Genomic DNA, 57,671 nt, shown 5'->3' with positions numbered 1-57,671 from the left:
AAGACGTCGAACGCCGCGTTGCCCCAGTCGGTGTTGAGGTAGAACACGGCGAGCTTGTCGCCGAACTTCGCGGCACCGTTCTCGATGAACCGGCCCTCCACCTCTTGCGTGACGGAGGGGCTGAAGATGAAGTCGCCGGTCGTGGTGAAGTCGGGGTGGGAGTTCGTGATGCCGAGCTGGAGGAGCCTGCCGCGCTGGTAGAGCGGACTGGCGACCATCGAAGTGGCCGACGAGAAGTCGCCCATGACGGCGAGGATGTTCTCGTCGCTCACGAATCGTTGCGCGATGGTCGTGGCCTGGCTCGCCTCGCCCTGGCTGTCCTGGAAGTCGATCTCGACCGGACGGCCGTCGATCCCGCCGTCCTCGTTGATCTCCTCGAGGGCGAGCTCGAACCCGTCCTGCCAGTTCTTCCCGTACTCGGCCTGGTTGCCGGTCAGTGGGCCGGAAACGCCGAACACGATCGGGCTGTCGTCGCTGCCGGAGCCCGACGCGCCATCTGCGCAGCCGGCGAGCGCCAGGATCGAGACGGATGCCGCGGCGATCGCCGCGAGACGCTGTGTCTTGGTCATTGTTCATCCTCGGTGGAGGGGAAAGCACTCGCGTGCCCTCCGGTGGGTGGGGAATGCCTCGGAACCGGGATGGGAGTCGGCCCGAGGTCGAGTCGGGCTCCGTCGCCATGCATTCGAGCTTGACCGATCGAATGTTTCGCCCGAAAGAAATCGATGTGCATGACGGGATCGTCGTCATAAGCCGGGGTTATCCGACTGGGTGCGTCGGAGTAATCCGTCGTATACCTGAAGGCATGCCATCTTCACGACCCGCTTCCCTCTGCGTCATCGGCGTCGGCCCTCGAGGCACCTCGGTGCTCGAGCGCTTGCGCGCCGAAGCGCCCGCTTGGGCGGCGGCCGAGGCGTGGGAGCTCCACCTCGTCGACGCCGCCGAGTTCGGAGCGGGGCGCGTGTGGCGCACCGACCAGACGCGTGAGCTCTGCATGAACACGTTCGCCGGTGCGGTCACGCTCTTCACCGACACGAGCGTCGACACGGTCGGCCCGATCGTGGAGGGACCGACAATGTTCGAATGGTGCATGCTCGTGCTCGACGCACTCGCGCCGAGCGAGCGTTCGCGTTGCGAGGTCGAGCGGATTCCGCCGGCCCGACGCGAGCGCTTCGCGGAGCAACCCGTGCGCGAACGCGTCGGAGCCCGGTTCCTCGACGAGCTGCGCGGGCTCCGTCCCGAGTCGCACCCGAGCCGGGCGCTCTACGGCGAGTACCTCGTCTGGTGCTTCGACCGAGCCGTCGCGTCACTTCCCGACGGCGCGACGGTGCACGAGCATCACGAGCGCGCGGTGCGCATCGAGCGCACCGGCGGACGAGAACGCATCACGCTCGCGAGCGGTCGCACGATCGACTGCGACGCCGTGATCATGGCCGGCGGATGGATTCCGCGTCTGCCCTCCGCAGCCGACCGGGAGCTCGAGCTCGCGGTCGCGGGCCGCGCCACGTGGATCCGCCAGGGTTCTCCCGTCGAGCAGGACCTCAGCGGCGTACCCGCGAGCGAGCCCGTCATCGTCCGCGGGCTCGGGATGGGTTTCTTCGACTCGCTGGCGCTCCTCACGATCGGGCGCGGCGGCCGCTTCGAGGAATCACGTCCCGGTCGGCTGCGCTACCCTCGCGACTGGGCGAGAGCCGATCGTGCACGTCACGTCGAATCGCGGCGTGCCGTTCCGCTCGAAGTCGGTCTATCGCTCGTTACCCCCGGCGGCGGCTCACCGGCGCTTCCGCAGCGTGGACTGGTCGCGGATGCCGCGCCCGCTCGATTTCGACCGCGACGTCTGGCCGGTCATCGTTCGAGACGGCTACGACGCGTACTACCGCACCCTCGCAGAGGTACGACCGGAGGCGCTACCCCATGGACTCGAACCGATCACGTCGGCCATCGACGAGTGGGACGGCGCGCCGGGCGCGCTCGACGCCGCCATCGCGCCGTTCGTGACTGCGACCGACGACCGGTTCGAGCTCGCCGACCTGATCCACCCGGCCGCCGCCGCGGGTCCATTCGCACACCCTGCGGCCTTCGACGCATGGGTGCACGACTACCTCGAGCGCGACCTGGACGAGGCCGATGCCGGAACCCGCAGCCCGCTCAAGGCGGGTCTCTGGTCGATCGGTGCCGCACGCAAAGCCGTCGCCGAGCTCATCGCCTTCGACGGCGTGCTCGCCGAGTCGTTCCGCGGTGGCTACCGGGACTTCGTCTCGTTCGGCGGCATGATCGGCAGCGGACCCCCGGCCTTCCGGACCCGTCAACTCCTCGCGCTGGCCGACGCCGGCCTCGTGCACTTCATCGGCCCGGGCGCGCGCCTGCGCTTCGACGAATCCGAGAGACCCTTCGTCGCCGATTCGCCGATCGTCGCAGATTCGGCCGTCGCGGCATCCGTGCTCATCGATGCCTGGATGCACCTGCCCGATCTCGGCCGCGCGGCCGATGAGGTCGTCGTCGGGCTGCGCGAGCAGGGCCGGATGCGCCCGCACGTGCGTCACGCATCCGACGGCACCCCTCATCCGACCGCCGCGATCGACGTCGATCCCGAGACCTCGCGGCTCATCGCCGCCGACGGCAGCATCGACCCTGCCGTGATCGTCATCGGCATTCCGCTCGATGAGAGTCGCGGCGACACCATCATCAGCCCGATGCCGGGGGCGAACTCGACGATGCTGCGGGAGACCGACCGCGCAGTCGCCGCGGCCTACGAGACACTGACCGAAGCGCGGCGACGCGCGGCCGCCTGACTCGCCGAACCACCTCGAGGAGCACCGTGACCCCCACCCATCGACCTGTCGCCCTCGTCACCGGCGCAACCGGAGGCATGGGAGCCGAGATCGTCGCCGAACTCACGACGACGCATGACGTCGTCGCGGTCGGCCGATCTGCAAGCCGGCTTCGCGAACTGCAGGAATCGACCGGATGTCGGACGGTGCTCGTCGACCTCGGGGATCTCGACAGCCTCCGCGCTGGGCTCGAGGGTCTTGAACGACTCGACGTGCTCGTGCACGCCGCGGCGATCGCCGATGCGCTCCGCGTCGACGAGGCATCCGTCGCTGACTGGGAGTCGCACCTACGCACCAACGTCGTCGCCCCGGCGGAGCTCACACGCCTGGCACTGCCGATGCTCCGCAAGCGCCAGGGAACCGTGATGTTCATCGGCTCGGGCGCGAGCACTCGCCCCGTGCCCGGGAACGCCGTCTACACGGCCACGAAGCACGCGCTCAAGGGCCTCGCCGACGTGCTCCGCATCGACGAGGCACCGAACCGCGTGCGGGTGACGACCATCGCACCCGGCCAGACCGACACGCCGATGCTGCGTCACCAGCACGACGCGCTGGAGCGCCCCTACGAACCCGAGCGCTATATCCGGCCAGAGACCGTCGCTCGGGCGGTGCGATTCGTCGTCGATGCCACGCCCGACGTTCAGCTCACCGACCTCGCCGTGCGTCCCCGCCGGGAGATCGCATGACCCGCCCTCCCGCACACGCCGACACGCTCCGAGCCCTGAAGTGGGACGCGCACCCCGGCAAGATCGGCGCCTGGATCGCCGAGTCCGACTTCGGCACGGCCCCCGCCGTCACGGCGGCGCTGCATCGCGCGGTCGAAGCAGGCTTCCTCACCTACCTTCCCAACGTCGACGGCACGGCGGGCCGAGTCGGCGTGCGCCAGCTTCCTCGCGACCCGGTTCGGTTGGGACATTCCCGCCGAGCTGGTGCATCTCGTACCCGACGTGCTTGCCGGACTCAGGATCACGATCAAGCACTTCACGCCGCCCGGCGCAGCCGTCATCGTGCCGACACCTGCGTACATGCCGTTCCTCGACGTGCCAGCCAGAGCCGGTCGCGAGATCATCCAGGTGCCATCCCATGTCGTCGACGGTCGCTGGGCCATGGACCTCGACGGAATCGATCGGGCGTTCGCAGCCGGCGCCGGCTTGCTCGTGCTGTGCAACCCGCATAACCCGCTCGGCCAAGTGATGACGTCGGTGGAGCAGTCAGCTCTCTCGCAGGTCGTCGAACGACACGGGGGCCGTGTCTTCTCCGACGAGATCCACGCGCCGATCATCTATCCCGGTGCCACCCATCTTCCCTACGCCGCTCTGTCCGACGCGACAGCGCGCCACACCATCACCGCGATCGCGACCTCGAAGGGCTGGAACATCCCCGGCCTCAAGACAGCACAGCTCATTCTGACCAACGACGAGGACCAAGCGACCTGGCACGACCGCGACCTGGTGCCGAGCCAGACCGGCAGCATCCTCGGAGCCGTCGCGGCCGCCGCCGCCTATCTCGACGGCGTCGACTGGCTGGACTCGGCGGTCGCGCGGTTCGACGCGAACCGGCACCTCCTTGCAGGCCTCCTCTCCCGGCATACGCCGGAGATCGGCATGCGGATGCCGGATGCGACGTATCTCGCGTGGCTCGACTTCACCTCGGCAGGGCTCAAGGTCGCACCAGCGAGCTTCCTGCTCGACGCCGCCGGAATCGCGGCATCCGACGGCGCTGCGTGCGGAACGGGTGGCGACGGATTCGTGCGTTTCAATTTCGCGCTCGAGGCTGGAATGCTCGAGCACGCCGTAGTCCGAATGGCACATGCGCTCCAGGAACCGCCCTCCGCGCGAGCCCCGACGGCGCACCAGCACCTGCCGACACGGTCACGATCCCATTAGGAACCCGACACCTCACGCATCATGAGCTGAACACCTCCCGGCATGGATGCCTTCTAGCCGACTTGCACCAAGCCTGGATCGTCGGCGAAGAGCTCGCAGGCACACTTCCGCCACGAGCCGCTGCTGAAGAGGTCGGTGTAGCACTGGCCGAGGTGCTCAGCGCTCTCGTGGCCGCAGTGCAAGCAGATGTCTTTGGGGTCCGTTGTCATGGCTTCGGCCTCCAAGTGAGTTTGGACAGGAACGGGCTGCTTCGTCGGAGGTTGGGATGCTAACTCCCTAGTGACAACGTTGTAAAACGGTCACACCGCGTTTCGCCGCCACCCCCGCTCGCTCAGGGGCAATCGGGCCCTGGACTACCGCCATAGCGCGAGCACTTCCTGGTGCCCCCTTCGCTCGGCGGCTCCGGAACAACCGCGACGATCCCTGGACCACGGAAGCTGACGTGTCGCTCGGGACGTGAACGCCGCGTTGGCGTGCATCCCGCGTCGTGCACGCGACCTCCACGAGCGATACCCGCTTGCGGAACGCCAGTCTGGGAGGCGCGGACCGGGTCCTTGGTTTCAACGCGCAGGTCGGAGTCGGCCGCAGTCTCCGCTGGTTGCAGATTCGGTTCGAATCCTGCGAGGTTGACTGACCGCATATGGATGTCGCCGGAGACGAGGCCCTTGTGTTTGTCGACGATGTCGAAATGGTGGAGCGGCCAGAGCAGGCTCCGTTCCTTCTCGATGTTGTTCACCCAGTGAGCCCGGGCGGTGTTTCGCTCTGTACGAGGTCTCCAGGCCGAGGGAGAGATAGTTCAGGCCTGGATTGAGGGCAGAGCCCCCTCCCCGCCCTGGCTCCCCCTTCCGGGGCTCACCCCATCGGTCCTACGGCAGAGCCCCGCGCGCAGGTGCGAGCGACGGCACGCGCCGCCGCCCGCACCTGGTACTCAACGCACTACATACGACAGCCCGTCGATCCGCAGCATGTCGCCGGATGCCTTGACGATCCGGATGGTGTGCTCGCCCTTTCGCAGATCGCCGCTCGTGAAGAGCTCCTGCTGGGTGAGCCGCACATCGCCGTGCAGGTCGACGGTGTCGACCAGCTTGTCGTCGATGTAGACCTCGGCCGTGCCCTGGTCGGGCCCGACCGGTCCTGTGAGTGTCACCTTCGATCCGCTGAACGTCAGCGACACCGAGGCGCCGTCAGCGCCTGCCCAGTGCACGTCGTCGCGGATGTCTCCGCGGAAGCGGAACTCCAGCGCCGAGTCGCCGTCTGCCAGAGAGACCAGGAAGGCCGACCCGAAAGTCACGACGGATCCGTCGATCGTATAGTCGGTGCCGCTGTCCAGCGCGGTGCCGTCGCGGTACACCCCGACGAGTTCGCTCGGATCCCGCAGCAGCGTCACCATGGCATCCGCCGGGTTGGCTCGGTCGAACGCCACGTGATCGACGTCGATGACGCCCTCCTCCACGACGTCGAGCTTGTCGAGCAGCATGAACTGACCGGACTTCTTCACCACGCGCAGCGTGTGGGTGCCGTTCGGGAGATCCCTAGCACTGAAAACGACCTGCTGCACGCCGCGACCCTCAGCCTGGTAGGTGTCGACCGTGTCGACGAGCACGCCGTCGAGGTAGACCTCCGCTTCGCCTTGCGAGGAATGGGTCTCGGTCACCCAGTCGATGCCCGTCCCCACGAAGGAGTACTCGAAGGCCGAGCCGTTGGCTTCGCTGTACTGGACGTCGTCCTGATAGTCACCCAAACCGCGACCGCCGCTCTGGCTCCAGGTGCCGCTGTAGACGATCCCCGGCCCGTTATTATTCACGCTGCGCACGTTCGACTCCCCGGTTTCGGGAGCCTCACCCCCCTGCGACGAGTCGAAGACGGAAACGGTCAGCGCCTGCGAACGCGCCGCGACCTCCTTGCCGCCGTTGCGGGTCCAGTCGCCCTCGTAGTCGAGGCGCGCGTCGTCGTCGTTGAGCCCGATGTGGCTGTTCTTCGCGGGCGTGAATGTGAACAACTCCGTGCCGTGAACCGGCACGTCCTCGGCCACGAACTCGCCGCTGACGCTGCCGAGATCTTTCTTCCGCCAGAGGTCCCGCACCTTCACGGAGCCATCGATGCCCAGGTCGGCGAGCGACACCGTGATGTCGGCGTCGGTGCGACCGAGGTTGAAGACCGCCACGGTCACCGATCCGTCGGGGTTCGTGGAGTACCAGGTCTGCCGCGGCGTCGCCGTGGACACCGGGTGCGCTGGGCGACCCGTCTGGTTGACGGCGATCACCTCAGAGTTCGTGAGGAGCTCGAGTCCGTACTCGTCGAGGTTCGTCATGTCGTTGCCGATGTACATCGGAGCAGCCGACACCGCCCAGAGCGTCGCCGCTGTGCGCCGCTCGTCCTTCGTCAGGCCGTCCATCTGGCCGTTGCCGACGTTGAGCGAATCGAAGTCGTTCCATCCCTCTGGCCCTGCGTGCCGCCACCAGTCGGCCGCCTTGGGGAACAGTCGTGCGATGTTGTCCCAGGTGGTCAGCGCCTCGTTCTCGCAGTAGCACTCGACGTCCCAGTCGACCCGCCACCCCTGCGCGTGCTCCTTCCAGAAGTCCACGTACCGGATGTCGAGCGCCCAGGACAGCTCGAACCAGATGTCGTATGGCTGCAGTGCTGCAGACCACGCCGCGACATCGTCACGTGCGTCGAGCGACAGGTCGCCGATGCCTGACCCTGGAGTCACGCTGTCGAACTTGACGAAGTCGACACCCCACTCGCCGAGCAATGCGGCGATGGAGTCGATGTAAGCCTGCGCGCAGGGGTTCGAAAAGTCGATCCGGTGCCCGATGGCCCAGTAGTCGCCCTGCTGCAGGGGGCGCTTGACGATGTCTCCCGTCGAGCAGTCAGGTGCGCCGAAGATCGGCAGGTCCGCTCCGTAGACCTCCGGCGAGATCCCGGGAATGAAGTAGAGACCGACCTTCTGACCGTTGGCGTGGATGTGGTCGATGACCTCCTGCAGGCCGTCCGGATAGAGGGTCTCGCTGGGAACAGGGCGCGCATACTCGTCGACACCGCCGTTCCACCCGGCGTCGATGTTGATGTACTCGTAGCCGAAATCCTGCAGCTTTTCGTGCATGGCGTCGGACTGGGCGATGATCTGATCAGCAATGATCCACTGTTGCCCGTTCCCCGCGTACACCTGCATGCTGTAGCTGCTCCAGCCCATATAGGGACGTGCACCGAGTTCCTCCGCTTCGCTCGTCGTCGCCTGCGATGTCGCCGGCCGCAGGGTCGACGGCGCCGCTGAGATCTCGGGCGGAGCCGCAGCGTAGGCCGTAGCGGTGCCGGCGCCGAGTGCGAGCGCACCTGCGGCTGCTGCCGCCAGCCATCGCAGCCTCACGACTGCACGGTTCATGTTCTTCATGCTCTTCCTCTCTTCATGGGGTTCGACGGTGAACCCCGCGCTTCGTCGCGCGGCTCTCGGGGAACTCAGGACGCGAACGACTCACGCGAGCCGTTCGACATCGAACAGCAGCGCCTGCTGCGGATTGAGCGTCGGCATGGGCAGGCCCGCGATGGTGAGAACGGCACCCGGCACCTCGAATCCGCTCTCGGCAGCCGAGTCGAGCCAGACGGGATCCACGCCCTCGTGCCGCTGCGCGACACCGAGCTCTGTACGCAGCCGCACGCGATAGCGCACCCGCTGGTCGAGGCCGGGGAAGACCACCCGGCCGCTCTGCCCGGCATCCGAGGTGGCCAGCCGCGCCCAGGTGTAGAGCGCCCGCGCGCCATCGGGCGCCACGATGCCCGTGAACATGGTGGCCTCGTCGGCGAGATCGGCGTTGACCACTTCGCCGGAGTGGATGAGCCCGCGCAGCTCGCGGTACATCGCCGTCCACGCCGTGATCGTGCGCAGTTCCTCAGGCGTCGCGACCGTCAGATCGGCCTCGATGCCTGCGTGCGCGGTCAGCGCGATCGCGAGCCGGAACGAGAGGTCGGTCTCGCGGAGCGTCGTGTGCGACTGCTGCGCGCCGAGGTGCGAGCCGATGAGCTCGGGCGGGACGAGCATCCTCGTCCACCGTTCGATCCGCGCTCTCTCCACCGGGTCGTTGCAGTCCGACGCCCAGAGGCGGTCGGTGCGTTCCAGGATTCCCAGATCGACGCGCCCGCCACCTCCCGAGCAGGTCTCGATCTCCAGCCGCGGATGGTTCGTCCGCAGTTCGTCGAGCATGCGGTACAGCGCGAGGGTCTGGGCCCGGACCTGCGGCCGGTCGACGCCGTCACGGGTGGCGACGGGCTCCATCAGGTCGCGATTGTGATCCCACTTGATGTAGTCGAGGTCGTGCTTCGTCACGAGGGCGCTGATGCGCTCGAGGACGACTGCATAGGCGTCGGGATTCGCGAGATCCAGCACCTGCTGCTGACGTGAGGTCGCCCCGGCGCCGCTCCTCGGCGCGAGCACCCAGTCGGGATGCTCGCGAGCCAGATCCGAATCGGGGTTGATCATCTCAGGCTCGAACCACAACCCGAACTGCATCCCGCGCGAGCGCACCGCGTCGACCAGCGGACCGAGCCCGTCCGGCCAGATCTGCTCGTCGACGAGCCAGTCGCCGAGTCCGGCGCTCGCATCCCGTCTGCCGCGGAACCAGCCGTCATCGAGAACGATGCGCTCGACGCCGACCTCTGCGGCCCGGTCGGCGAGTTCGACGAGACGATCGAGATCGTGATCGAAGTACACCGCCTCCCAGGTGTTGAGCACGAGCGGGCGAGGCGACGAAGGATGCTGGGGCCGCGCCCTGAGCCGGTTGTGCAGTCGCGCGGCGATTCCGTCCAGTCCGCGATCGGACCAGGTGAACAGGACCGTCGGGGCGTCATAGCGCTCCCCTGCTCCGAGGATCACCTCCCCCGAGCGCAGCAGTTCCCCCGCCCCGATGACGCCGGAGAACTCACCCGCCCCTTCCGGCAGCCGCTCGGCGACATACTCGCCATCGCCGCTCCAGGCCAGGTGTACGCTCCACACCTCGCCGCGGGAGAACCCGAAGCCCTCTGTGCCGGCCGTCAGCAGGTAGGGAGCGTCGTGGCCGGGCTTGCCGCGGCGCGCACGTCGCGCGTGCGTGCCGAAGGAGAACGGCTGCCGTTGCGGCGAGCGCTCGCGACACCACTTCCCCGTGAAGTCGAGCAGTTCGTTCGCCCGGTCGGGGAGCGGAAGCAGTACACGCAGCCCGTCCAGGACGTAGCCGGCTCCGGTGTGGGCCGTGCTCTCGATCGACATGTCGATCGAGAGCACGCCGCTGGCATCCAGTCGACACTCCAGGTGGGAGCGGGTCTCTGTGACGTCATCGGCAAGGTCCATGCGGATGACTCCCCCGCCGGCATCCGAGAGCTCCGTGACGGCGTCGGCGAGGCGCGGGCGGGGGGTCGTCGCGCTGCCTGCGCGGTTGCCGCTCTGTGCCGGCGTCCCGACCCACCCATCCTGCTCGGTCGGCCAGACGGTGAACGTGCGGGCGACGTCGGGAGAGTTGTTGAGCACGGCCTGCACGGAACTCGCACGCAGCGCCGCAGCCGCGGCGCGATCGATCGGGCCGATGTCCGCGCCCCAGTGCAGAACACGAGGGACGCGGCCGGCCAGGTCGATGACGAGTGCGACTCCCGCCGCTCGAAGCACGTGCATCGATGTGTCGTCGCTGACCATCGGCTCCTCCATCTAATTACTTGACAGCGGTAATTAATCATGTTTACGCTGGCATTGCAAGCAAGGATCCGAGGTTTGCGATCTGAGGCCCGAGGCCCTGATCACCAGGATGTCGCCGATCCCCGACAGGAAGCCGATGTCGTCTTCAGCAGCCGACGCACCACAGAATCCGCCTCAGACTCTCCGCCTGTCGTGGCGATCGCCCGCCGACCGGTGGGATGAAGCCGCGCCACTCGGCAACGGCCGTATCGGGGCCATGGCGTTCGGCGGGCCACAGGGCCGATATGCGCTCAACGATGCCACGGTGTGGTCGGGAACGCCCGACGGGCCGGCGGATGCGCTTCGAGACGTCCTCGCTGGTGGCGCGGGCCCGGAACGACTGACCCACGTTCGCAGGGCGCTCGACGCCGGCGATGTCCGCACCGCGGAAGAACTCCTGATGACGTTCGAAGGCCCCTACTCCCAGGAGTTCCTTCCGTTGGCCGATCTCGAGGTGCGGCTTGCAGACGCCGCGGCCTGCCCAGCACGCTTGCTCGACCTCGACGAGGCCGTCCTGATTGAGACCCTGCAGGTGCCTGGCGGTGCCGTCTGCCGGCGCTCTTGGATCTCCGCGCCGGCTCAGGCCCTGATCATCGAACTCACCGCCGACATCGAGTTCACGGCATCCGTCTCGCTCACGACGCCGCTGCGGGGCGGTCTCTCGCCACGGCATGGATCGGGCGGCATGACGCTCGATGTCGTCGCGCCCATCGACGGAGCCCCACTGCACGAGTCGTCGATCGCGACGCCCCTGCGGTATGCCGATGATGACACCGGCTTCGACGCGTTCGCCGCGGTCGCGGTCGCATGGAGCACCGATGGTTTCGTGGAGGTCACGCCCGAGGGCGCGACGGTCCGCGGAGCTCGCCGGCTGCTGATCGCCCTCTCCACATCGTCCCGCGCCGCGTCGTGGTGGGCCGGCGCGGACGAGGAGTGGCGGAACGCCTCCCGTGAGGCGATCCGGGACCTCGCAACAGCACAGGCGGATGCCGCGGCTCACCGCGACCCGTCCGTCCTGCTCTCCGAGCACATCGCCGACCGTCGGCGTGTGTCCAGGGCGCGGTTCGCGATCGGCGGTCGCCGAGATGGTATCTGGGACGTCGACCGCGACATCCTTCACGGTGCCGATCCGATGCTCAAGGCGACGGTGATCGCCGAGTTCGGCGCCTATCTGCTCGCCTCGTGCTCGCGCTCCGGGAACCCGCCAGCGAATCTGCAGGGCATCTGGAACGACCAGCTGCGCCCTGCCTGGTCATCGAACTACACGATCAACATCAACACGCAGATGAACTACTGGGCGGCTCCGGTCCTCGGCATGGATGATCCGTTCGAGCCGCTGCTCGCCCTCACTGAACACCTCGCCCGTAACGGCACCGCCACCGCCCGTGAACTGTACGGCGCACGTGGCTGGGTGGCTCACCACAACAGCGATCTCTGGGGGTGGAGCCTCCCTGTCGGCGGTGGGCACGGCGCTGCGAGCTGGGCCATCTGGATGATGGGCGGCGTGTGGCTGACCCACAACCTCTGGGACGCGTACGAGTTCGGCGGGGACCTCGGACTTCTCCGGTCCCGCATCTGGCCGCTCATGCGCGGGGCGGTCGAGTTCAGCCTCGACTGGCTGACGCCCGACGCCGACGGCCGACTTCGCACCTCGCCGTCGACCTCGCCGGAGAACTCATTCTTCGCGGCGGACGGCGAGTCCACCGCTCTCGGCCTCACCTCCGCATCCGATCTGCTGCTGATCCAGGCGCTCTTCGAACGGGCGCTGGCTGCGATCGCGGTCCTGAGGGTCGACGAGGATGAGCTCGTCGCCGAGATCGAAGGCGCCCTCATCGCACTCGCCTCCGTCGGCGTCGCCGCCGACGGCAGGCTGCGAGAGTGGTCAGCCGACGTCATCGAGGTCGAGCCCCTGCACCGCCATATGACGCCGATGGTCGGCGTGTACCCGCTCGACACGATCACCCGCGAGCGCGCGCCCGAGCTCTTCGACGCGGGCGTGCGCTTGCTCGATGCCCGCGGTCCCGGCGCGATGGGCTGGTCGTGGGCGTGGAAGATCGCGCTGCGCGCTCGCATCGGAGACGGCGACACGGCCGCGTCGCTGCTCGACGAGGCGCTGACGCCGTTCGACGGCGACGCCGCTAGGCACGGGCCCGTCGACGGTTCGGAATGGGGAGGGCTGCTACCGAACCTCTTCAGCACCCACCCGCCCTTCCAGATCGATGCGAACCTCGGGTTCCCGGCGAGCATCGCCGAGATGCTCGTGCAGAGCCATGCCGGCGTCATCCGCCTGCTGCCCGCCCTCCCCTCGACGTGGAGCGAAGGCGATGTGCAGGGCATCGGCGTGCGCACCGGCCTCATCGCCGACCTGGCCTGGCGAGACGGCCTCCTCATCGAGGCGCGGCTGCACAACGATTCCAACGAGGACCGCATCGCCGTCGTTGCGTACGCCGAGCGCCGGATCACCCTGCGCGTCCCCGGCGGAGAGAGCGTCGAGGTGCCGGTGCAGGAACTCACCGAATCCGTACCCTCCGCGGCTGGAGGACGTCATGCGCGGTGACGTCACGGTCGTCGACGCTCCCACCACTCAGATCGAACCGGCCGACTTCGACAACTTCTGGGCCCAGACGCTCGAAGAGACCCGTCGACACCCGCTCGACGTCACGGTCGAACCGCGCGAGACGCGACTGACGATGGTCGACGTCTTCGAGGTGACCTTCAGCGGGTTCGGCGGCACGAGGATCAAAGCCTGGTTGCGCGTGCCCCGCGGTGTGGCATGGCCGCTCCCCGGTCTCGTGCAGTTCTTCGGCTACGGCAACGGGCGAGGGCACGCATTGCGCGATCTGCGCTGGGCCGCTGCGGGCTACGCCCACCTCGTGGTCGACGTGCGCGGTCAGGGCCACGGCGACACCGAAGACGATCATCCGGATGGCGGACCGTCGGCCGGCGGATTCCTCACACGCGGGCTTCGCTCACCGCACGAGTACTTCTACCGCCGGGTCTACGCCGACGCGGTCAGAGCCGTCGAAGCGCTCCGGTCTTTCGACCTGGTCGACGCATCCCGCGTGGGGACCGTGGGGGCGAGCCAGGGCGGCGGCATCTCGCTCGCGATCGCCGGACTCGTCCCCGACATCGCGGTCGCGATCATCCAGGCGCCGTTCCTGTGCGAGCTCGACCGAGCCGCCGAGCTCAGCACCGAGTTCCCGTACGCACTGCTCACACAGCACTTCGCCGATCGTCGCCTCGACACCGCGACTGCGCTCGACACGCTGCGCTATTTCGACGGCGTGAATCACGCGAAGCGCGCGACCGCCCCGGCTCTCCTCAGCACCGGCATGCGCGACGGCATCACGCCGCCGGCAACCGTCCTGCCCGCGTTCACCGCGTATGCCGGCGAGAAGCAGATCGTGCTCTGGCCATACAACGGGCACGAAGCCGGCGGCGACCTCGACGAGGAGAACGCCCTGGAATTCGCCGCGACCCATCTTGCCCCGGCCTCCCGGCCGCGACCCTGATCATTGGCTACCGTATTCGACAACGACCGAGGAAACGATGGATCACAAGATCGCCGCACGCACCAGCCTCATCAGATCGGCATCGGATGCCGGATCGAAGGTGTTCGCGACGATCCTCACCCGCAGTCCGATCAGCCGCATCGACATCGCCCGGCACACCGGGCTGTCGCAGGCGGCGGTCACGAAGGCCGTCTCTCCGCTCGTCGCCGCCGGGCTCGTGGATGCCCCACCCGCCGCACACCGTGACGGAAATCGAGGGCGTCCGGTCGCACCGGTCTCGATCATCCCGGAGGCGCTGATCATGCTCGGCGTCAAGGTCAACGTCGACGAGGTGATCGCCGTCGCCACCGATCTCGGCACCGCCGTGCTCGCGAGCGAGCAGCGAGCTCTCGCCGTCCACGACCCGCAGGTTGTCCTCGAAGCGATCGTCGACGTCGTCAGCGCGCTGGAGAGCAGGCTCGGTGACAGGTCGGCTGCCATCGCCGGCCTCGGAGTCTCCGTGTCGGGCGATGTCGACACCGAGACCGGCGTCGTCCGCGAATCGGCGATCATGGGGTGGATCGATGAGGACTTCGGCGGAAGGCTGCAGGAGCGGCTGGGTCGCCCAGTGACACTCGAGAACGACGTGCACGCCCTCACCATCGGCGAGCACTGGTTCGGAGTCGGTCTCGGGACAGCGTCGTTCGCCATCGTCACCATCGGACGCGGTATCGGCAGCGGCCTTCATCTGAACGGCCAGGTCGTGACTGGAGCGTATGGAGTTTCGGGCGAGATCGGCCACCTTCCTCTCGCGGACCCGGAGCGCATCTGCGCGTGCGGGCGCCGAGGTTGTGTCGAGGCCGTCGCCTCCACGGGCGCGATCGAGGCTGCGGTCTCTGCGGCGCACGGTCGAGACGTCATCATCGATGAGGCAGTGAGACTCGCGCACCAGGGCGATCCGGCGGCCGAGGCCGCGTTCCGTGAAGCCGCCGCAGTCATCGGCACCGCGATCGCGACGCTCGTGAACCTCGCCGGCCCGGAACTGGTCATCATCGGCGGCGAGGGCGTGACGAACTTCGACCTCTTCGAACAGACCCTGCGCAACTCATTCAACGCGCATGCGTTCGGCGCCGCCGCACGCTGCCCGATCGTGACCCGCCCCCACACTTTCCAGGACTGGGCCCGCGGCGCCGCCGCCGCGGCGATCCAGTCGCTGGTCCGCTGAGGCCGCGCGCCGCGGCATCCCGTCCTACCGTTTCGGAGAAGTAGTGCCCGTCATCACCAGCGCCAGCGCGATGCTTGTCGACATCCCCGTCGAGACCGTCCGCACCGATGCCATGCAGTCGTTCCTGAAACAGGAGACGATCATCGTCGACCTCACCACGGACGATGCCACACCCGGCCGCGGCTACGCGTACACAATCGGCACCGGCGGCCGCGCCGTGCTGTCAATGCTGCGTGATCACCTCCTGCCCGCCGTCATCGGCCAGGACGTTCGCCGCCCCGAGGCTGCTTGGCGGCATCTCTACTCCCAGACACGCGCGACGACCGTCGGCGCGATCACGTCGCTCGCCCTCGCGGCGATCGACACCGCCATTTGGGACGCACGATGCCGCCGCGCTGGCGAGCCGCTGTGGCGCATGGCCGGTGGCAGCCGACCTGATGTGCCGCTGTACGACACGGAGGGCGGCTGGCTGCACATCGACACTGTGAGGCTCGTCGAGAACACTGTCTCAGCCCGCAATGACGGCTGGCAGGGATCGAAGCTCAAGGTCGGATCGCCCGACCCTCGACGAGACATCGACCGTCTCGCCTCCGTGCGCGCTGCCGTCGGCCCTGGCTACCCGCTGATGGTCGACGCGAACCAGGGCCTCACTCTCGCCGACGCACGGGCACTGGCCCAGGCACTCGAGTCCTCCAGCATTGCCTGGCTCGAGGAGCCGATGCCCGCCGACGACGTGTCCGCGCACGCTCGTCTAGTCGAATCGACGAGCATCCCGATCGCGGTCGGCGAGTCCCTGTACTCCGTCGGTCAGTTCAAGGAGTACCTTGCGCGGGACGCCGCGACTATCGTGCAACCGGACGTGGCGCGCGTCGGCGGAATCACCCCGTGGCTGAAGATCGCCCACCTCGCGGAGGCGTTCAACGTGCCGGTCTGCCCACACTTCCTGATGGAGCTGCATGTGAGCCTCGTCGCCGCTGTCCCGAACGGCCGGATCGTGGAATACATCCCGCAGCTGCGGGCAGTCACGACCGCCGACCTGACGGTGGCCCACGGCCGCACCACCGCACCGGATGAGCCCGGCCTCGGCATCAGTTGGGACGAGGATGCCCTCGACGATCTGCGCGTACTCTGAACCGCGGCATTCGAACCGGAACGCGATTCTGCCCGATGGTCTGATCGACCACCGGGCAGAACGCTAGGTTCTCAGCTCATCACAGCGCGTCATACAGCGCCTGCTGCAGCTCCAGATAGCGCTCGATTCCGAGACCGTTCAGGTCGTCGACATATGCCTGCCAGGCACCGTCATCGTCGATGTCGCGTTGCCCCGTGACGAACTCGGCCTGCGCCTGCGTGATGTAGTTGGCGATGTTCGTCTGCAGATCGGCGAGCTCGGCAGAGGTCTCCGGGTCGGGCCACAGCTTCTCGGCCGGGAACAGGATGCTCTCGTCAGGCTGATAGGGCTCATACTCCTGGGTCGCGTAGAGCAGGCGCCGCTCGTAGCCGTCCGGCGAGTAGATGTCCTCCGGCACGACCTGGGAGTTGCGGTACTCGAGCGAGTCCCAGTACTGCCCCATCGAGCGCCAAGCGGCGTTCGATGTCTCGTCGTAGGTGAGCGGCTTGAAGGTTGGCTCCAGCTCGGGGTCGAGCGCGACGTCGCCCTCGACGGCGGGAACCCATGCCTCGCCCTCCGGACCCATCGCACCGCGCTTATCGCCTTCGTCGGTCACCAGGTAGTCGATGAGCTTGATCGCCTTCATCCTCTCCTCCTCGGTCGACTTGTTCGTGAGCGCGAACATGCCGAGCGGGTTGACCGGAGACCGCCACGTCGCGAGCTGTGTGCCGTCTGGGCCGGCGACCGGCGCGATCGCGTCGTAGTTCTTGTCACGGCCGTCAGGCGAGTCCGCCGTCACGAACTCATACGGGTGCAGCACGGCCGCAGCCCCCAGGATCTCGCCGCCCGCGTTATCGCCGAGCGCCTTGAGCGCGTCGCCGTTCTGGGTGAACGCGGCGGTGTCGAGCAAACCCTCATCGGCGAGGGAGGCAACATACTGCAGTCCCGCCCGCCATCCGTCCGACGTGGCGGCGACCGTGACCTTGCCACCGTCCATCACCAGCGGCGGCGGGCTGGAGGGGCCTCCCACCGGCGCGTAGGCGAACGCGTTCATGAAGTAGTTGATGATCGGCTCCGCGGCCGATGCACTCAGGGCCACCTCGTCCTGTTGTCCGTTGCCGTTGGGGTCGTCGTCCTTGAACGCTCGCAGCACGTCGCGCAGCTCTTCAGTGGTAGTCGGCTGCTCGAGACCGAGGTTCTCCAGCCAGCTCGAGTTGATCCACAGCTTCGAGGGGAAGCTGCAGTGGAAGCACTCGCTCCACTGCGTGATCGCGTAGATGTGACCGTCGGGAGCAGTGACGGACTCCTTCCAGTCCGGCTTCTCCTCGAAGCGCTCCGTGAGGTTCGGGGCGTACTCGTCGATGAGGTCCTCCAGCGGCACCAGAACGCCCTGCTGGCCGTACTTGAGGATCTCGCTGCGAGAGAAGGCGTCGACCCACGGCACGAGGAAGTACGCGTCAGGGTAGTCTCCGCTGGCGAGGGACACCTGACGCTTCTCGCCGGCGACGCTGCCGTCGTAGGTGGTCGTCTGCCAGTCGAAGTCGATGTCGAACTTCTTCTCGACCTCTTGGGTGAACGAATTGTCCTTGAGCGAGCCGTTGTCGCCCTGCGGGCCGAACGCGACGAGTTGTCCGTTGTCGTCACTCGGCGGCGTGCAGGCGGACAGCGCGAGTGCGGTCGCTACGACCGTCGTCGCGGCGACAGCGCCTCGGATGATGCTGTGTCTCATTGCCGGAATCTCCTTTGACCGTTTCATGGGTGTTGTGGTGGGTCTGTGTGGCAGAGCTTCAGCCCTTGACGGCGCCGATCATGATGCCCTTGGTGAAGTACTTCGCGACGAACGGATACGCGATGAGCATCGGCACCGTCGCGATGACGACTGTCGAGTACTTGAGCAGATCGGCGAGCTCGCGGCGGCGGAGCTGCTCTGCGACGTTGCCGCCGCCGCCGATGTCGTTCAGCACGAGGAGGCCTCGCAGCACGAGCTGGAGTGGCTGGAGGTCGGCGCTGCGGAGGTAGAGGAGTGCATCGAAGTACGAGTTCCACTGCATGATCGCGTACATCAGCGCGATGACTGCGAGCAGCGGCTTCGCCAGTGGGAGCACCACCGTCCACAGGATCCGCAGTTCGCTCGCACCATCGAGCTGCGCCGCCTCGTATACCTCGTCGGGGATCGAGTTGCGGAAGAAGACGATCGCGATGATGACCTGCCAGACGCCGATCGCGTTCGGCAGCAGCATCGACCACCGGGTGTCGAGTAGACCGAGCGACTGGACCACGAGGTACATCGGGATCACACCGCCGCTGAACAGCATCGTGAACACGACGCCGCCGGTGATGACCTTACGTCCGAAAAGCTGCGTCCGCGAGAGGGGGTAAGCGATCGCGACTGTGCCGAAAACGCTGATCACGGTCCCGACGACCGTGTAGAAGATCGAGTTGGCGAAGCCGCTGACGATCGCCGGATTGCCGAGCGCTTCCGTGTATCCGCGCAGCGTGATGTCCACCGGCCAGAACAGCACCCGTCCGGAGGAGACCGCCTGCGGACTCGACAGGGAGCTCGCGACGATGTTGAGCAGCGGCAGCACCACCACCAGGAGGAACACCGCCAGCAGCAGGTAAGCCGCGATGATGAACGTCCGATCGGCGCGCGTCTCCTTCACCTTCACGCCGCGGGACAGGGGGTCGCGGCGCCGCCCGCGGTTCTTGCTTTTCGCGACGACGATCTCCTCGGTGAGGAGCGCCTCGGTGTTGATCGTGGTCACCACAGTCCGTTTCCCGTCACTCGCTTGGATACGCCGTTGACGACGAGCAGCAGCACGAGACTGATCACGGCGTTGAAGAGCCCGATCGTGGCTCCCAGGCTGAAGTTCGCGTTCAGGATGCCCGTCTTGTACACGTACGTGGGGATGATCTCGGAGGTCGAGAGGTTCAGCGCGTTCTGCAGCAGGAACGCCTTCTCGAACCCGATCGCCATGATGTTGCCAACACCGAGGATCAGGATGATCGTGGCCGTCGGCATGAGCGCGGGGATGTCGACGTTCCAGATCTTCTGCAGCCTGGTCGCGCCGTCGACCTTGGCCGCCTCGTAGAGCGAGGTGTCGACCGATGCGAGCGCAGCGAGATAGATGACCGCCGAGTAGCCGGTCGTGGTCCAGATGTCGGTCGCGACGTAGATATGACGGAAGAAGTCGGCATCCGCCAGCAGGTCGACCTGCCCCGCGCCGAAGAAGCTGAGGGTGCGGCCGAGGATGCCGACCCGTGGCGACAGCAGGAGGATCGTCATCGACACGACGACGACCGTCGAGATGAAGTACGGCGCGTAGGTCACCAGCTGGACCGTGCGCTTGAAGAAGCGCAACCGCACCTCGTTCAGTGCGAGCGCGAGGATGATCGGAAGCGGGAAGCTCGCGATCAGCGTGTACGCCGCGAGGAGGAAGGTGTTCCCGACCAGACGGGGGAAGACGGGGTTGCGGAACAGGTTCGCGAAGTTGTCGAACCCCACCCAGGGACTCCCCCACACACCGTCGATCGGGTTGTAGTTCTTGAAGGCGATGATCGCGTTGGCCATCGGGATGTATCTGAACACCATGAACCACACGACCGGCAGCAGCAGCAACAGGTACAGCTGCCAGTACCTGCGCAGACTTCGAACGAGCTGCGCGCGAAGCGTCAGACGGCGAGGATTCGTCGCTGGCACCTCGACGTGGACATCTTGCTCAACACTGAGCGTCATGGCTGGCCTCTCGGACTATTACTTTACGTCGTAATATAAACATGTCACCGAGTAAACGCAACCCAAACCATGCGAAGCGTCAGAACGCGACCCATCCTCTTCGACACGCGAGGGTCCCGCCGCCACCACAGCGACCGCCCTCTACGGCGCGACTCGGTTGCAGCTCCCATTCGCCCTGACACAGCAGTTCCCGCGCGACAGCACTCCGAGGTGCACGACGCCGACCGACTCCCCCCCCCCCGGCTCTCGAAGGTTCGTTCTCGACAGTCGACGAACCACTCAGAGACGTGATAGCGGCATCCCACATGGATTTCCTCCGCAGCGCAGACGCTTGCGGCCGGATTCGACCTCGCAGAAGTGTTGAACTCATCGAGTTCCTGCCCTTTCATGAGGACAAGAAACCCTGGTCAACCGAAGCTTTGAAGTAGCGAGGGCGGGACTCGAACCCGCGACACCACGATTATGAGCCGTGTGCTCTAACCACCTGAGCTACCCCGCCGGGCAGGTTTCACGGCGCGAGCCGAGAGAACCAGAGCCCCGAGTCAGGATTGAACTGACGACCCCTTCCTTACCATGGAAGTGCTCTACCACTGAGCTATCGGGGCGCGCTGCCGCAACCGGCAACCGTACGAGGATATCACCTCGCCGATGCTCCTCCGAACCGGTGTCACCACATGTAGGGGTTGGCCGCGACGGCGGCGACGCCGAGGAAGAAGACGACGAAGGCGACCACTCCCAGAATGCTGAGCGCGGTGAAGACGTAGCCCAACACGAGGCCCGTGAGCGCGGCGGCATCCCCGAGTTCCCCCTTCGCCCGGATCTGGCTCCGCGCGATATGACCCGTGATGATCGCTGGGATCGACGTGAGCGGGCCGAAGAACACGAACGCCACTGCGAGGCCGAGGCTCACCCACGCGAGCACGTTGTGGGGCGGGTCGGCCGGCACTGGCGCCGGCACGACGTAGGTGGCGGTCGGAGTCGTCGTGGTGGCATCCATGCGCTGGTTCTCCTGTGGTCGTCGAGGGGCGGCGAGCGCCATGCTATCGGTGCGCAGAGTCGGGGCGGTGCACGTCGTCCCCAGCCGCTTCCGTCACCAGCCAGGCGCGGCGACGCCGGCGAGCTGCCAGACCGCGAACGTCGGCCCATCGGCCGAGAGAGCCAGGAGACCAGCGGATGCCTCGAGCCGGGCATCGCCGAACAGCGGCGCCGCGGCATCCGTCACCTCGACCGACTCGGCTGCGAGCTCGAGCGTCGCAGCGCCTCGCGCAGCGAAGACGAGCAACCGCTCGTCGGCAGATTCGCGCACGAACGCCACCGCGTCCTCGCCGACCGCGACCCAGCGGATGCCGCCGGTCGCGAGCACCCGGTGGTCGCGACGTAGGCGCAGGAGCGACCGGTACGTCTCGAGCACGGGCGCGACCTCGTGCGACGCCTCACTCCCCCACGGGATCGGCGTGCGCGACTCCTCGCCGTCGACACCCGTGAGCCCGAACTCGTCGCCGGCCCACACGACCGGGATGCCGGGCAGCGTCACCGCGAGTCCGAGCGCGACGGGCACGGTGCCGGGCCGAGCCGACGTGCGGAAGCGCGGCGTGTCGTGAGTGTCGAGCGCGTTCATGGTCGCGAGCCGCGTTCGCCACGGGAACCCGGCGCTGAACCGCACATGCGCCTCGAAGAAGTCGCCGCCGGTGTACGACGGCACCGCGGCGTTGGCGAACCCGATGCCGCCGCCGCCCGCGCTGCCCGGCTCGAGCAGCCAGCTCCACAGCGGCCGCGTGAACGGCGTGTACGTCATCGCGCCGTGCCACGCATCGCCCTGGAAGTCGCTCGCCGCGTCGTTCGTCGACTCGCCGAGCAGGATCGTGTCGGGGTTCACCTCGAGCATCGTGCGGCGGATGGTCTGGCGCACCTCTGCGTTCAGGTCTTCAGCGCCGAGCCGGCCCGTCATGTTCGCGACGTCGATGCGCCATCCGTCGAGGCTGAACGGCGCCTTCAGGTAGCGAGCGACCACCGAGTCGGGCCCCTCGATGAACCGGCGCCGCAGCTCGGTCGAGCTCCAGTCGAACTTCGGCAGGCTCGGCACGCCGAGCCACGACTCGTAGCCGCCGCCGTCGGCCTCGTCGCGGAAGTGATAGAAGGAACGCTCGGGGGCCGCCGGGTCGGCCTGCGCCGCCGTGAACCACTCGTGCGCGTCGCCCGAGTGATTGCTCGTGAGGTCCCCGATGACACGGATGCCGCGGCGGTGCGCCTCCTCGACGAGCCGTACGAGCGCGTCGTCGCCGCCGAGCAGCGGGTCGACCTCTTCGAACGTCGACGCGTCGTAGCGATGATTCGATCGGGCCGGGAACACCGGCGTGAGGTAGAGCAGGTTCACGCCGAGCTGCTCGAGGTGATCGAGGTGCTCGCGTACGCCGTCGAGGTCGCCGCCGTAGAGCTGCTGCGAGCGGCCCGGCGGGTCGGCGTCGACGGGGTCGCTCCAGTCCGCAGGGATCGCCCACTCGGGCAGCTCACGTGCGGCTGCGCCATCCGACCTCGCAAACCGGTCGGGGAACACCTGGTACAGCACGCTCGACGCAGCCCACTCGGGCGGCGGTTCGTGCGCGACGAGGCGGAAGTCGTCGTGGTCGCGCGTCTCGGTCGTGAAGAGCCCGACCTGGTTCAGCCAGTGCTGCCGGCCGTCGGCGCCGACGAGCAGCCATCGGTAGCCGTGCAGGGGGTTCGCGACTTGGACGGCCGCTTCCCACCACTGCCAGCCACCGGCCCAGTCGATGACGACGGCCGGGGAGAACTGCGGCTCGCGGTTCGGGTTCGATCGCGTGCCCACCCACGTGAGCGGCCCGAACGATGCCGGCACGCGCAGTCGCACGCGAACGACCTCCCCGAGCGCCGGGGTCTGCGTCGAGACGTGCAGTGGGGATCCGTCGTGGTGCGGCGTCAGTCGCGAAGGCATTCCCCCACCCTTCCACGCGCAGGTTTCGGGCGGGAGAACCGGCGGTGCTGCGGCATCCGTTTCGCGATGCCTACTTGACGGCGCCGGCCGTGAGGCCGCCGACGATGTACTTCTGCAGGAAGAGGAACAGCGCGACCACGGGCAGCGCGGCGATGACCGCGCCCGCCGAGAAGGCGCTCCAGTCGGCGTAGCGCGGGTTCGAGACGAGCTTCGTGAGGCCGACGGCGAGTGTCTGCTGCTCGGTGTCGATCAGGAGCACGGATGCCACGACGAACTCGTTCACCGACGCGATGAACGACAGCAGCGCCACGACCGCGAGGATCGGCGCGACGAGCCGCAGGATGATCGTGAAGAAGATGCGCGCATGACCGGCGCCGTCGATCTTCGCGGCTTCGTCGATCGACGCGGGCACGGTGTTGAAGAAGCCGTACATCAGGTAGGTATTCACGCCGAGCGCGCCGCCGAGGTAGACCATGATCAGGCCGACGTGCGTGTTGAGGCCGATCGCCGGGAACCAGTCGCCGATCGCGCTCATGAGCAGGAAGATCGCGACGACGGCGAGCAGTTGCGGGAACATCTGCACGACGACGATCGAGATGAGCCCGAAGCGACGCCCCGTGAAGCGCATGCGCGAGAAGGAATACGCCGCGAGCGCCCCGAGGAAGACCGTGGCGACCGCCGTGATGCCCGAGATGAGGAGGGTGTTGCCGAACCACGTCGTGAACGGCACTTGCGGGTCGGTGAGGATCCGCACGTAGCTGTCGAGGCCGATCTTCGAGAACAGTGCGTTCGATCCGGTGAGCGTGCCGCGCGGATTGAGCGACGACGAGATCACGAAGATGATCGGGAACAGCGAGAACGCCACCATCACGACGCCCACGACGTGGCGCCAGCCGGTCGCCGCGAACCAGCGGCCGAAGTTGAACGGCCGCCGCGGCTGGATGCGCCGGGGAGCGTCGCCGATGGCGGCACTCGCCCGGGTCGAGGCATCCGCGAACTCGTCGATCTCACCGGCGACGAGGCCGATCGGCGTTCCGGAAACGGGTTGCTGCGCGGCCATCAGTTCAGCTCCTCGAGCGACTTGGTGCGACGGAAGGCGATGACCGAGATCACCGCGACGACGATGAAGATGATGATCGAGTACGCGCTCGCGAGACCGTAGTCACGCGACTGGCCGGTGAAGGCCACCTTGTAGACCATCGAGATCAGGATGTCGGTGAAGCCGACCGGGATCGGCGCGTTCGAGTCCCGTGGCCCGCCGTCGGTGAGCATGTAGATCACGTTGAAGTTGTTGAAGTTGAACGCGAACGACGCGATGAGCAGCGGCGCCACGCTCACGAGCAGGAGCGGCAGCTTGATGAGCCGGAACACCGCCCAGGGCCTCGCGCCGTCGACGGTCGCGGCCTCCTGCAGCTCCTCGGGAATCGACTGCAGCGCTCCCGTGCACACGAGGAACATGTAGGGGAAGCCCAGCCAGAGGTTGACGACGAGCACCGAGATCTTCGCGACGACCGGATCGGTGAGCCAGGGAACGGATGCCCCGCCGAGCAGCACCTGGTTGATGAATCCGAAGCTCTCATTCATCATGCCCGCCCAAACGAGCGCCGACAGGAACGACGGCACCGCATACGGGAGGATCATCAGCACGCGGTAGTACTTGCGGCCCCGCATGCGGAGGTCGTTGAAGACGATCGCGAGGAAGAGGCCGAGGAAGAACGTCGACGCGACCGAGATGAGCGCGAACGCGAAGGTCCAAAGCGTGACGTAGAACAGCGGGCCCGCGAGTCGCTCGTCGGTGACGGCGCGTACGAAGTTGTCGAAGCCGACCACGATCTGCCAGCCGGGCAGCAGCTGCTGTCCGTCGTCGGAGGTGAAGGCGCCGGTGCCGAGGTCGGTGTAGACGGTGCCGGTGCTGAGGTTGGTCATCGTGCCGGCGGCGGCGTCGTACTCGAGGTTCGAGAGGTAGAGGTATCCGCTGGATCCATCGGGCGTGCGGATGGCGCCGTCGTTCGGGTCATCGGAGAACGGGACCGCGAGCTCGGTGATCTCATCGGTGCGGGCGATGACGTCGGCGAAGTTCAGGGTGGTCCAGCCGTCGACGGCGACGGCCTTGCCGCCCTCCATCTCGGCGTCGACCTCGGTGAGCGGCGAGTCGCTCGTGCCGACGCTCGCCTCGCCATCGGGGTCGGTGACGAGCAGGCCGAGCTCGCCGAGCTGGTCGACGACGGTGACCTCGTAGGTCGGCGAGTCGGGCACGCGCTCGAGCGCTGAGCTCATGAGCGACGAGACCGCCTGCTCCTTCGAGCCGTTGTGCCCCGTGCCGTAGTTGGTGAAGGCGATGTAGCCCGTGTAGACGAGCACGAACACCTGGAAGACGACGAGGAAGATGACGCCAGGGGTGAGGTACTTCGCGGGCAGCTTCGTGCGCGAGAAGTAGATCCAGTTCACGATCGCCGTGACGACGCCGACGATGGCGGCCACGAGCCACTGCTCGCTCGAGATGAGGATGAAGATCGCGTAGACGGCGATCGCGTCGACGATGCCGAGCATGAGCACCTTGACGAGGAGCATCTTCACCCCGCCGGATGCCGCTTCGGCGACGCCTGCGGCCTGGCGCTGCCTCTTCGTCGGCTTCTTCGGGGTCTCCGCGGTGACTTCGTCGTCGATCGTGGTGCTCATCCTGCTCGCTCTTCCCGTCGAACGTGAGTGCTCCGGGTCGGATGCCTCGTGCGGCATCCGGCCCGGAGCAATCGATGTGTTACTGGATCGCAGCCTGCACGTCGGCCGTCAGCTTCTGCCACGTCGCGACGGGGTCGGCGCCGTTGATGACGTCGGCCTCGGCGATGCCCCAGTACTGCCAAACCGAACCCATGGCCGGGATCGCCGGCATCGGAACAGCCTCGGCGCCGACGGCGGCGAAGCCCTCGATGATCGGGTCGCTCGACGCGGTCTCAGCGGCGGCCGAGAGCGCCGGAAGCACGTTGCCCGCCTCGAAGAGCTCGAGCTGCACGTCTTCGGTGCCGAGGTAGTTGACGAGGAAGTCGTTCGCGGCGACCTTGTTCTTCGACTCGGAGGAGACGAAGAATCCCTTCACGCCGGCGAACGGCGAGGCGACCTCGGCGGTCGGGCTCGGCACGCTGTCGATCGCGACGTTCAGGCCCGCGTCGACGGCCGAGCCCACGTTCCACGGGCCGGTCAGCCAGAAGGCCGCGGTGCCGTCGAGGAAGGCCTGCTTGGCGATGTCGCCGTCGACGTCGGTGTTGAAGACGCCGGTGCCGTTCTTGCCCTGGCTCGCGAGCCACGTGGCGAACTGCTCGCCGCCCGCGTTGCCGAGCTGGAGGTCGGTGGGGTCGTAGCCCTGGTCGTTGCTGCCGAAGACGGGAGCGCCGAACGCGGTCTGGAACGGGTAGAGGTGGTAAGGGTTGCCCTCTGCGCCCTGCTCGACGACGAACGGCTGGGTGAGGCCCGCGGCCTGGCCCTTCGCGATCATGTCGTCGAAGCTCGTGGCGGCCTCGGGAACGAGGTCGGCGTTGCGGATCACGGCGATGTTCTCCACCGCGTAGGGAAGCATGTAGACCGTTCCCTCGTAGGTGGAGGCATCGATCGCGACGGGCAGGTAGTCGCCCGCCGAGTCGCCGAGCTCGATCGGTGCAACGACACCGTTCGTCGAAAGCTCGCCGAGCCAGTCGTGGGCGCCCATCGTGATGTCGGGGCCCTTGCCGGTCGGAACCTGCTGGATGAAGTCATCCTTGATGTCGGCGTTGTCCTTGCCGACGAGGTCGACCTTGACGCCGTTCTTCTCGGAGTATGCGTCAGCTGCCCCCTGCAGCGCGTCGACGCGCTCGGCGTCGACCCAGACCGTGAGCGTGCTGCTTGCGGCATCGCCTTCGGAGCCGGCGTCGCCGGCGGCGCAGCTCGCGAGACCGAGCGTCGCGACGACCGCGACGGCCCCGGCAGCGAGGAGGCTCTTCGTGTTCACCCTCATTGGTGTGTGCCCTTCTCAGTGTGCATGAGTCCGGCGCCTTCGCCTGGTGACGGAGCTGTGTTCCCCGTTCCGGTTCCCGTGGAACCGTGCACCGTGCCCGAAAGGCCGTTCTTCCATGGAGTACTCGCGTTATGCAAGCGATTACAGGTATACCTTGCGCGGCCGCTATCCTCAAACCAAGAGTGCGGCATCGATACAGGTTCGTGACCATCAGGTTACGCCGCGATGCTGCAAGCGTTTCCACGAGGTGTCCGGATGTCGTACAGTTTGCAGATGACCTCCGATTGGTGGCGCACCGCCGCGATCTACCAGATCTACCCCCGGTCGTTCGCCGACGCGAACGGCGATGGCATGGGCGACCTCGCCGGCATCACCTCGCGCCTCGACGACCTGCACGAACTCGGCATCGACGCCATCTGGCTCTCGCCGTTCTTCACGTCCCCGCAGCGCGATGCCGGCTACGACGTCGCCGACTACTGCGACGTCGACCCGCGCTTCGGCACGCTCGCCGATTTCGATGCGATGCTCGCCGAGGCCCATGCCCGCGGCATCCGCGTCATCATCGACCTCGTGCCGAACCACTCGTCCGACGAGCACGAGTGGTTCCAAGCGGCGCTCGCGGCGGGGCCGGGCAGTGCCGAGCGCGCGCGCTACCTCTTCCGCGACGGCCGCGGGCCGGCCGGCGACGAGCCGCCGAACAACTGGGAGTCCGTCTTCGGCGGCCCCGCGTGGACCCGCGTCGTCGAGGCCGATGGCACTCCCGGCCAGTGGTACCTGCACCTCTTCGACAGTTCGCAGCCCGACTTCGACTGGACGAACGACGAAGTGCGCGAGGAGTTCCGCGACATCCTGCGCTTCTGGCTCGACCGCGGCGTCGACGGCTTCCGCGTCGACGTGGCGCACGGCATGATCAAGGCCGACGGCCTGCCCGACTACACCCCGCCCGCCGACGGGGGCAGCATGGGCGGCGGCGCGGCCGTGACCTCCGGCGTCCCCCTCGAGCCCGCGATCAGCTCGGAGCCCGGCGACCTCGCGCCGTACTGGGGCCAAGACGGTGTACACGAGATCTACCGCGACTGGCGCAAGCTCCTCGACGAGTACCCGGGCGAACGCATCCTCGCCGCCGAGGCGTGGGTCGACCCGCTCCCCCGCGTGGCCAATTGGGTGCGCCCCGACGAGATGCACCAGGCCTTCAACTTCGCCTACCTCGAGACGCCGTGGGATGCCGCGGCCCTCCGTCACGTGATCGACGCCTCACTCGACGCCTTCGGCTCGGTCGGTGCGCCGAGCACGTGGGTGCTCTCGAACCACGACGTCGTGCGCCACGCGACACGCCTCTCGGTCACCGAGGCGAACCCCCAGGGTCACGGTCTCGGATCCCGCTCGAAGGGCCTGCCCGAGTACGAAGCCGGCCTGCGCCGCGCCCGGGCAGCGACCACCCTCATGCTCGCGCTCCCCGGCTCGGCCTACCTCTACCAGGGCGAGGAGCTCGGCCTGCCCGAGGTCATCGACCTCCCCGACGACGCGCGCGAAGACCCCACCTGGTTCCGCACGAACGGCGAGCGCTATGGGCGAGACGGATGCCGCGTGCCGATCCCTTGGGAGGCCGACGCGCCGTCCTACGGCTTCGGGCCGAGCGAGGCATCCTGGCTCCCGCAGCCCGCGCAATGGCGCGAACTCGCCCGCGACCGCCAGCGCGGCACCGACGGTTCGACGCTCGAGCTCTACCGGTCGCTCCTCCGCTTGCGGCGAGAGCACGACCTCGGCTCTGGCGCGGTCGAGTGGCTGCCCGGGTTCGACGGCGAGGTGCTCGCATTCCGCAACGGCGACGTCATCGCCGTGGCGAACACGGGCACGTCGCCCGTGGAGCTGCCCTCCGGCGACGTGCTGCTCGCGAGCGAGGCGCTCACCGGCCGCACCCTGCCGGGCGACACCACGGCCTGGCTCCGCGCGTAGTCGCGGGCGGCGCGGCTAACGCCAGGCGTAACCGCGGGCGGCGCGGCTAACGCCGCGCGTAGCCGCGAGCGGCGCGGCCGCCTGGTCTGCGCATGTCGCGGGCGGCTAGGCCGCCTGACTCGCTCCGCGGGTCGCCACTTCCGTCCGCAGCATCCGTCAACTGAAACCCGGTGCACGTGCGGCATCCGCTCTGCAGGGGATACTGCGTCATACCCCTGCCCACGCCAGCCATGACTTGGAATCCCCTGCATCCGGATGCGGATGTAGGGCGCGCCAACCAGTCAGCGCTCCCAGGCCTGCGCCCGAGCACCCCAGCGGTGCTCGCCGCGCTCGATGAGCGCCAGCAGGTCGCCTTGCGTACGCTCCCAGTCGTGCACGACCATGTCGTACGTCAGGCGCACGACGAGATAGCCACGCATCACGAGTTCGAACCCGCGACGGCGATCCTCGGCGAAGTCCTTCGTGTCCATGTGGAAGCCGGCGCCGTCGAGTTCGATGACGAGCCGATCTCCGATGAGCAGGTCGACGCGCCCGACGCCGGGAATGTACGCCTGCGTGCGGTGCGACAGACGCTTGCCGCGCGGGAGCATCCGCGCGATCGTCTCGAGCCCCGAGTCGCAGTGGGGGTCGGCGTGGTCGATGAGTCGACGCTTCGACGCGGGCACGAGCGCGCGGAGCTCGGCTCGCCCGGCGCCCGAGAGCTCACGCAGGTTCAGCGCGGAGTCCACGGCGATCATCGCAGCCAGGGAGCCAGCGCACGTGAACATCTCGGCGAGGGCGCGTGGCAATGAGTCGCGGGCCGGCACGTCGTTCGGCCCACTCGGTCGCTCGCGGTAGTGGACACAGACGCCATGCGACTTCTCCAGCGGAACAGCTCGGTCGAGAGGCGAGCGGAGCCGCGACGCGCCACCCGCCACGCGCACATGGAGCATGGGATCGTCGAGCGTCCAGAGTCCGTGGAGTCGAGCGACGGATGCCGCCGTCAACGTGCCCCCGACGCGCACCGCCCCCACGACCGCGGACGGAGCATCCGGTACGCCGTACCAGCCGCGGCGCACTGCGAAGACTGCGCCGCTTGCGACTCCCCGCTGGAGTACGCCACGACTCACACCCGCCTGCTCGAGAGCGCGGCGAGGCAGCACACCTCCATTGGCACGGATGAGTCGCGCTGGTTCCATGGCCGAGGGAGTCATCCCGTGAGTCTTGACGCGTTCGAGGCCTGGTGACCGCGCGCCGAACGCGCTGTGGAGAACGGCCCCCACCGATCGCCTGTGGAGGGCTCGTCCGAACGCCCGTGGAGTGCTGCAGGGGAAACGCGATCATGCCTCGCCGCAGCGTCGGGATGATCGTGATTCGCCTGCATCCGGGATGTCGCGGCCAATGGATGCGACACGAGCGCGAGCAGGTCTCGCGATCCGAGCCCGACGTGGCGTTGACGAGCGGGCGAGGGCGAGGGCGACGCTAGTTCGTGTTCTCGTAGAGCCAGACGAGCGGGTCGACCTTCATGCCGTCGACGCCGCCGAGGCGGATTTCGAAGTGCAGGTGAGGACCGGTGGACATGCCGGTGTCGCCCGTGGTGCCGATGACGTCGCCGACGCCCACCTGGTCGCCGACCGCGAAGCGCATCGAGTCGTACTCCATGTGCGCGTAGACGCTCGTGACCTTCTGGCCGTCGATCTCGTGATCGATCATCATGACGACGCCGAGTGACCCGCCGCCGTTCTCGGCCACGACCACGGTGCCGTCGGCGATCGACTGGATCTCGGCGCCGAGGCCCGGGTTGAAGTCCTGGCCGCCGTGGTTGGTCGAACAGCCGTAGCAGTCGCGATAGCCGAAGCGGTCGCCGATGTGCACGCCGACGGCGAACGGCCACTGGATCGTGCCCGCCGGGTTGTTCGTGAACGTCGCCTCGGCGCGAATGCCGGCCGCCTTGGCGTACTCCTCGATCGACTGGGCCTTGTAGCCCTCGCGCTCGACGCTCTGCGCGAGCGCGCCGCCCGTGATCTCGACGCGCTGGGCGTCGGGCTCGTCGGTCGCCACGCTCTCGAGGGCCATGGCCTGCACGTCGGCGGGGGTGAGCAACGAGAGCGACGGCACGGATGTCGCGACGGCGAGCAGCGCAGCGAAGCTCATCGCGACGACAGTCGCAACACGAGCGCCTCCGCGGCGCTTGCGCGGCGTGGCCGCAACGGACGCCGTCGTGGGACGCGTCGGGCGGGTGTTGCGGATCGCCGGGATGCCGGTGTGGTTCGAGCGGGGGTCTCGCGGCGCCTGACCGCGGGCGGCGTGGTCGTTGGTTCGGCGCCCGCAGCCCGACGACGAGGATGACGACGTCGAGCGGCGGCGCGATTCGGCCTCGACCAAGGTCGCCACGTCGCGACGCGAAGCGCGCCCCTCGTCGACCGTCGGCATCAATGCTGCCGACGGCAACGCGGCGGCCGACGTCGGCGAAGGCGCCGGCGAATTCCTGGCGAAGATGTCGAGCGCGTCGAAGCTGTCGGATGACGCCGGGCCGGGCGCCTTCGCACCGGCCGAGGTGGCGATGGTTGCGGTGACGGCGACGGATGCCGCAGCCGCTGCATTCGCGGCGACCTCCTGCGTTGCCGGCCTCGGTACGGCCGGCGGGGCGGGCTTCGGTACGGCCGACTGGGCTGGCATCGGCACGGGCGTCGGCACGCCAGGCACCGCAGAGGTCGGAGGTTTGGCCGGCGTGGCCGCCGCACCGACGCGTCGCGGTCCAGCCGCTCGAGCAGCCTTCTGGGCCTTGCGTTCCGCTCGCGTCGGCTTGGACGCGCGCGCTTTGCGGCCGCTGCGCGCCGTGACGTTCGCCGCATCGACGTCGTCGAGGGCCTGGTCGCCGAGCCCGCCGAACAGCGAGTCGAAGGCGTTCGTCTCTGAGGACGCGGAGCCCTCGGAGCGGGAAACAGCGAAGGCCGAGTCCGGGTCGACTCGAGAGTCGGCCGGCTCGGCCTGGGAGAACCGTGCAGGGGTGGGAGCAGTTGTGCGGCGGGACCGGAGCTCGGAGCTCGGATGGCTCGCGGCATCCGCTCGACGGTCGGACCGCGGTGTCGGGGCGGCTTCGGCCGGAGCGCCGGCCGAGATGCCGAAGAGCTCGTCGAAGCTCGGCTGCGGTGCTGCCCCTGCAGCGGCGTCGAAGCCCGGCTGCCCTACCGGAAGATCGGCGTTGCGATCCGCACCAGCCGAAGACTGAGCAGCCGATTCGACGACCGCCTCGATGCCGTGCCCCTCGGCCTGCCGAGCCTCAGCCGCCTCGCGCTCACGTAATTCACGTCGCGTCAGGGGTCGCTCGGGCCGCAATGAAGCCTGAGTGCCTGGCGTTGAACCGTCGGGCACGAGGGGGGACTCGAGCACGTGTGAAGGACCTTCGGCATTGGGGGTGAGCGGGGGATCTCGGAGGTGTTCATCGCGACATCACGTCGAGATAACGGATTGGTAAAGACTACCTGCTGACCACCACCTTGCCAAGGCGAACGGAGATTTCCGGAAGCCGCGCGGACTGAGAGCGGGGCCATCCGCATGACGGCGGGGAATCCGCCGCTGAATCACGCGTCGAGACCCGCGTCGATGAGCGCGGACGCGAGCTCGGCGTAGAGCCCGGGCGGCGCTGCGATGAGGAGTTCGATGCTCTCGGCACTGCCCCGCGGGCCGCCGATGCGAGCGCCGGCTTCGCGCGCGACGAGGGCGCCGGCCGCGTGATCCCACGGGTTCAGGCCGCTCTCGTAGAAGGCGTCGAGCCGGCTGGCGGCAACCCCGCAGAGGTCGAGGGCCGCTGATCCGAAGCGGCGGATGTCGCGCACTCGCGGGAGCAGCTCGAGCATCACCTCGGCTTGGGCGCGCCGGCGCTCGGCGGCGTAGGAGAACCCGGTGCCGACGAGGGACTGGCCGAGCGAGACATCCGTGTTCACCTGAAGGGTTCGTCCGTCGAGTCGCGCTCCCCCGCCGGCGCTCGCCTCGAAGACCTCGCCCGAGACGGGGTTCACCACGACCCCGGCGAGCGCGCTCCAGGCGCCGGGATCGGCCGGCCCGTCGACGACCGCGATGCTCACCGACCACGCGGGGATGTCGTAGAGGAAGTTGACCGTGCCGTCGATCGGATCGACCACCCAGTTCAGGCCGCTCGTGCCGACGTGGGTCACGCCCTCCTCGCCGAGGATGCCGTCGTCGGGCCGGGCTTCGAGCACGAGCGAGCGGATCAGGGCCTCGGTGTCGCGGTCGACCGCCGTGACGATGTCGGTCGGCGTCGACTTCGTGGCCGCCACACTCACGCCGGCGGTTCGCGCGTCGAGCGCGAACTCGGCCGCCCGCAACGCGATGCTGCGAGCGAGCTCGAGCAGGGCAGCGGGAGCGGATGCGTCGGATGTCTCGTGCTGGGTCATCCCCTCACGGTACGCGGCACGCACAACCCTCACGCGCGCGCGCGTCTCCCACCGACATACGCGCGGAGGAACACGGCAACGCCGCGCTCGGCTCGGCGCTCGATCGCCGGCGGGTCGGGCTGCCCGTCGAGGATGAACATGGCCCGATCGAGCGGTGCTCCCATGACGAGGAATGCGAAGTGCTCGGCTGCCTCGGCGGCGTCGTCGAAGTCGAGCACACCGCGCTCACGGAATCGCTCGAGCGCCTCGGCGATGGTGCGCATGACCCGCCCCGGGGCGCGGTCGTAGTAGTCCGCCGCGAGCTCCGGGAATCGCGCGGTCTCGCCGATGAGCAGCCGCCGAAGGGCCACGACACGACCGCCGAACACGATGCGGGCGAGCCGCATGCCGGTCTCGCGAAGCGCGCTCTCGGGATCGGCCGCCTCGGCGAGCTCCCCGGCGATGTCGGTCGAGAAGCGCTCGGCCGTGTCGATCGCGTTGCCGAGGATCTCTCGGAAGAGCTGCTCCTTGCCGCCGAAGATGTTGTAGACGGTGCGCTTGGAGACCCTCGCCTCGGCGGCGATCTCGTCGACATTCGCGGCGATGAACCCGTGCCGGAGGAAGTGCGCCGCGGCCGCCTCGAGGATCACGGCGCGCGATCGCTCGACACGCGGGTCGGTGGAGACCGGCACCTGCATTGCGTTCCTCGATTTCTTTTACTCACCAGTGTACTAATGCACTCGTGCGTGCAATACTGCACGCATCAGTGTAGTTCACGATCGGAGGTCGGCCATGTCCACAACACCCGGCGCAGCTCGCGCCACCCGCGCCAATCGCCCGGCGGGCTTCGACGGCGCAGCAGCCGTCACGCGCTCACTCCTCGGCTGGGGTGTCGTCGTCGGCCCGTTCTACCTCATCGTGAGCCTCGTGCAGGTGCCCTTCACTCCAGGCTTCGACCTGGCGCAGCATCCGCTCAGCCTGCTCATGCTCGGCGACGCGGGCTGGATCCAGATGACGAACCTGATCCTCTCGGGGCTCATGGTGATCGCCGCCGCCATCGGATTCCTGCGGGCGCCCGACCGGGCCCGCGTCACCGGATGGCTCGTAGCCTTCTACGGCGTGTGCCTTGTGGGCAGCGGCATCTTCCCGCCCGACCCGATGGCCGGCTTCCCGGTCGGCTCGGAGATGGCGACCACGCTCGGCGTCTCGGGGCTGCTGCACTTCGCGTTCGGCGCCTTGGGATTCGTCACGCTCGCCATCGCGGCGATCGCGTACGGCAGCCGCAGCGCTCGCCTGAGCGAACGAGGGTGGGCGATCGGATGCCGCGTGGCCGGCGCCGTGATCATCCTCGGGTTCTTCGGCGGCGCGGCGCTGTCGGCAGGGCCTGCCGGCGTCGCATCGCTGTGGCTCACCGTGCTCGTCGGATGGGCCTGGCTCGCCGCGGCATCCATTCACACCTATCGTGCGGTGCCGCACCCGACGCGGCCCGCCGCGTGACGGCCGCCGACGACGGCCCGACTGCCTGATCGGCAGGCTCCAACGGCGCGGCCGAAAGCGCCGGAAACACGAAAGCCCCGGTCGCGACCGGGGCTGTTCACGTGGCGAGTGAGGGATTCGAACCCCCGAATGCTGAGCAGTCTGATTTACAGTCAGATCCCTTTGGCCGCTTGGGTAACTCGCCGTCGCACCCGACCACGTTCTGCACACAACCGGGGGCCTGTCAAGGATACCCGTCGAGAGGCGTGTCGAGAAATCAGCGCCAGCGAGCGGATGCACGGCGCCAGGTGCCGTCGGGTGGCCAGGCATGTTCGGCCTTCGACTGGCGAACCGCCCCGCGGAGGCCCGAGCGCTGGATGACCCGCTGGATGGAGCTGCCGCGCTCGTCGGGCGAGCCGACGTACCGGATCTCGCGAAGCCCCTGGTCTTGGGCCGCGGACTCGAACACGAAGTGGCCGTAGCCGAAGACGCGGCCGATCATCGGCTTTCGCACCGAGATGTCGAGGATTCGAGCGATCGGCATGGTGGCGATGTGTTGCGACAGGATGCCGTGCACGCGGAACACCCGCATGTTGGTGATCACGAAACGGTCCATTCGAGCCTGGAGGATCCGCCACGTCGCGTGCAGGGCCAGACACATGGCGATGACGAACGGAACCCACCATGCCGCGGCGGGCACCCAGAAGATGATCAGCAGGAACGGGACTGCGGCGGCGAGCTCGAGCATGGGACCGACGATCGCCGCCCAGTGCTTGCGCACCTCGTCGATGATGACTTCGCCCTCGTCTGCGATGAGGTGCCGCTCGACCCGGGGGTCGAATTCGAACAACCTCGAGACGCTCATGTCGCGAGCGAGGAGAAGAACCGGCCCATCGCGTCGGTCGCCGTCACGACCGCGCCGACGGCGCCTTGCACGGCGTTCGCGGCATCCTCAGGTCGGGAGATCATGTAGAACAGGGCGAAGACCACGACGAGCGCGATGCCGATGCCCTTGACCCACTTCATCACGATGCTTCCCTTCGACGGCAACGGCGGGCAAGCCGCCCCCGGTGCAAGCCCTGACGCATGCCTTTCTACAGCACGAATTCGCGGCTGGGCAACGATTGCTCCGCGTGGCGCGGCAATCGTGCCGAAGTTGTCAGCTTCGGCGTCGCCGCATGACGCCGACCAGCACCGCGGCCAGATCGGCCAGTAGTGCGACGCCCCGCCGCTAGGATTCGAGCGGGGCCCGAACGCGCAATCGCGCGGGAAACCGAGGGCGAGGAGCACATGGCCGGCATCGAAGAGGTGGCGAAGCTCGCGGGCGTGTCGACCGCGACGGTCTCGCGTGCACTCAGCGGCCGCGGACACGTGTCGCCCGCGGCGAAGGCGAAGGTCGAGGAGGCCGCCGCCCGGCTCGGCTACGTGGTGTCGTCGAATGCGTCGAGCCTCGCGTCGGGTCGCACGCGCAACATCGGCGTCGTGATCCCCTTCCTCAATCGCTGGTTCTTCTCATCCGTGCTCGAGGGCGCGCAGCAGTCGCTCCTTCGGAGCGGCTACGACCTCACCCTCTACAACCTCTCGGGCGACGGCCGCGAGCGCGCGAGCGTGTTCGAGCACTTCCTCATGCGGCAGCGCGTCGACGCGGTCATCGCCGTCTCCCTCGAGCTCACCGAGCGCGAGGTCACCCGCCTGCACGACCTGGGCAAGCCGCTCGTCGGCGTCGGCGGGCCGATCCCCGGCGTGCGCACGCTCACCATCGACGACGTGGCCGTGGCCCGCCTCGCGACCGAGCACCTCATCGGCCTCGACCACTCGCGCATCGCACACATCGGCGGCGACCTCGAGTTCGACCTCGACTTCCACCTGCCCACGAACCGGCGCATCGGATACGAGGCGGCGCTGCGCGACGCCGGCATCGAGGTCGACCAGCGACTGTTCGCCCCCGCCGACTTCACGATCCGCGGCGGCTACCACGCGGCCAAGCAACTGCTCGGGGTGCCGCGCGACCGGCCGACGGCGATCTTCGCGGCATCCGACGAGATGGCCATCGGCTCGATCCTCGCGGCCCGCGACCTCGGCCTCGTGGTGCCGCGCGACGTCTCGATCATCGGCATCGACGACCACGACCTCTCCGACTTCTTCGGCCTCTCGACCGTCGCCCAGTTCCCGCGCCTGCAGGGCGAGAAGGCCGTCGAGATCCTCATGGAGCAGCTCGAGCCCGAAGCGGATGCCCCTGCGCCCGCCGCGACTCCCCTGCCCTACGAGTTGCGCGTGCGCTCGAGCACCGCGCGGCCCACGCCGTAGCGGTCAGGCGCTCAGTCGCAAGCGCGCGAATGCGTCTTCGATCGCGATCGCCGCGGCGCCGCGCGCCCACGACACGAACCCGGCGTCGTCGACGTGCAGCTGCAGCGGTGAGGCCTCGGCGTCACGGTCGGCGGCGAGCGCCTCGCGAGCAGCACCCTCGGCCACCCGCCACAAGCCGATGCCCTCGCCCGAGAGCACGACCGTGTCGACCATCGCGAGGTTCGCGATGTACGCGAGCATGCGACCGAGCGCCCGCGCGGCGGCCGTCGTGATCGAGACGGCGAGCGGATGCCCCGCCTCCGCGAGCTCGAGCACCTCGTCGTACGTGACCTCACGGCCGAGGGCGATGCCGAGCTGCGCGCAGATGCCCGGAATGGAGAGCATCGCGGTGGAGCATCCGCGGTGCCCCTCGATGCAGAGCGGGCCGCTGGCGTCGAGTGGCAGGTGGCCGGCGAGACCGAGCCCTGAGTCGGGCGTGACGACGACGCGGTCGTACATGACGAGGCCATAGCCAACGCCCGCACCGATCGTGACGACGGCGAAGTTCGGTACGCCCCGGCCGGCGCCGAACCACTGCTCGGCGGTGGTGAGCGCCGTGACGTCGTTCTCGACGGTGACCGGCAGTCCGCCGAGCTCGCGTTCGAGGAGGTCGGCGAGCGGCACGTCGCGCCACTCGAGGAACGGCGCCCGCTTCACGATGCGCCGCCCGGCCACGTTGCCGCCGATGCTCAGGCCGACGCCCGCGACATCGGTCAGGTCGCCGGCTCCGGATGCCGCGGCGACCTCGCGCACGACTGTGGCGATCGCCGCGACGACGGCGGCCACGTCGTGCCCTCCGAGAGCGCGCGCGGCCCGCGCCTGCGCGGTGGCCCTGAGGTCGGTGGCGACGCCGAGGACGTCGTCGCCCGTGACCTTGATGCCGATGAACCGTCGCGCGTCGACGCGCACGTCGAGCGGCTTCGCCGGGCGCCCGATCGCACCCTTCTGCTCCTCGACGCCCTCGACGAAGAGCCCGAGGTCGAGGAACGGCTTGCTGAGCCGCGTGAGGCTTGCGGGCGAGAGGCCGAGTCGTCGTCCGAGTTCGGAGCGCGAGATGGGGCCGTGGATGAGCACCTCACGCGCGAGCTCGCGCGCGGAACGGCTCGCCTCGGTAGTCGTGGCATCCGTCATCGGGTTCTCTTTCGGCGGGTCATCGTTGGCCTATTTCGTTTCATTGTGACATGAAGCGAGCGACAGAACGGCGGTCCGCACCCGGCGGACGCCTGGGAACACTGTCTTGACAGCCCAGTTATTTCTGCCGTAGAAAGAACTCATGCAAGGCAGCACCCCCGGGCTCTTCCACCTGCGCAACGGAGGCACGAGCGTCATCATCGACGACCGGCACTCCCCGCTCCCCGCGATCGTCTACTGGGGTGAAGACCAGGGCGATCTCGCCGAGTCCGAACTCGCGGCGCTCGGCGTGGCTGCGCTGCCGCAACGCGTCTCGGGAGGGCTCGACCAGCCGGCCCCGCTCACGCTCATCCCGCAGGAGTCCTCGGGCTGGCTCGCGACCCCGGGGCTCAGCGGCCATCGCGACGGCCGCTCATTCTCGACCAAGCTCGAGACGACCGCGATCGAGGTCGACGAGGCATCCGGAACCGCCGAGATCACCGCGACGGATGCCGCAGCCGGCCTCGAGGCGACGATCACGCTCGAGGTCACCCCCGCCGGACTCCTCCGCCAGCGGATCTCCCTCACGAACCGCTCACCCGCGCCCTATTCACTCCTCGCGCTCGCACCGACGTTCCCGCTGCCGCACGACCTCGACGAGCTCTTCGACACGACGGGCCGGCACCTTCGCGAGCGGTCGCCGCAGCGGCACGCCTTCACGATCGGCGGCCACGTGCGCGAGAGCCGGCGCGGCCGGCCGGGCTCCGACGCGAGCCTCTTGCTCGCCGCCGGGCGCGCCGGCTTCGGATTCGAGCGCGGGCTCGTCTACGCGGTGCACACCGCGTGGAGCGGCAACCACCGCTTGCTCGCCGAGCGCACGCCGACCGCCGAGTCCTTCTTCAGCGCCGGCGAGCTCCTCGGCCCCGGCGAGATCGTGCTCGCCGAGGGCGAGAGCTACACGACGCCTTGGGCGATCGGCTCGTGGGGCGACGGGCTCAACGCGCTGTCGAAGCGATTCCACGACGAGTTGCGTGCCCGCCCGCGGCATCCGCGTCGCGCCCGCCCGGTGACCCTCAACACGTGGGAGGCCGTGTACTTCGACCACGACCTCGACAAGCTCGGCGAGCTCGCCGCGCTCGCGGCATCCGTCGGGGTCGAACGCTTCGTGCTCGATGACGGCTGGTTCCGCGGCCGACGCGACGACACCGCCGGCCTCGGCGACTGGTTCGTCGACGAGACGGTCTGGCCCGCCGGGCTCGGTCCGCTCATCGAGAAGGTGCAGGGACTCGGCATGGAGTTCGGCCTGTGGGTCGAGCCCGAGATGATCAACCTCGACAGCGAGCTCGCGCGCGCGCACCCCGACTGGATCCTGCGCGGCCGCGACGAGCTGCCGATCCCCGCCCGGCAGCAGTACGGGCTCGACCTCGCGCACCCCGACGCGTGGTCCCACCTGCTCGAGCGGCTCGACGCGCTCCTGAGTGAATACGACATCGCCTACCTGAAGTGGGATCACAACCGCGACCTGCTCGAGGCCGGCGCCGCCGACACGGGCCGTGCCCGCGTTCACGACAACGTCACGGCGCTCTACCGGCTGCTCGCGGCGCTCAAGCAGCGCCACCCCGGGCTCGAGGTGGAGTCGTGCGCCTCGGGCGGCGCGCGCGTCGACCTCGGCATCCTCGACCACACCGACCGGGTCTGGACGAGCGATACCCTCGACCCGATCGAGCGCCTGCAGATCCAGCGCTACACGAGCCTCCTCGTGCCGGCCGAGATCATGGGCGCGCACCTCACGAGCCCCGACGTGCACTCGACCCAGCGCTCGGTCTCGCTCGACTTCAGCGCCGGCATCGCATTCTTCGGCCACCTCGGCATCGAGTGGGATCTCACCGGGCTCGACGACGAGGGCCTCGCGGCGATCTCCCGCTGGGTGGAGCTGCACAAGCGGCACCGCGCGCTCATCCACTCGGGCGCACTCGTGCACGGCGACACCGCGGATGCCACGTGCGACGTGCGCGGTGTCGTGGCTGCTGACGGGACATCCGCTCTCTTCACCTTCACCCAGGTGTCGACGAGCGTGACCTACCCGCCGGGCCGCTTCACGCTCCCCGGGCTCGACCCCGATCGCCGCTACACGCTGCGCATCGTCGCCGGAAGTGTCGACGCCGGACCCGGCCAGTCGCCGCTCGCGTGGGCCGGGCAGCCGATCACGCTCACCGGCCGCCAGCTCGGGACCGCGGGGCTGCAGGCGCCCGTGCTCTTCCCGGCCCAGCTCGTGCTGCTCGAACTCAGCTCCCCCTGACGACCGGCTCCACTCGCACTACCTGCACCACGAAGCGCAAGGAGGCGCACTATGACGGATGACACACCACGCGGCATCTCACACAGCTCGCGACACACCCGACGACGACGCGCGATGAGCACCGTGGCGATCGCCTCAGCCGCGGCGCTGCTGCTCGCGGGCTGCGCGTCGCCCGCCGGCGAGGGAGACGTCGTGACGCTCGACTTCTTCCAGTTCAAGGGCGAGGCCATCGAGGACTTCGACGCGATCATCGCCGAGTTCGAAGCCGAGAACCCCGACATCCGGGTGGTGCAGAACGCTCCACCAGACCCCGACACCGCCATTCGCGCGCTGCTCGTGAAGGACAAGACGCCCGACGTCATCACGCTCAACGGCGCCGCGCCGTTCGGCCAGATCGCGAGGGCGGGCGTCTTCCACGACTTCACCGGCGACCCGTTGCTCGATCGCATCAACCCGGCCGTGCAGGAGGTGCTCGCCGACCTCGGCACCTTCGAGGAGCGGGAGGTGAACTCGCTCGGCTACGTCTCGAACGCCAACGGGATCCTCTACAACCGCGAGATCTTCGCCGAGCAGGGACTCGAGCCGCCCACGACCTGGGACGAGCTCATCGAGGTCTGCGAACAGCTCTCGGCGGCGGGCATCACGCCCTTCTACGGCACCCTCGCCGATGCCTGGACGACCCAGCCGGCCTTCAACGGCATCGGTGCGTACCTCGCGCAAGACGGATTCTTCGATGACCTCCGGGCACAGGGCACCGACGTGGGCCCGGACTCCGAGGTGTCGTTCGAGCAGGACTTCGCCCCGGTGCTCGAGCGGATGCAGCAGCTGTACTCCTACGCGCAAGAGGGCTTCCGCGGGCGTTCGTATGACGACGGCAACGCAGCGTTCGCGGCGGGCGAGTCGGCGATGCTCATGCAGGGCGTATGGGCGCTGGCACCCGTGAAAGACGTGAACCCCGACTTCGATGCGGGCGTCTTCCCGTATCCGAACGACGATCCCGACGAGCGGCTGCTCGTCTCGGGCGTCGACATCACGGTCACGATCGGCAAGGACACCCCGCACTTCGATGAGGCCCGGCGATTCGTCGAGTTCATGTTCCAACGCGAGGTCGTCGACGAGTTCGCGGCATCCCAGAACATGTTCGCCGCGGTCACCGACACCGAGGGAACCGACGATCCGACGCTCCTCGAGCTGCAGCCGTACTTCGACGACGCGAAGATCACGGGCTTCATCGATCATCAGATCCCGGCGAGCGTCCCGCTCGCGCCGACGCTGCAGCAGTTCGTCTTCGACGGCGATGCATCCGGTGCGCTCGCAACCCTCGACAACGAGTGGCGGAAGTTCGCCGCCCGCACCACGACCGTGAGCGGAGGCTGACATGGCCATCACAACAGGCAGTTCGAACAAGCCGGGCGACCCGGCCGACACCACGGCGGTTCCGGCGGTCACGGGCGGCCGCCGGCGAGACGGCGTCTACGACGGGGCATCCGGGGTCCAGCGCCGGAAGGCGAGCGGCCGGGCGCTTCCTGCCTTCTACTGGATGGTCGTTCCGGCCCTCCTGCTGTTCGCCTTCTTCCACACCCTTCCCGTGCTCGTCGGCGTGTTCTTCAGCTTCACGAACTACGCGGGCTACGGGGCCTGGGAGTTCGTGGGGTTCTCGAACTTCCTGAACCTGTTCCAAGACGACCGCGTGCTGAAGGCCTACGGGTTCAGCTTCGGGTTCGCCCTCGTCGCGACGGTGCTGACGAACGTGTTCTCGCTCGCGATCGCCCTCGGGCTGAACGCGAAGATCGCGGCACGCAACACGTTCCGCGGCGTCTTCTTCGTGCCCTACGTGCTCGCGATCCTCGTGGTCGGCTACGTCTTCCAGTTCTTCTTCGCGAACTCGCTGCCGAAACTCGTTCCGTTCATCCCGGTGCTGCGCGACAACCTCCTCTCAAGCCCCGACTGGGCGTGGGTCGCGATCGTCGTGCTCGCCGTCTGGCAGGCGAGCGCCTTCGCGATCATCATCTACCTTGCGGGCCTGCAGACGATCCCCGCCGAGCTCTACGAGGCGGCCTCGCTCGACGGCGCCAACGTGTGGCGCCAGTTCTCCCGCATCACGTTCCCGCTCATCAGCGCCTTCTTCACGATCAACATGGTGCTGAGCCTGAAGGGCTTCCTGCAGGTCTTCGACCACATCGTCGCCCTCACCAACGGCGGGCCGGGAACGGCGACCGAATCCATCACACTGCTCATCTACCGGGGCGGCTTCCAGGGCGGCGAGTTCGCCTACCAGACGGCGAACGCCGTGATCTTCGTCATCGTGATCATGCTCGTCTCACTCGTGCAATTCCGCGTGCTCCAGCGCAGAGAGGTTGACTTCTGATGTCCACCGCACCAACGACCCGCGCACTGACCACCGTCGATCTCGACGAGCTCGACGCCGAGCTCGAGGGCCGGCCCGCCCGGCGCCGGCGCGAGCGCGCCGAGAACCTCGACACCCGCAAGATCAACTGGTGGGCCACCGCACTCATCGCCGTGTGCTCCATCACGGTGCTCGTTCCGCTCTACCTCGCGATCGTTGTCTCGCTGAAGACGCCCGACCAGCTCAGCGGCACGGGCTTCGAGTTGCCGACCTCGTTGAACTGGGCGAACTTCGCCGAGGCGTGGGAACGCACGAACTTCCCGCAGGCGCTCGCGAACACCGGCTTCATCACGGTCGGCGCCGTGCTGTTCACGCTCATCTCGAACTCGATCGTGGCGTACGCGATCGCACGGAACATCCACCGGCGGTTCTTCAAGGGCGTGTACTTCTACCTGCTCGCGGCGCTGTTCATCCCGTTCCCGATCATCATGCTGCCGCTCGTGAAGCAGACCGCGCTCCTCGGCCTCGACAACCAGGTCGGGCTGATCATCCTCTACACGGTCTTCGGACTGTCGCTGAACGTCTTCATCTACACGGCGTTCATCCGCTCGATTCCGATCGAGCTCGAGGAGGCGGCCCGCGTCGACGGCGCATCGACCTGGCGGGTCTTCTGGTCGGTGATCTTCCCGCTGCTCGGCCCGATGAATGCGACGGTCGGCATCCTCACGTGCGTGTGGGCGTGGAACGACTTCATCCTGCCGCTCGTCGTGCTCTCCGACCCCGCTGCTCGCACGCTGCCCCTGGCGCAGTACATCTTCCAGGGGCAGTTCAACACCGACTACACGGTCGCGTTCGCCTCGTACCTCATGGCGATGGCTCCGCTGCTGCTCATCTACGTGTTCGCGCAGCGCTGGGTCATCTCCGGCGTCATGCGAGGCTCGATCAAGTGACGGATGCCGCGGGCCGGCCTTCCCCGAGACCCTCGGCCCGCGCCATCCGACCCATAGAAAGGAACCCTGTGACGTTCACCCAAACTGAGACCGAGACGATCCTCGCGAAGGATCCGGACTGGTGGCGCCAGGCCGCCGTCTACCAGATCTATCCGCGGAGCTTCGCGGACGCGAACGGCGACGGCATCGGCGACCTCCCGGGCATCACCTCTCGTATCCCGTACCTCGCCGCGCTCGGGATCGACGCGGTGTGGCTCTCGCCGTTCTACCCGTCGGCCCTTGCCGACGGCGGCTACGACGTCGACGACTACCGCGACGTCGATCCGAAGCTCGGCACGCTCGCCGATTTCGACGAGATGGTCGCGGCGCTCCATGGCGCCGGCATCCGGCTCATCGTCGACATCGTGCCGAACCACTCCTCCGACCGGCACGAGTGGTTCCGTGAGGCGCTCGCGTCGCCGGCGGGCTCCGCCGCGCGCGACCGCTATATCTTCCGTGACGGCATCGGCCCCGACGGCGACCAGCCGCCGAGCGATTGGGAGTCGATGTTCGGCGGCTCGGCGTGGCATCCGGTGGGCGACGGACAGTTCTATCTGCACCTGTTCGCGTCCGAGCAGCCCGACTTCAACTGGGCCCACCCCGAAGTGCGCGAGGACTTCCTCGAGACGCTCAGGTTCTGGTCGGACCGCGGCGTCGACGGCTTCCGCGTCGATGTCGCCCACGGCCTCGCGAAGGATCTCACCCACCCGCTGCCGTCGCGAGCCGAGCTCGCCGACCGGCTGCTCGCCGCCGACGGCACGCACCCGCTGTGGGACCGCGAGGAGCTCAGCGAGATCTACGCCGAGTGGCGTGCCGTCTTCGACGAGTACGACCCGCCGCGCATCGCCGTCGCCGAAGCGTGGGTCGCGCCGAGCCGACGCCACCGGTACGCGCGGGCCGACAGCCTCGGGCAGGCCTTCAACTTCGACCTGCTTCGTGCGGAGTTCGACGCCGACGCGTTCCGGGCGATCATCGCCGACAACCTCGCCGCGGTTCGCGAGACGGGTTCGTCGAACACGTGGGTGTTCTCGAACCACGACGTCGTGCGGCACGCGACGCGGTACGGACTGCCCGCCGGCGGCGGCGCCGATGGCGAGGTCGGGGCGGCGTGGCTGCTCTCCGGCGGCATCGCCCCCCAGCTCGACGCGGTGCTCGGCCTCCGCCGCGCCCGTGCCGCATCGCTGCTCATGCTCGCCCTCCCCGGCAGCGCCTACCTCTACCAGGGCGAGGAGCTCGGTCTTCCCGAGGTCGCCGAGATCCCCGACCACGACCGGCAGGACCCGACCTTCTTCCGCAACGCCGGTGTCGAGGTCGGCCGTGACGGATGCCGTGTGCCACTGCCGTGGACGAAATCGGGCTCCTCGTTCGGCTTCGGCGACGGCAGCGCGCACTTGCCGCAGCCGGTGTGGTTCGGCGACTTCTCGGTCGAGGCCGAGGACGCCGATCCCGGCTCGACGCTCAACCTCTACCGGCGTGCGCTGTGGCTGCGCCGCGACCTCCAGGATTCCGAGGAGCTCACGTGGCTCGACAGCGGCGCGGCCTCCGTGCTCGCGTTCGAGCGACCCGGCGGATGGCGCTCGTTCACGAACTTCGGTTCGGAGCCGGCGCGGCTTCCCGAGGGCGAGGTGCTGCTCGCGAGCAGCCCGATCGACGGCGATGTGCTGCCGCCCGCGACCACGGTCTGGTTGCGCTGAGGCGGGCGGCGAGCGGATGCCGCGAGCACGCCCTGCGCGCGGCATCCGCTCCTCGTTACACTTGGCGGCATGGCAGATTCAACGTTCGACATCGTTTCCAAGGTCGACCAGATGGAGGCCGACAACGCGCTCCACCAGGCGCAGAAAGAGGTCGCGCAGCGCTACGACTTCAAGAACGTGGGCGCGTCGATCGAGCAGTCCGGCGACAAGGTGCTGATCAAGGCCAACAGCGAAGAGCGCGCGAAGGCGATCCTCGAGGTGTACGAGGCGAAGCTCATCAAGCGCGGCATCTCGCTGCGTTCGCTCGACGCCGGCGAGCCCTTCGCGTCGGGCAAGGAGTACCGCATCGAGACCACGATGAAGGCCGGCATCGACTCCGAGAACGCGAAGAAGATCAACAAGATCATCCGCGACGAGGCGCCGAAGAGCGTGAAGAGCCAGATCCAGGGCGACGAGCTCCGCGTCTCGTCGAAGAGCCGCGACGACCTGCAGGCGACGATGGCGCTCCTGAAGGGCAAAGACCTCGACGTCGCGCTGCAGTTCGTGAACTTCCGCTGACCGCGTGAAGGCGACTCGCAGACGGATGCCGCGGCTGGCACCAATGATCAGCTTGAGAACTGGTTGATGATGCCAATCACGGCCGGCGTGAGGATCACGATGAACATGACGGGGAGCAGGCAGAAGATCAGCGGGAAGAGGATCTTCACGGTCACCTTCTGCGCCTGCTCCTCAGCTCGCTGGCGTCGCTTCGTGCGCATCTCGCCGGCTTGAACGCGAAGTACGCCTCCGATCGCGACGCCGTACGCATCAGCCTGGATGATCGCCCGCACGAATCGCCGAAGATCCTCCGACTTGGTGCGATGCTGGAGCTCGCCGAACGCGTCGCGTCGAGTCCGACCGATACTCATGTCCTGGAGCACCCGAACGAGCTCCTCCGCAAGCGGCCCCTCGCCGTTTCGGGCCGCCTTGGCCATGGCCGAGTCGAATCCCAAGCCTGCCTCGACGGCGATGGTCATCTGATCGAGCGTGTCAGGAAGGGCCCGCTGAATCGCCTCTTGCCGGTCATGCGCACGACTGTTGATCAGCACGTCGGGCAGGAAGAACAGCAACACGGTGGCGGCGACCGCCAAGAAGACCTTGAAGGGTTGCGGACCCCCGACGGAGACGAAGAGGAAGCCGATCAGAATCGCGAGCGCCGTGAGGAGGATCTTCCACGTGATCAGCCTAGGCACCGACCAACCGGCCGGCCGGCCGGCATAGATGATCTGCTTCTCGAGCCAACCGACGTATCCACGAGGCGCGGCACCGGCGAGCGTCGTACCAACCGAAGACCGGGGGTGCTGCAGCACGGCCGACTGCTGCATTTCGACCACAGGCTCTGAAGCAGCCTTCCTAGCCGGAAACAGCATGAATACGAACACCCCAATCGAGATCGCCGTCAGCACGGCCACCACCGACACGAGAATTGGCTGCATCTCCATCTCAGAACTTCACTCTCACTGTGAACGCCACCCAAACCGATCCGAGGACGAGCAAGATCCCGGCGACGATCAAGGCGATGATCCCGATGAAGGTCTGGAAGAACACCACGGTGTAGGTCGGCTGGATCACCGAGAAGAAGAGGAAGAGCGCGATCGGGAGGATGACGAGGATCATGCCGGAAAGCCGCCCTTCAGCGCTGAGCGCGGCCACTTGACGCCTGATCTCATTCCGCTCACGGATCGTAAAGGCCACTTGATTCAGGACCTCTGCCAGGTTTCCACCCGTCTCCGCGTTGATGGCGATCGCTTGAGCGACCCAGTCGAAGTCCTTGCTCTGCATACGCTGGGCCGTGATCGCCAGGGCATCGGGCAGCGGCCTGCCGAGCCTGGATTCGTTGACGGCACGCGTGAGTTCCTCGCCCATGGGCGCGTCGGCCTCCGCGGCAATCGCAGCCAACGCGGTGGAGAGACCGTGGCCGGCGCGCAAGGAGCCGGCGACCAGTTGCAGCATGTCGTCGATCTGATCCGCGAACTTCGCCCTCCGCCGAGAAGCGCGAATCCCGACGAAGAGTTTCGCGCCCACCGGAGTGAGTATGGCGAAGAACACCGCCCAGAGCGCGGACGATCCGTTTCCAAAACCGAGCATGACGCCGATCATCGCGAACACGCTCGCGGCAGAGGCGACGAAGATGAGGAATTGCGATGGAGTCGATCTGATCCCGGCCAGGTCGAGCTTCTCAGCACTGAACAGACGCCTTCGCTCACCCGCGAGCGCGGAATCCACCGCGGCCGTCGTCTGCGCGGTGACACGCCCCAACAGTGTGACCTGATCGACCCCTGGAGCGACTCGGCGGTCACGCGCGATCCTGGGCGCAGGTGGAGCGATCACGAAGAACAACAGCGTCAGACCGCCGAGCAGGGATACGGCGATTCCGAGGACGAGCACACCGGGGTTCATCGGATCTCCCCCAGCAATGAACGACGATCAGGTTGGAACAGCGATGCGGGAAGGAGGATGCCAAGGTCGGCGATGCGCTCGGCGAAGCGCGGGCGGACTCCGGTCGGTTCGAGTCGACCCAGGATGCGACCATCAACGTCGTAACCCGCTGAGTAGTCGAACGCGAAGGCGTCCTGAATCGTGATGATCTCTCCCTCCATGCCGTGTACTTCGGTGATGTGCGTCACTCGACGCACGCCGTCTTTCTGGCGGGAGATCTGCACGATGATGTCGATCGCCGAGGCGATCTGCTCACGGATTGCGCGAAGCGGCAGATCCATCCCCGCCATCAGCACGAGCGTCTCCATGCGGGAGATCGCATCGCGCGGCGAGTTCGCGTGGAGCGTCGAGATCGATCCCTCATGACCCGTGTTCATGGCCTGAAGCATGTCGAGGCTCTCGGCGCCACGGACCTCGCCGACGACAATGCGATCAGGACGCATACGCAGCGAGTTCCTGACGAGATCGCGAATGGTGATCTCTCCACGGCCTTCGATGTTCGAGGGGCGGGACTCGAGCCGAACCACGTGTTGCTGTTGCAGCTGCAGTTCAACCGCATCCTCGATCGTGATGATCCGCTCATCGCTGGGGATGAAAGCCGAGAGCACGTTGAGTAGCGTGGTCTTGCCGGTGCCCGTACCACCCGAGACGAGGATGTTCATCTTCGCGCGCACTGCGGCGTCGAGCACGGTTGCGGCTTCGCGCGTCAGGGTGCCGAAGTTGACCAGGTCCTCACTGGTGTACGGCGTGCCGGCGAACTTACGAATTGTCAACGACGAACCGTTGACTGCGAGCGGCGGGATGATCGCGTTGACGCGAGACCCGTCTTCGAGGCGTGCGTCGACGAGCGGGGAGGACTCGTCGATGCGACGGCCGACTCGCGACACGATTCGCTCGATGACTCTGCGCAGTTGCGGTTCCCCAGTGAACCGGTGCGACGTCTCCACAAGGCGACCGTTTCGCTCGACGTAAAGCTGGTCATAGCGGTTCACCATGATCTCGCTGACCGATGGGTCCTCGAGGAGCGGCTCGAGTGGGCCGTAGCCCAGCACATCGGCACCGATGTCGTCGATGAGACGATTGCGTTCGGTGGTCGAGAGGGCAAGCTGCTCGCCCGCCACGATGTCAGCGAGCTCCGCGCGCGCGAGTTGGTGCAGTTGCTCCTCGGTCAGCGCTGAATCGTTCAGTCGCGAGCCGATCCTCACGAACAGCTCCTGTGCGGCTTTCTCCTTGACCGTCGCAAGGGGGTCGACCGCGGGGGCCGCGTTGATGCGCAGGGCTGCCGGCGGCTGGAAGATCGGTGCCTCGGGCTCACGCTGCAGTACAGGCAGGCTGGGCGAGTCGAGCATCGTCGGCTCGACGGTCCTCGCGGCTGCAGGTTCCTGCGGCGGTGTGGCGGCCTGCTGAGCGCCCCGGACGGTGTTCAGTCGATCATTCAGTGTCATTCGATCGCCGCCTTCTCTGGATCTTTCTCCGCTTCGGGTGGGCCTCAGGGGCGATACGCATCACGACCGACCGAATCGCCTTCGCAGCGGGATCGCGAACGTCATCATGGATGAGCGGGACACCGCGGTTGCTCGCGAGGAGCACCGCAGACGACCGCGGAATGTCCACATCGATCTGTGCGCCGATGATGTGCTCGGCGTCGCGAACGGTGATGCCACTGAGTTTGTCGGTCTGATTCAGCACGATATGCCGATTTCCCGGCATCAACCCGAGGGTCCTCAAGAGCTCGAACTCAGTGCGCATGGCGCGGAGGCTCGGCACGCTCATGCTCGCAACGAACACCACGTCGGTGACGTGTTCCAAGGTGACGAGAGTGTGCTCGCCGAGCCCCGGTGTCGTATCGACGACGACATACCGAAAGGCGCCGCGCAGCCGGTCGATGAGCCGACCTACTGCATCCGGCGTGACGGCGTCGCCGAGCTCGGGCGATGGTACGCTCGCGACGACGAAAAACCCGTCTTTGTGGTGCGTCAGCGACGTCTTGAACACGATCTCGTCGGCAGCTGCCTCTGCGACCGCCTCGACGATAGTCTGCTCCGGTTCGAGCCCGAGCGCAGCGACGATGTCTCCGAACTGCATGTCCGCGTCGACGAGCACCACCGAGTTGGGGGCCACCTCTGCCAGACCGGTCGCGAGGTTCACAGCCAGGGTCGTCTTGCCCTGTCCCCCTTTGGGCGCGACCACGGCGATGGCTTCGGTTGCGATGCCTGCCTCCAGGGGTGGGAACTCCCACACCTCAATGGGAGGGGCCTGCACGAGCTGATCGAACTCTCCGGGATCGAACTCTTCCCCATCGCTCTCAGCCGTGATCTCTTCCTCGGTGTCCTCGAACACCAATGTGGCCGCCGGCTCGTCGAAATCGTGAGCATCGGCCTTCCCGCTCTCGACGAGCCAGTCGGAGAGTCGCCGGAACAGCGCGAGAGTCGTCTCGTCCGACGCGGAAGGACTCAAGATTGCGTGGAGCTCCAACTCGTCGACCCAGTCTTCAAGGTCGGACCGCTGCTCGCGAACGACAATCAGCCCGACGCCGGGATGCCTGGCGGCGAGTGCGTTCACGAGTCCGTGGGTCTCCTCGTAGTTCAGCACCGGTCCCAGCAACGCGATCCTCGGCGTTCCCTCAACGCGATCCATCACCGCATCTGCCCCGAATGTCAGGAATTCGCCGGTCACCACATCCAGGCGAGCGCCGAGAAGAGCCCGAAGACGAGACTCGTATTCGGCGGACCGGCTCACCAAGAGGAAGGGGATCACGGCCAGACATTACCTGAGTCGACGCGGACTGATCCGCTCGTGTCGGTTGACTCGGTCTGCAGGGTAAGCCACATGTTCGCATAGTTGCTGGACTCGCCCTCGGCGAACCAGACCCAGCGTTCGACGTCATGTGTCGAGAGCGCGATCGTGAGCATGATTGCGCCGGTGGGGTCCTGGGCTGCGGCCTCGTCAGAGCCTTCGCTCGGCACGGCAACGCCCTGAACCTTCGTGACCAGGACATGGTTGAATGTGAACTGCGTGGTCGGGTTGATGACCTCCTCCTGGCCCTCCGGCTCGCCCGGGTCAACCGTCCCAACCATTCCGATGAAATCCCCGGCCTTGACCTCTCCGCCAACCACGCGGTCGGCCGGGAGCGTAAATGACAGCAGGTGCATGCCCTCGGGAACAGTGACCTCCCCCTTGGCAGCGAGGTCGAGCGGGTCGAGGAAACGCGCTTCGAGCAACTGCTCTCCTGGCAGGATGTCCGCACCGGCGACAAGCCCGATGAGTTCCTCCAGATCGGTGACCGCCCCATCAGCGAGGTTGCGCTCGGGAACGGTGTCCGCCGTAATGAACTCCGCAACACTCTCGCCAGGGGTACCCTTCGGAATGGTCTCTTGCACGATGTAGGTATCGACGAGTTCCGCGCCCTCGGCGGCTCTGGCATCTGCGCCGCGCACATACAAGATGAGGACGAATGCGCCGACACTGGCCAGCAAAAGCGCCACGATTGCGCCGATGACTCGGGTCTTCATTGTGGTTCCTGTCGGGTCGTAGGGTCGTAGGGTCGTAGGGAAAGACTTGGTGGAAGATATGAGACGGTCAGCCGGAGAACCGGACGATGATCAGCCCTCCGTTCGGTCCGTTGCCAAGCTCGAAGTCTTCGCCCAGCTCGACATACCTCACGAAGTAGCCTTGGATGCCTTTCGAGTTGCCCGCGTTGGGAAGCGACGGGGAGAGAGGCGAGCCGCCGCAGTATCTGGCGGAGTTCGCGCCCCCCGTCTTCACGCCCGTCAATTTGAAGGCTGCAAACCTCGAGATCGTGAATGTCGCGTGCGACCCAGAACCCCCGCTCGATGCATAGAGCGGGATGAGCACCGTTTGACACAGCGTCTGCTCGATCACGTCGGATGAGCATCCGTTCTTGTTCGGATTCGGCTGGACGCCCACCTCACCGCCGACAGTCGAATTGATCGAGATGGTGGCTGAACATCCCGATCCATCGAGCCAACCGAAGCCGCCTGGTGAGCCATCCGCACAAGGCTCCCCGCTGCCGCCGTTGTTGATGAGGAGCCATGTCCTCGTCGGATTCGGTGCGTCTGCATCCTGTGGCGGTAGATCGACGAACTCGCACTGGGCAATCGTCAGTGCCAGCTTCGTCGTGCCTCTCACGGGTGTGCCCCATGCGGCGGTCGCCGTCGCTTGGAGGGTGGTCGCGTCCTGCGGGAAGAAGACGGATGCGAATGGATGTTCGACGCCGTCGCCGCTCGGTGACGAGGCGTCGACCTTGACGCTACCGCTGCCTGCATTGACCGTTATCGCGTCGATTGCAGCGACGCTGGTTCCATCATTTGCGTTCTCACCTGCGATGCTGGTCGCGAGAGTTTCGGCGCGCCCCTCGCACAATCCGGGATGCTTGGCACAGTCGGAAGCGACGGCGATCGCGCCGGCGTCAGCTCCGTTCTGGAGCTGCGCCTTTTCCCAGTACAGGAGGCCGGTGTCACCCGCAAGCGCAGCGCACGCCAACAGCGGGATGATCGCCAAGGCGAACATCATCGCGCTGGCGCCTCGCTCCTCCCGGCTCCTCTTCAACCACCGCATTTCATCGACGCCCTTCCCTGCACACTATTCGATCCACCGAACGCCGGAATCATGCCGGTCAAGTTCGTCATCGGTGCGATCACAGTCATCGTGAGCGTCGAGTCCGGCCCGCCTCGCACAGGTTGAGGGGTAGGAGAACGTAATCGGTCCGGCGACGTTTGCCGCAGTCGCGACGTCATTTGCTCGCTGCTCGGCATCCGCCTGCGCACTCGGCTCGAGGTGATGGATCGCGTAGTAGCGCGCACCTATACGAGCGGCGTTTGTCACCGCTTGTTGCTGGCTGAACACCCACCCGACGTCCACCACTAGGGACACGATGAGCAGGAATGGCAGGAGGATCAGGGCGAATTCGACAGCCGCCGCTCCGCGCTCTGATCGAACGCTAGTCATGGGGACCTCCGCAGCCCAGAGTGTCCCGACGACCTGTTGGACTCGTCGGGACACACTAGTGAGTCGAGGCGTCTTAGCTGAGACCGAGGGCTGGAATGATGACCTCGTTCACGAATCGAGTGATGGCTGGGGCGAGCAGCGCCAGCGCACCCACGATCGCGATCGACGCGACGCCGATGATCAGCGCATATTCGGTTGCGGTCGCGCCCTCTTCGTCGGAGGTGATGGAGTTGATGCGCGCCATAGCACGCGTGTATGCCTTGAGCATCTTGAATTCCTTCGGGTAGCAGGAACACCGCACCGTTCCTGCGGGAACAGGAGATAATGCAGTCGCTGCGTCGGTGCAGCAGGTACCTGACGGTATCCATGAACGATCCGGAGCCGCACACCCCATTTCGGGGGATCCTCATGTTTGACCGAGGCTGCGGCGCGGCATCCGTTTCCGGGCTCTTCGATATTCGCCACTCACGGCCCGACGAACAGCACCGCCAGCAACGCCCCCATGAGCATCGACGGCCCGAACGGGATCGACCCGCGCAGCGTGACGCGGCGCAGGGCCAACGCGACCAGCGCGATCACGCCGCCGACCACGAACGCGGCGAGCAGGCCGACGAGCCACGCCGTGAGCCCGAACCAGCCGAGCAGCAGCCCGATGGGCAGTGCCAGCTTCACGTCGCCCATGCCCATCGACGACGGCGAGATGATCGCGAGCAGCAGGTAGACCGCGAACATCGCGGCTGCCCCGGCAATAGCGAAGATGGGGGACAGCCAGTCGCCCGTCGCGACCGTGGCGGCCACGAGCAGCACTCCGACGGCCAGGAGGGCCGGGAACACGACCGCGTTGGGCAGGCGTTTCTCAGCGAGATCCACGATCGAGAGCACCGTCGTCGCGGCGGCGAATGCGAGCAGGGGCGCGAGCGTCAACGTGGGGCCGAAGCGCAACGCGAGCGCGCCGAAGATCACGGCGGTCGTCACGGCGGCGACGATGCGCACCGTGCGCTGCTGCGGCATCCGCTCGCCCAGCATCGACCGGCGAGCCCAGTCGGCGAGCGGCCACCAGCCGAGGGCGGCGCCGGCGACGACCGCGAGTACGACGGTGATCTCGGTCGCGAGCGGCATGGAGTGCAGCGTAGCGGGCAGCAGGGGCGGCGCTACGCCTCGCCGCGCGAGAGGTCGACCATCTCATCGCGCGGAACGACCTTGACGCGCATGCGACCCTCGGCCGTTCCGAGCGCCTTCTCGTGCTCGTCGAGGCGGTGCCAGCCGTCGAGATCGGTATAGCGGATGCCGCGCGATTCGAGCATCTCGATCACCGACTCCTCTGTGGGCGACTCGGGCCGCCACCAATTGCCGAGGTCGTTGATGACGTGGCGGATGGTCTCCATGGCGTCGGACTTCGTGTGCCCGATGAGCCCCACCGGCCCGCGCTTGATCCACCCCGTGGCGTAGACGCCGTACATCTGCCGGCTGTCGCCCGTCTCCTGGTCATGGATGAGCACCTGGCCCTCATGGTTCGGGATGACGCCGAAGTCCTTGTCGAACGGGATGCCCGGCAGCTGCGTGCCGAAGTACCCGACCGCGCGGTAGACAGCCTGCACGGGCAGCTCGCGGATCTCGCCGGTGCCGACCACGCCGCCCTCGCCGTCGGGCGCGGTGCGCTCCCAGCGGAACGCGCCCACCCGCCCGGTGCCGTCGTCGACGATCTCGAGGGGCTTCGCGAAGAAGTGCAGGTGCAGGCGACGCGAGGCCTGGCCGACCTCGCGCTGGCGCCACTGGTTCAGCACCTTGTCGATGACGAAGACCTGCTTGTTTCCGGCGACCGCAGCGCGCGCCGCATCGTCGTAGTCGAAGTCCTCGTCGTAGAGGATCATGTCGACGTCGCGCAGCTCGCCGAGTTCGCGCAGCTCGAGGGGCGTGAACTTCACCGAGGTGGGGCCGCGCCGGCCGAACACGTGCACGTCGGTGATGGGCGAGGCGGCGAGACCGGCCGCGACGTTCGCCGGGATCTCGGTCGGCATGAGGTCTTCGACGTGCTTCGCGAGGATGCGCGACACGTCGAGTGCGACGTTGCCGTTGCCGATGACGGCCGCCTGGCGGGCTTCGAGCGGCCACGTGCGCGGCACGTCGGGGTGCCCGTCGAACCAGCTCACGAAATCGGCCGCGCCGTACGAGCCGTCGAGGTCGTGCCCCGGGATGTGCAGCGAGGCGTCGCGCACCGCTCCCGTGGCGAAGATCACCGCGTTGTAGTGCTTCTTCAGGTCTTCGAGCGTGATGTCTTCGCCGAAGCGAACATTTCCGAAGATGCGGATGTCGCCACGGTCGAGCACCTCGCGGAGCGCTGTGATGATGCCCTTGATGCGCGGGTGGTCGGGGGCGACGCCGTAGCGCACGAGCCCGTAGGGCGCCGGAAGGTGATCGAACAGGTCGATCGAGACGTCGAAGTGGCGCTCGGCCTTCAGCAGGATGTCGGCGGCGTAGATGCCGGCGGGGCCGGCTCCGACGATCGCCAGTCTCAACTTGTTCTTCACTAGCTCTGTCTCTCCACGATCGTTTCCGCAAAGCGCGTGAGCGCCTTCTTCACGCTGCCCTCGGGCAGCGGGGCGAGCGCCGCGACGGCCTCGCGCGCCCAACGGTGCGCCTCAGCGAGCGTAGCGCGGGTGGCGTCGTGCTCGCGGAGCTCGGCGACGATCGCGTCGACGGTCTCTCGCGACGGCACGATGCGCGACGCCTGGGTGTTGGTGTCGATCGCCTCGGGGGCGGTCGGGTCGGTCACGATGACCACGTCTCGCTCGATGCGTTCGAGCAGGGCGGCGGATGCGGCATCCGACTTCGCATGCTCTGACAACCTCAGCAGCGGCAACGTGACCACACCCGCGCGCAGGTCGGTGCCGGGCACCTTGCCGGTCTCGGCGGGCTGCGGCGAGAGGTCGATGACGTCGTCGACGAGTTGGAAGGCGACGCCGATCTTCTCACCGAAGGCGATGATGGGGGCCTCGAACGCCGGGTCGGCGCCCGAGAAGATGATGCCGGCCTGCGCGGCGGCGGCGATGAGGGAGCCGGTCTTGTCGGCGAGCACCTGGATGTAGTGCGTGATCGGGTCTTCGCCCTCGGCCGGGCCCACGGTCTCGTGCAGCTGGCCGAGCACGAGCCGCTCGAACGTGTTGGCCTGCAGGCGGATCGCGCCCTCGCCGAGGCTCGCCATGAGCTGGCTGGCGCGCGCGAACAGCAGATCGCCGGTGAGGATCGCGACCGAATTGCCCCACACGGTCTGCGCGCTCGGCACGCCCCGGCGGCGGTCGGCCTCGTCCATGACGTCGTCGTGATAGAGGCTCGCGAGGTGCGTGATCTCGATCGCCTGGGCCGCGGTGACGACGTCGTCGGTGACGCCCGCGCCGAGCTGCGCCGTGAGCAGGGTGAGCATCGGGCGAACGCGCTTGCCGCCCGCCTCGAACAGGTAGCGCGTCGAGACGTCGGCGATCGAATCGGCGAATCGCACCTCGCGCTCGAGCCCCGACTCGACCCGATCGAGCCCGTCGTCGATCGCCTTCGCCATGGCGCGATCGGCTGACGTGGCGAAGACGCGCTCGCTCAGGCCGAGGTTCGCAGCGAGCGAAGAGCCTCGACGGGCGACCGGGTGGCTCGAATTCACGTCCCCAGCCTACCGGTGAGGTTTCGAGCGGATGTCGCGGGGTGTCAGGCGGCGGGCTTGCGGCCGCGGTGCAGCGCGACGACACCGAGGGTGAGGTTGCGCCATGCGACATCCGTGTAGCCTGCCTCGCGGATCCAGCCGGCGAGCGCGCGCTGGTCGGGCCACGCGTTGATGGACTCGTTGAGGTACTCGTAGGCGTCGTCGTTCGAGCTCGAGAGCTTCACGAGCGAGGGCATGACGTAGCGCTGGTAGGCGTGGTAGCCGGCCCGCACGACACCGACCGGCGGGTGCGAGAACTCGCACACGACGAGGCGACCGCCGGGCTTGGTGACGCGGAAGAACTCGGCGAGCGCCTGCTTCGGGTCGTTGACGTTGCGCAGGCCGAACGAGATCGTGACGGCGTCGAACTCGTCGTCGCCGAACGGGAGCTTCGTGGCATCCGCTTCGACGAAGACGAGATTCGGCACGTGCGACTGGCGCCGTCGGCCGACCTCGATCATGCCCGGCGAGAAGTCGGCGGCGACGACGGATGCCCCGGACTTCGCGAGGCTCGCGCTCGACGTGCCCGTGCCCGCCGCGACGTCGAGGATGCGCTCCCCCGCCTTCGGCGCGACCGCCCGCGTCGTGGCGACGCGCCAGAGCGGTGCGTTGCCGACCGAGAGCAGCGTGTTCGTGCGGTCGTACCGGGCCGCGACCCGATCGAACATCGCCGACACCTGCTCGGGCTCCTTGCCGAGGTCTGCGCGCATCATCCTTCGAGTCTACGGTCGGATGCCGCGTGGCTCGGGGTCGCCCGGCCGGGCCCACCGGGCCGCGTGGCTCGGGGATCACGCCGGCGCCACCGCCGGCCCTGCGGCATCCGTCGGCTCGAAAGTGCAGGAGATTCGCCATCATGGGGCTCGTATGCGGGCGCATGACGCGGAATCCCCTGCATTCCAGCGCGCTCGTGCCGGAAGCGGCTGCGCATGGCCCCCGGCGTAGGCTGGTGCGGTGAACCACACGGATGCCTCGGCGCGTGCCTCTCCGCGGCACGCCGCTCCTGCCCGCCTCGTCGTGCGCACCGAGCCGGTCGA

At 67.7% G+C, this 57,671-nt stretch carries 46 protein-coding genes, 3 tRNA genes and 1 pseudogene (1 of these 50 running past the window's edge); 17 read left to right on the top strand and 33 right to left on the bottom strand.

Annotated features, from left to right (window positions below; translation table 11 throughout):
- Positions 1–569: the 5' portion of an ABC transporter substrate-binding protein gene (locus QFZ29_RS00250; RefSeq protein ID WP_306892234.1), read on the bottom strand. 583 nt of this gene lie to the left of the window's left edge; only the first 569 of its 1,152 coding nucleotides appear in the window; its start codon is at positions 567–569; its stop codon lies off the left edge, out of view.
- On the opposite strand from QFZ29_RS00250, the pseudogene QFZ29_RS20340 reads away from it, so the two are divergent.
- The 4 genes and pseudogenes from QFZ29_RS20340 to QFZ29_RS00230 all read left to right on the top strand — a co-directional run.
- Positions 530–1,378, top strand: a pseudogene (locus QFZ29_RS20340) (FAD/NAD(P)-binding protein); the annotation flags it as partial. The gene QFZ29_RS00250 and the pseudogene QFZ29_RS20340 overlap by 40 nt on opposite strands.
- A gap of 424 nt (positions 1,379–1,802) precedes the next feature.
- The gene (locus tag QFZ29_RS00240) at positions 1,803–2,789 is read left to right on the top strand and encodes a hypothetical protein (RefSeq protein WP_306892232.1); all 987 of its coding nucleotides are present in this window, start codon (positions 1,803–1,805) and stop codon (positions 2,787–2,789) included.
- Between the two features lie 26 nt (positions 2,790–2,815).
- The gene (locus QFZ29_RS00235) at positions 2,816–3,514 is read left to right on the top strand and encodes an SDR family oxidoreductase (RefSeq protein ID WP_306892231.1); all 699 of its coding nucleotides are present in this window, start codon (positions 2,816–2,818) and stop codon (positions 3,512–3,514) included.
- Positions 3,515–3,637: 123 nt separating this feature from the next.
- Positions 3,638–4,714: a MalY/PatB family protein gene (locus tag QFZ29_RS00230; RefSeq protein ID WP_306896546.1), complete on the top strand. Its 1,077-nt coding sequence runs from the start codon at positions 3,638–3,640 to the stop codon at positions 4,712–4,714.
- Positions 4,715–5,642: 928 nt separating this feature from the next.
- Here QFZ29_RS00230 and QFZ29_RS00225 read toward each other — a convergent pair.
- Together QFZ29_RS00225 and QFZ29_RS00220 are read right to left on the bottom strand one after the other, a co-directional pair.
- A complete protein-coding gene (locus QFZ29_RS00225) occupies positions 5,643–8,096 on the bottom strand; it encodes a X2-like carbohydrate binding domain-containing protein (protein ID WP_306892230.1) in 2,454 nt (817 codons plus the stop codon).
- 90 nt (positions 8,097–8,186) lie between these two features.
- Positions 8,187–10,373 (bottom strand): alpha-galactosidase, encoded by a 2,187-nt coding sequence (locus QFZ29_RS00220; protein WP_306892229.1) that lies wholly within the window; start codon positions 10,371–10,373, stop codon positions 8,187–8,189.
- A 136-nt stretch (positions 10,374–10,509) separates the two neighbouring features.
- On the opposite strand from QFZ29_RS00220, the gene QFZ29_RS00215 reads away from it, so the two are divergent.
- The 4 genes from QFZ29_RS00215 to QFZ29_RS00200 are packed head-to-tail and all read left to right on the top strand — an operon-like array spanning position 10,510 to position 16,260.
- Positions 10,510–12,969, top strand: coding sequence for a glycosyl hydrolase family 95 catalytic domain-containing protein (locus QFZ29_RS00215; RefSeq protein WP_306892228.1), 2,460 nt, complete (start codon positions 10,510–10,512; stop codon positions 12,967–12,969).
- Positions 12,959–13,924 carry an acetylxylan esterase gene (locus tag QFZ29_RS00210; protein ID WP_306892227.1) on the top strand — a complete coding sequence of 322 codons (966 nt, stop codon included), beginning with the start codon at positions 12,959–12,961 and terminating at the stop codon, positions 13,922–13,924. The genes QFZ29_RS00215 and QFZ29_RS00210 overlap by 11 nt, the downstream gene beginning before the upstream one ends.
- Before the next feature lie 37 nt (positions 13,925–13,961).
- Positions 13,962–15,128, top strand: coding sequence for an ROK family transcriptional regulator (locus QFZ29_RS00205; RefSeq protein WP_306892226.1), 1,167 nt, complete (start codon positions 13,962–13,964; stop codon positions 15,126–15,128).
- A 43-nt stretch (positions 15,129–15,171) separates the two neighbouring features.
- Positions 15,172–16,260: a mandelate racemase/muconate lactonizing enzyme family protein gene (locus QFZ29_RS00200; protein ID WP_306892225.1), complete on the top strand. Its 1,089-nt coding sequence runs from the start codon at positions 15,172–15,174 to the stop codon at positions 16,258–16,260.
- Positions 16,261–16,339: 79 nt separating this feature from the next.
- Here the strand turns inward: QFZ29_RS00200 and QFZ29_RS00195 are convergent, their stop codons facing one another.
- From QFZ29_RS00195 to QFZ29_RS00150, 10 genes are all read right to left on the bottom strand, one after another.
- Entirely contained in the window at positions 16,340–17,968 is a 1,629-nt protein-coding gene (locus QFZ29_RS00195) for an extracellular solute-binding protein (protein WP_306892224.1), read from the bottom strand.
- A gap of 58 nt (positions 17,969–18,026) precedes the next feature.
- Positions 18,027–19,004, bottom strand: coding sequence for a carbohydrate ABC transporter permease (locus QFZ29_RS00190; protein ID WP_306892223.1), 978 nt, complete (start codon positions 19,002–19,004; stop codon positions 18,027–18,029).
- Positions 19,001–19,975, bottom strand: coding sequence for an ABC transporter permease (locus QFZ29_RS00185; RefSeq protein ID WP_306892222.1), 975 nt, complete (start codon positions 19,973–19,975; stop codon positions 19,001–19,003). Before QFZ29_RS00185 ends, QFZ29_RS00190 begins: the two co-directional genes overlap by 4 nt.
- 425 nt (positions 19,976–20,400) lie before the next feature.
- Positions 20,401–20,474 (bottom strand) — tRNA-Met (locus QFZ29_RS00180).
- A gap of 34 nt (positions 20,475–20,508) precedes the next feature.
- Positions 20,509–20,580: transfer RNA gene (locus tag QFZ29_RS00175), tRNA-Thr, on the bottom strand.
- A 62-nt stretch (positions 20,581–20,642) separates the two neighbouring features.
- Positions 20,643–20,972, bottom strand: coding sequence for a DUF4190 domain-containing protein (locus QFZ29_RS00170; protein ID WP_306892221.1), 330 nt, complete (start codon positions 20,970–20,972; stop codon positions 20,643–20,645).
- Between the two features lie 93 nt (positions 20,973–21,065).
- Positions 21,066–22,925 carry a glycoside hydrolase family 13 protein gene (locus QFZ29_RS00165; protein WP_306892220.1) on the bottom strand — a complete coding sequence of 620 codons (1,860 nt, stop codon included), beginning with the start codon at positions 22,923–22,925 and terminating at the stop codon, positions 21,066–21,068.
- A gap of 70 nt (positions 22,926–22,995) precedes the next feature.
- Entirely contained in the window at positions 22,996–23,985 is a 990-nt protein-coding gene (locus QFZ29_RS00160; protein WP_306892219.1) for a sugar ABC transporter permease, read from the bottom strand.
- On the bottom strand, positions 23,985–25,604 hold the full coding sequence (locus tag QFZ29_RS00155; protein ID WP_306892218.1) for an ABC transporter permease subunit: 1,620 nt from the start codon (positions 25,602–25,604) through the stop codon (positions 23,985–23,987). The genes QFZ29_RS00160 and QFZ29_RS00155 overlap by 1 nt, the downstream gene beginning before the upstream one ends.
- A gap of 79 nt (positions 25,605–25,683) precedes the next feature.
- Positions 25,684–26,910, bottom strand: coding sequence for a sugar ABC transporter substrate-binding protein (locus QFZ29_RS00150; protein ID WP_306892217.1), 1,227 nt, complete (start codon positions 26,908–26,910; stop codon positions 25,684–25,686).
- Positions 26,911–27,183: 273 nt separating this feature from the next.
- Here QFZ29_RS00150 and QFZ29_RS00145 point away from each other — a divergent pair, with 273 nt between their 5' ends.
- A complete protein-coding gene (locus QFZ29_RS00145; RefSeq protein ID WP_306892216.1) occupies positions 27,184–28,866 on the top strand; it encodes a glycoside hydrolase family 13 protein in 1,683 nt (560 codons plus the stop codon).
- 281 nt (positions 28,867–29,147) lie between these two features.
- Here QFZ29_RS00145 and QFZ29_RS00140 read toward each other — a convergent pair whose 3' ends face one another.
- The 4 genes from QFZ29_RS00140 to QFZ29_RS00125 all read right to left on the bottom strand — a co-directional run bounded on the left by QFZ29_RS00140 (position 29,148) and on the right by QFZ29_RS00125 (position 33,940).
- Complete coding sequence (locus tag QFZ29_RS00140) at positions 29,148–30,059, bottom strand: endonuclease domain-containing protein (RefSeq protein ID WP_306892215.1); 912 nt, start codon at positions 30,057–30,059, stop codon at positions 29,148–29,150.
- Between the two features lie 268 nt (positions 30,060–30,327).
- Positions 30,328–32,238, bottom strand: a complete 1,911-nt coding sequence (locus tag QFZ29_RS00135; protein WP_306892214.1) for a peptidoglycan DD-metalloendopeptidase family protein — start codon at positions 32,236–32,238, stop codon at positions 30,328–30,330.
- A gap of 191 nt (positions 32,239–32,429) precedes the next feature.
- The gene (locus QFZ29_RS00130) at positions 32,430–33,263 is read right to left on the bottom strand and encodes an inositol monophosphatase family protein (protein ID WP_306892213.1); all 834 of its coding nucleotides are present in this window, start codon (positions 33,261–33,263) and stop codon (positions 32,430–32,432) included.
- A gap of 29 nt (positions 33,264–33,292) precedes the next feature.
- Positions 33,293–33,940, bottom strand: a complete 648-nt coding sequence (locus QFZ29_RS00125; protein WP_306892212.1) for a TetR/AcrR family transcriptional regulator — start codon at positions 33,938–33,940, stop codon at positions 33,293–33,295.
- Between the two features lie 94 nt (positions 33,941–34,034).
- On the opposite strand from QFZ29_RS00125, the gene QFZ29_RS00120 reads away from it, so the two are divergent.
- Positions 34,035–34,739 (top strand): DUF998 domain-containing protein, encoded by a 705-nt coding sequence (locus tag QFZ29_RS00120; protein ID WP_306892211.1) that lies wholly within the window; start codon positions 34,035–34,037, stop codon positions 34,737–34,739.
- A 102-nt stretch (positions 34,740–34,841) separates the two neighbouring features.
- On the opposite strand, the gene QFZ29_RS00115 is transcribed toward QFZ29_RS00120, so the two are convergent.
- The 3 genes from QFZ29_RS00115 to QFZ29_RS00105 form a co-directional block, all read right to left on the bottom strand.
- A tRNA-Tyr gene (locus tag QFZ29_RS00115) sits at positions 34,842–34,923 on the bottom strand.
- Between the two features lie 72 nt (positions 34,924–34,995).
- Positions 34,996–35,583, bottom strand: coding sequence for a PH domain-containing protein (locus QFZ29_RS00110; RefSeq protein ID WP_306892210.1), 588 nt, complete (start codon positions 35,581–35,583; stop codon positions 34,996–34,998).
- On the bottom strand, positions 35,580–35,747 hold the full coding sequence (locus QFZ29_RS00105; RefSeq protein WP_306896830.1) for a hypothetical protein: 168 nt from the start codon (positions 35,745–35,747) through the stop codon (positions 35,580–35,582). Before QFZ29_RS00105 ends, QFZ29_RS00110 begins: the two co-directional genes overlap by 4 nt.
- Before the next feature lie 261 nt (positions 35,748–36,008).
- On the opposite strand from QFZ29_RS00105, the gene QFZ29_RS00100 reads away from it, so the two are divergent.
- Positions 36,009–37,025 (top strand): LacI family DNA-binding transcriptional regulator, encoded by a 1,017-nt coding sequence (locus QFZ29_RS00100; RefSeq protein ID WP_306892209.1) that lies wholly within the window; start codon positions 36,009–36,011, stop codon positions 37,023–37,025.
- Positions 37,026–37,028: 3 nt separating this feature from the next.
- Here QFZ29_RS00100 and QFZ29_RS00095 read toward each other — a convergent pair whose 3' ends face one another.
- Entirely contained in the window at positions 37,029–38,195 is a 1,167-nt protein-coding gene (locus QFZ29_RS00095; RefSeq protein ID WP_306892208.1) for an ROK family transcriptional regulator, read from the bottom strand.
- A gap of 142 nt (positions 38,196–38,337) precedes the next feature.
- Between QFZ29_RS00095 and QFZ29_RS00090 the strand changes: the two genes are divergently transcribed.
- The 6 genes from QFZ29_RS00090 to QFZ29_RS00065 all read left to right on the top strand — a co-directional run bounded on the left by QFZ29_RS00090 (position 38,338) and on the right by QFZ29_RS00065 (position 46,061).
- Complete coding sequence (locus tag QFZ29_RS00090) at positions 38,338–40,473, top strand: alpha-galactosidase (protein WP_306892207.1); 2,136 nt, start codon at positions 38,338–38,340, stop codon at positions 40,471–40,473.
- 51 nt (positions 40,474–40,524) lie between these two features.
- Entirely contained in the window at positions 40,525–41,850 is a 1,326-nt protein-coding gene (locus QFZ29_RS00085; RefSeq protein WP_306892206.1) for an ABC transporter substrate-binding protein, read from the top strand.
- Between the two features lie 7 nt (positions 41,851–41,857).
- On the top strand, positions 41,858–42,841 hold the full coding sequence (locus QFZ29_RS00080; RefSeq protein ID WP_373426256.1) for a carbohydrate ABC transporter permease: 984 nt from the start codon (positions 41,858–41,860) through the stop codon (positions 42,839–42,841).
- Complete coding sequence (locus tag QFZ29_RS00075; RefSeq protein WP_306892204.1) at positions 42,841–43,770, top strand: carbohydrate ABC transporter permease; 930 nt, start codon at positions 42,841–42,843, stop codon at positions 43,768–43,770. The genes QFZ29_RS00080 and QFZ29_RS00075 overlap by 1 nt, the downstream gene beginning before the upstream one ends.
- A 68-nt stretch (positions 43,771–43,838) precedes the next feature.
- Positions 43,839–45,503, top strand: coding sequence for a glycoside hydrolase family 13 protein (locus QFZ29_RS00070; RefSeq protein ID WP_306892203.1), 1,665 nt, complete (start codon positions 43,839–43,841; stop codon positions 45,501–45,503).
- A 69-nt stretch (positions 45,504–45,572) separates the two neighbouring features.
- A complete protein-coding gene (locus QFZ29_RS00065; protein ID WP_129519294.1) occupies positions 45,573–46,061 on the top strand; it encodes a YajQ family cyclic di-GMP-binding protein in 489 nt (162 codons plus the stop codon).
- A gap of 47 nt (positions 46,062–46,108) precedes the next feature.
- On the opposite strand, the gene QFZ29_RS00060 is transcribed toward QFZ29_RS00065, so the two are convergent.
- The 12 genes from QFZ29_RS00060 to QFZ29_RS00005 form a co-directional block, all read right to left on the bottom strand.
- Positions 46,109–46,984 (bottom strand): type II secretion system F family protein, encoded by an 876-nt coding sequence (locus QFZ29_RS00060; RefSeq protein WP_306892202.1) that lies wholly within the window; start codon positions 46,982–46,984, stop codon positions 46,109–46,111.
- A gap of 1 nt (position 46,985) precedes the next feature.
- The gene (locus QFZ29_RS00055) at positions 46,986–47,942 is read right to left on the bottom strand and encodes a type II secretion system F family protein (protein WP_306892201.1); all 957 of its coding nucleotides are present in this window, start codon (positions 47,940–47,942) and stop codon (positions 46,986–46,988) included.
- Positions 47,939–49,426 carry a CpaF family protein gene (locus QFZ29_RS00050; RefSeq protein WP_306892200.1) on the bottom strand — a complete coding sequence of 496 codons (1,488 nt, stop codon included), beginning with the start codon at positions 49,424–49,426 and terminating at the stop codon, positions 47,939–47,941. Before QFZ29_RS00050 ends, QFZ29_RS00055 begins: the two co-directional genes overlap by 4 nt.
- On the bottom strand, positions 49,413–50,738 hold the full coding sequence (locus QFZ29_RS00045) for an AAA family ATPase (protein WP_306892199.1): 1,326 nt from the start codon (positions 50,736–50,738) through the stop codon (positions 49,413–49,415). Before QFZ29_RS00045 ends, QFZ29_RS00050 begins: the two co-directional genes overlap by 14 nt.
- Complete coding sequence (gene cpaB, locus QFZ29_RS00040; protein ID WP_306892198.1) at positions 50,735–51,493, bottom strand: Flp pilus assembly protein CpaB; 759 nt, start codon at positions 51,491–51,493, stop codon at positions 50,735–50,737. Before cpaB ends, QFZ29_RS00045 begins: the two co-directional genes overlap by 4 nt.
- Positions 51,494–51,560: 67 nt before the next feature.
- Positions 51,561–52,514 (bottom strand): pilus assembly protein TadG-related protein, encoded by a 954-nt coding sequence (locus tag QFZ29_RS00035; RefSeq protein WP_306892197.1) that lies wholly within the window; start codon positions 52,512–52,514, stop codon positions 51,561–51,563.
- 69 nt (positions 52,515–52,583) lie between these two features.
- Positions 52,584–52,949, bottom strand: a complete 366-nt coding sequence (locus QFZ29_RS00030; RefSeq protein WP_306892196.1) for a TadE/TadG family type IV pilus assembly protein — start codon at positions 52,947–52,949, stop codon at positions 52,584–52,586.
- Between the two features lie 73 nt (positions 52,950–53,022).
- Positions 53,023–53,217: a Flp family type IVb pilin gene (locus tag QFZ29_RS00025; RefSeq protein ID WP_306892195.1), complete on the bottom strand. Its 195-nt coding sequence runs from the start codon at positions 53,215–53,217 to the stop codon at positions 53,023–53,025.
- A gap of 197 nt (positions 53,218–53,414) precedes the next feature.
- A complete protein-coding gene (locus QFZ29_RS00020; protein WP_306892194.1) occupies positions 53,415–54,068 on the bottom strand; it encodes a prepilin peptidase in 654 nt (217 codons plus the stop codon).
- Positions 54,069–54,100: 32 nt separating this feature from the next.
- Positions 54,101–55,477, bottom strand: coding sequence for an FAD-dependent oxidoreductase (locus QFZ29_RS00015; RefSeq protein ID WP_306892193.1), 1,377 nt, complete (start codon positions 55,475–55,477; stop codon positions 54,101–54,103).
- Positions 55,477–56,598 (bottom strand): polyprenyl synthetase family protein, encoded by a 1,122-nt coding sequence (locus QFZ29_RS00010; protein ID WP_306892192.1) that lies wholly within the window; start codon positions 56,596–56,598, stop codon positions 55,477–55,479. The genes QFZ29_RS00015 and QFZ29_RS00010 overlap by 1 nt, the downstream gene beginning before the upstream one ends.
- Before the next feature lie 44 nt (positions 56,599–56,642).
- Positions 56,643–57,350: a class I SAM-dependent methyltransferase gene (locus QFZ29_RS00005; RefSeq protein WP_306892191.1), complete on the bottom strand. Its 708-nt coding sequence runs from the start codon at positions 57,348–57,350 to the stop codon at positions 56,643–56,645.
- Positions 57,351–57,671 lie beyond the last annotated feature (321 nt).

Origin of the sequence: Agromyces albus (assembly GCF_030815405.1) — a bacterium.
In the GTDB taxonomy this organism is placed as follows: Bacteria; Actinomycetota; Actinomycetes; order Actinomycetales; family Microbacteriaceae; genus Agromyces; species Agromyces albus_A.
The sequence above is the reverse complement of the archived record's forward strand: the minus strand, read 5'-3'. Positions and strand labels throughout refer to the sequence as shown.

Coding starts and splice junctions, on each gene's coding strand:
- QFZ29_RS00240 (WP_306892232.1), top strand. CDS start 1,803: ATGCCGCGCCCGCTCGATTTCGACCGCGACGTCTGGCCGGTCATCGTT.
- QFZ29_RS00225 (WP_306892230.1), bottom strand. CDS start 8,096: ATGAACCGTGCAGTCGTGAGGCTGCGATGGCTGGCGGCAGCAGCCGCA.
- QFZ29_RS00220 (WP_306892229.1), bottom strand. CDS start 10,373: ATGGTCAGCGACGACACATCGATGCACGTGCTTCGAGCGGCGGGAGTC.
- QFZ29_RS00215 (WP_306892228.1), top strand. CDS start 10,510: ATGTCGTCTTCAGCAGCCGACGCACCACAGAATCCGCCTCAGACTCTC.
- QFZ29_RS00210 (WP_306892227.1), top strand. CDS start 12,959: ATGCGCGGTGACGTCACGGTCGTCGACGCTCCCACCACTCAGATCGAA.
- QFZ29_RS00205 (WP_306892226.1), top strand. CDS start 13,962: ATGGATCACAAGATCGCCGCACGCACCAGCCTCATCAGATCGGCATCG.
- QFZ29_RS00195 (WP_306892224.1), bottom strand. CDS start 17,968: ATGAGACACAGCATCATCCGAGGCGCTGTCGCCGCGACGACGGTCGTA.
- QFZ29_RS00185 (WP_306892222.1), bottom strand. CDS start 19,975: ATGACGCTCAGTGTTGAGCAAGATGTCCACGTCGAGGTGCCAGCGACG.
- QFZ29_RS00170 (WP_306892221.1), bottom strand. CDS start 20,972: ATGGATGCCACCACGACGACTCCGACCGCCACCTACGTCGTGCCGGCG.
- QFZ29_RS00165 (WP_306892220.1), bottom strand. CDS start 22,925: ATGCCTTCGCGACTGACGCCGCACCACGACGGATCCCCACTGCACGTC.
- QFZ29_RS00160 (WP_306892219.1), bottom strand. CDS start 23,985: ATGGCCGCGCAGCAACCCGTTTCCGGAACGCCGATCGGCCTCGTCGCC.
- QFZ29_RS00155 (WP_306892218.1), bottom strand. CDS start 25,604: ATGAGCACCACGATCGACGACGAAGTCACCGCGGAGACCCCGAAGAAG.
- QFZ29_RS00150 (WP_306892217.1), bottom strand. CDS start 26,910: ATGAGGGTGAACACGAAGAGCCTCCTCGCTGCCGGGGCCGTCGCGGTC.
- QFZ29_RS00145 (WP_306892216.1), top strand. CDS start 27,184: ATGACCTCCGATTGGTGGCGCACCGCCGCGATCTACCAGATCTACCCC.
- QFZ29_RS00140 (WP_306892215.1), bottom strand. CDS start 30,059: ATGACTCCCTCGGCCATGGAACCAGCGCGACTCATCCGTGCCAATGGA.
- QFZ29_RS00130 (WP_306892213.1), bottom strand. CDS start 33,263: ATGACCCAGCACGAGACATCCGACGCATCCGCTCCCGCTGCCCTGCTC.
- QFZ29_RS00125 (WP_306892212.1), bottom strand. CDS start 33,940: ATGCAGGTGCCGGTCTCCACCGACCCGCGTGTCGAGCGATCGCGCGCC.
- QFZ29_RS00120 (WP_306892211.1), top strand. CDS start 34,035: ATGTCCACAACACCCGGCGCAGCTCGCGCCACCCGCGCCAATCGCCCG.
- QFZ29_RS00110 (WP_306892210.1), bottom strand. CDS start 35,583: ATGAGCGTCTCGAGGTTGTTCGAATTCGACCCCCGGGTCGAGCGGCAC.
- QFZ29_RS00100 (WP_306892209.1), top strand. CDS start 36,009: ATGGCCGGCATCGAAGAGGTGGCGAAGCTCGCGGGCGTGTCGACCGCG.
- QFZ29_RS00095 (WP_306892208.1), bottom strand. CDS start 38,195: ATGACGGATGCCACGACTACCGAGGCGAGCCGTTCCGCGCGCGAGCTC.
- QFZ29_RS00090 (WP_306892207.1), top strand. CDS start 38,338: ATGCAAGGCAGCACCCCCGGGCTCTTCCACCTGCGCAACGGAGGCACG.
- QFZ29_RS00085 (WP_306892206.1), top strand. CDS start 40,525: ATGACGGATGACACACCACGCGGCATCTCACACAGCTCGCGACACACC.
- QFZ29_RS00075 (WP_306892204.1), top strand. CDS start 42,841: ATGTCCACCGCACCAACGACCCGCGCACTGACCACCGTCGATCTCGAC.
- QFZ29_RS00065 (WP_129519294.1), top strand. CDS start 45,573: ATGGCAGATTCAACGTTCGACATCGTTTCCAAGGTCGACCAGATGGAG.
- QFZ29_RS00060 (WP_306892202.1), bottom strand. CDS start 46,984: ATGGAGATGCAGCCAATTCTCGTGTCGGTGGTGGCCGTGCTGACGGCG.
- QFZ29_RS00055 (WP_306892201.1), bottom strand. CDS start 47,942: ATGAACCCCGGTGTGCTCGTCCTCGGAATCGCCGTATCCCTGCTCGGC.
- QFZ29_RS00050 (WP_306892200.1), bottom strand. CDS start 49,426: ATGACACTGAATGATCGACTGAACACCGTCCGGGGCGCTCAGCAGGCC.
- cpaB (WP_306892198.1), bottom strand. CDS start 51,493: ATGAAGACCCGAGTCATCGGCGCAATCGTGGCGCTTTTGCTGGCCAGT.
- QFZ29_RS00035 (WP_306892197.1), bottom strand. CDS start 52,514: ATGATGTTCGCCTTGGCGATCATCCCGCTGTTGGCGTGCGCTGCGCTT.
- QFZ29_RS00030 (WP_306892196.1), bottom strand. CDS start 52,949: ATGACTAGCGTTCGATCAGAGCGCGGAGCGGCGGCTGTCGAATTCGCC.
- QFZ29_RS00025 (WP_306892195.1), bottom strand. CDS start 53,217: ATGCTCAAGGCATACACGCGTGCTATGGCGCGCATCAACTCCATCACC.
- QFZ29_RS00020 (WP_306892194.1), bottom strand. CDS start 54,068: ATGCCGCTCGCGACCGAGATCACCGTCGTACTCGCGGTCGTCGCCGGC.
- QFZ29_RS00005 (WP_306892191.1), bottom strand. CDS start 57,350: ATGATGCGCGCAGACCTCGGCAAGGAGCCCGAGCAGGTGTCGGCGATG.